Genomic DNA, 54,151 nt, shown 5'->3' with positions numbered 1-54,151 from the left:
CAGCCCGGTCAGGATCATCAGCCCGCCCATGGTCGGCGTGCCGCGCTTGGCGAGATGCGATTCCGGCCCGTCGGTCCGGATCGGCTGGCCCTTGCCTTGCTTGATCCGCAGCCAGGAAATCGCCGCCGGTCCGAAGAAGAAGACGAAGAGCAGCGCGGTCGCGGTCGCCCCGCCGGCGCGGAAGGTGATGTAGCGGAAGACGTTGAGGATCGGGAAGTGCACCGAAAAGTCGGCGAGCCAGACCAGCATCGAATTCTATTCCTTACTCAGTCGTCGGCCTGGACGACCGGGAAGCGAGCCGTCATCGCCTTGACGATCGGCCCCATGCGCGTGCCGAGAGAACCCTTCACCGTGACGACATCGCCGGCGCGGAGGGCGTCGAGCACATGGGGCTCGAGACCGGTCGCCTGTGCGGCATAAGCTCCGCGGCGGTGCGATGGCAAGGCGTCGTACAAGGTTCTCATCAGCGGACCGCACGCGAAGACGAGGTCGATACCGTTGCCGGTGACCGCGTCGGCGAGCCCCTTGTGCAGCTCCGGCCCGGTTTCGCCGAGTTCCAGCATGTCGCCGAGCACCGCGATCCGCCGGCCCCTGCCGGACACCGGCATGCGGCCGAGATTCTCGATCGCAGCCCGCATCGAGGCCGGGTTGCCGTTATAGCTCTCGTCGATCAGCGTGAACGGGCCGGCCGGCGCGTGCAGCACCTGCCGTGCCCCACGCCCGGCCGGTGGCGTGAGGTCGGAGAGCGCCAGCGCAGCCAAGGCGAGATCGGCGCCCAGCGCCTCGACGGCCGCCAGCACGGCGAGCGAATTCAGGACGATGTGCTTGCCCGGGCTGCCGAGCTTGTAGGTCACCGCCTGGCCCAGCACGTTGGCGTTGGCGGTCGAAACATCCGGCTTCAGCGCGCAGCCGAGCAGCCGCACATCCGCCTCCTCGCTCTCGCCGAAGGAGATGACGCGCCCTGCCCCGCCGGCGAGTGCGAGTTCACGCAACAGGCCAGTCTGCGGGATGTCGGCGTTGATGATGGCCGTGCCGCCGGCTTTCAACCCGCCGAAGATCGCCGCCTTCTCGCGGGCGATCCCTTCGAGCGACTCGAAGGCGGCAAGATGCACCGGCTGGATCGTGGTGATCACGGCGACGTCGGGCTGAACCATCTTCGCTAGCGGCAGAATCTCGCCAGGCGCATTCATGCCGATCTCGTAGACGCCGTAGCGCACATCGCGCGGCGTCCGCACCAGCGTCAGCGGCACGCCCCAATGGTTGTTGTAGGAGGCGACCGGCGCATGCGTCTTGCCCTGGCGCGAGAGCACCAGCCGCAGCGCCTCCTTGGTGCCGGTCTTGCCGACCGAGCCGGTCACCGCAACGACCTTGGCCGAGAGCTCGGCCCGGCGCGCCATGCCGGCCTGCTCCATCGCGCGCAGCACGCCGGGGACGACGGCGAGCGGCGCATCCGCCGGGAAGACGCCGGCATGTGCTTCGTCGACGACGGCGAGCGCCGCGCCCTTGTCGAGTGCAGCTGCGACGAAGTCATGCCCGTCGCGCTCGCCTTTGATGGCGAAGAAGGTGTCGCCCGGCTCGAGAGTGCGCGTGTCGATCGAGGCGCCGGTCACGGCGGCCGGAACAGGGCCTTGCGAACGGGCGCCCATCGCCTCGATCAGGCGCGCGCCTGTCCATAGCGGTTCGGTCGTCATCCCCGTCTTCCCCCAGCCAATGCCGCGATCGCCTCCCGGACCACATCATGATCCGAGAACGGCAGTATCCGATCGCCGACGATCTGGCCGCTTTCATGGCCTTTTCCGGCAACGACCAGGACATCCCCGGGCTGCAGCATGGCGACACCGGCTGCGATCGCCTCGCCGCGGTCGCCGATCTCCCTGAGACGGCCCGGTGCCGCCGCCAGCACCTCGGCGCGGATCGCCGCGGGATCCTCGCTGCGCGGGTTATCGTCGGTGACGATCGCGATGTCGGCGCCATCGGCGGCGATCTTGCCCATCAGCGGCCGCTTGCCGCGATCGCGATCGCCACCGCAGCCGAAGACGCAGATCAGCCGGCCGCTGGCATAGGGCCGCAAGGTCTTGAGCACCGCCGCGAGCGCATCGGGCTTATGGGCATAGTCGACCACCACGAGCCCGCCATTGTGCTCGCCGACCCGTTCCAGCCGGCCGGGCACGCCTTTCAGGCCGGCGATAGCCTGAACGGAAGCCGCCGCATCCTCGCCTGTCGCAATCGCGAGCCCGGCCGCGACCAACGCGTTGCCGGCCATGAAATCACCGACCAGCGGCAGCACGACCTCTGCCTTCGCGCCGTCGACCTCGACCGTCAGGCGCTGCGAGGAGCCTTCACGCACCACGGCGAGCAATCTGAGACGGTCGCCATCGCGACCGATGCCGATCACCGGGTGGCCGCCCGCCCGCGCCGCCGCCTCGGCCTTGTCCGCATAGGGCTCGTCCCGATTGATCACCACCGGCGCACCGATCGGCAGCAGCTCCCAGAGCCGCAGCTTGGCTGAAAGATAGTCCTCGACGCTCGGATGGTAGTCGAGATGGTCACGGCCGAGATTGAGGAAAGCGCCCGCAGAGAGCCTGACGCCGTCGAGCCGGCGCTGATCGAGCCCGTGCGAAGACGCTTCCATCGCAAGATGCGTGACGCCTTCGCTCGCCAGCTTGTCGAGCGAAGCGTGCAATGAGAGCGGGTCGGGCGTCGTCAACGAGCCGTAATCGGCCCCGTCCTCGGTGACGATGCCGATCGTTCCGACGCTCGCCGCCTTGCGCCCGAGCGCCATGAAGATCTGGCGAGTGAATTCGGCAACCGAGGATTTCCCGCTCGTGCCGGTGACGGCGACGACCGTGCCCGGCTGGCGCGGGTGCACCTTAGCCGCAGCCAGCGAGAGGGCGAGCCGAGGGTCCCCGACTTGAGCGTAAGCGATCCCGCCTGCCAGATCGGCAGGGCGCGGCCCGTTGGCGACGATTGCGACCGCGCCGCGCTGGACCGCGTCAGTGATGAAGCGGGCGCCGTCTGCCTTGGCGCCGGCGAGCGCGACGAAGGCATCGCCGGCCGAGACCTTGCGGCTGTCGAAGGCGACGCCACCGACGCGGCGCTCGCCCGACTCCGGAAACGCCCCGGGAAAGAGCTGGCCGAGGCTGAAACCGGAGTGGGTCATCTCACTATCAAGGTCCTTCGGCCCAGAGTCCGTTCGAAAATTCGTCAGGGCGTGGCGAGAATGGGGTTTTTCGAGCATCGGAGCGGAGCGTACTCAAGTACGTGAGCACCGAAGCGCAGACAAACGCCATTCACAGCCCGCCCTCACGAATTTCCGGACGGGCTCTTACCTCGAACCCCAGGCGCCGAGCCTTGCCATCAGCGGGAACGGCGCGACCGGCGGCTCGAAGCGCGGCGCCAGGCCGAGGATCGGCGCCGCCCGCTCGATCAGCTTGCCGGTGGTCTTGCCGGCGTTCCAGGCGGCGGTCGAGTAGCCGCCGCTCTCGGCATAGCCCTTCGGCTCGTCATAGATGGCGAGGAAGACATAGCGCGGCTTGTCCGAGGGCGCGATCGCCGTGAAGGTGGTGAAGTTCTTGTTCTTGGCGTAGCGGCCGTTGATGACCTTCTCGGCCGTGCCGGTCTTGCCGCCGACGAAATAGCCGGGGATGTTGGCGAACCGGGCCGAACCCTTGTCGCCGTTGAGCCGCATGATGAAGCGCATCGCCTCGGAGGTCTCGGGCTTGATCACCCGGATCGCGTCCTTCTTGGCCTCCTCCTCGGAGCGCTTGAGGAAGGTCGGCTTGATCAGATAGCCGCCATTGACCAGAGCGCCGACCGCTGCCAGCGCCTGGAGCGGTGCGACCGCGAGGCCGTGACCGAATGCGATCGTCGCCGTGTTGATCTCGCCCCAGCGCCCGGGAACGATCGGCGCAGCGCTTTCCGGCAGCTCGGTCTGCATCCGGTCGAGCTGCATCATCTTCTTCAGGAAGGCTTTGTGGCCCTCGACGCCGACCGAGAGCGCCATCTTGATCGAGCCCATGTTCGACGAGTGCAGGAACACTTCCGGCACGGTCAGCGTGCGGCCGGTGCCATGGTATTCCTTGATGACCTGCCGGCCGAAACGCATCATGCCGCCGGCAGTCGAGTAGCTCGAATTGATGTTGGCCTTGCCGGAATCGAGCGCCATCGCGACAGTCAGGGCCTTGAAGGTCGAGCCCATCTCGTAGACGCCGACATTCATCCGGTTGATCCGGTCCTTCTCCAGCGCGTCGACCGGATTGTTGGGATCGAAATCGGGCAGCGAGACCAGCGCGATCACCTCGCCAGTGTTGACGTCCATGATGGCGCCCGCCGCAGCGATCGCCCGGTACTTCTCGATGCCCTTGACCAGCTCGTCGCGCACCAGATGCTGGACGCGCATGTCGACAGAGAGCTGCACCGGCTTGAGGTCAGAGGCCTGCACAGCGAAACCCGCGCCGTTCAGGTCCTGCAGCCCTTGCGAGTCGATATACTTCTCGATGCCGGCGATGCCGATATTGTCGACATTGGCGAAGCCGAGCACATGCGCGGCAACTGTGCCGTTCGGATAGACGCGCTTGTTCTCGGGCACGAAGCCGACGCCGGGAATGCCGAGCCTGTGGACCTCGGCCTGCTGGCGCGGCGTGATCTCGCGCTTGACCCAGACGAAGCCCTTCTTGGTGCCGAGCTTATCGCGCAGCTCCTTGGCGTTGAGGTCGGGCAGCACCGCGGTCAGAAGCTCTGTCGCCTCGTCCTTGTCGACGATGTTGCGCGGCTCGGCGAAGACCGAGACGGTGCGCACATCGGTGGCGAGCTGGATGCCGTTCCGGTCGATGATGTCGGGCCGCGCCGCCGAGATCGCGGTCGAGGTCGCGCGGCGCAGGCCAACCTGGTCGCTCGGGAAAGCGCCGAGCATGACGAGCCGGGCGACGATCGCCAGGAACAGCCCGCTGAAGCCGAGAATGACCAGCCCGACGCGCGGCTCGCTTTTCTCGCCGCTCATCCGGAAGACGTCGCGCAGCCATTCGGTGCGGAAGCGCCATTTCGTCTGCGCGACCGCGGGCTTCTCGATCGTGGCGGCGGCGATCTCGGGCGCCGCGGCTTGCTGGTGGGGCTCCTGGCTCATGGGCGGGCTCCCGGCGTCGTCACGGCGTTGCTCTTGCGGTCCTTCGGCGTCTCGGTCGGCAGGCCGAGGCCGAGGTCCTCGAGCTTGCGGCCGATCGAATCGACCTTGGGCCCGCGATTGGGGATGTCCGACAGGCGCACGATCTGTGTGATCGCCAGCGGCTGCAGGTCGAGATGCTTGTCGGCCAGCGCCTGCAGGCGCTCGGGCCGGTTGAGGAACTGCCATTCCGCCTTGAGCACGGCGATGGCCTCGCGCTCGCGCTGGGCCTTGGCCTTCAGCTTCTGCAACTGCTCGGCCTGCAGTGTCGTCTCGTACTTGATCGAGTAGGCATAGAGCGCCGAGGAGACCAGCGCGCCGATGGCGACGATATGCAAGAGCTTGATCACGCTCAGCTCCTCCGGCGGGTTTGCGGCGCGGGCACGACGGCGAGCCCGACGAGGTCGGGATCGGGAGCGCGCGCCGGAAGGTCGGTACGCTCCGCGGCGCGCAGCTTGGCCGAGCGCGCCCGCGGATTGGCCCTGCTCTCGGCCACGGACGGTGCGACCGGGCCTTTGGTGACGAGGCTGAACGTCGCCTGCGGCTGCGCCACGGCCGGGGCATGGCGCGAGCCGGTCGGCGCCTTGCCCGAACGCTCGGCGAAGAACTGCTTGACGATGCGGTCCTCGAGCGAATGGAAGGTGACGACGGACAGCCGCCCGCCCGGCTTCAGCACGGCTTCGGCGCCATGCAGCGCCCTGACCAGCTCGCCGAGCTCGTCATTGACCGCGATGCGCAGGCCCTGGAAGGTCCGCGTCGCCGGATGCGCCCCGCCGGGCTCGCCCCTGACGATGCCGGCGACCAAATCGGCGAGTTGCTTCGTCGTCGTGATCGGCGCCTTGCGCCTGGCCTCGACGATGGCGCGCGCCACGGCGCGCGAGCGCCGCTCTTCGCCATAGTGATAGATGATGTTGGCGAGCACGCCCTCATCGGCCTCGTTGACGAGTTCGGCGGCGCTCTGGCCGTTCGCCGCCATGCGCATGTCGAGTGGCCCGTCGAAACGGAAGGAAAAGCCACGCTCGGCCTGATCCAGCTGCATCGAGGAGACGCCGATGTCGAGGACGACGCCGTCGAGCGGCGCCATCTTGAAGCGCTCGGCCTCTTCCGCCAGCGCGCCGAAGCGAGCTTCGGCCAGTGTCAGCCGCCCGCCCATCGCCAGGACGAGGTCCGCGCCGCCGGCTATCGCGGTCGGATCGCGGTCGAGCGCGAGCAGCGTCGCTTTCGGCTCGCGCTCCAGCAGCGCGCGCGAATAGCCACCGGCGCCGAAGGTTCCGTCGAGATAGCGGCCGCCGGGCTTGAGCGCGAGCGCATCGAGCGCCTCGTCCATCAGCACGGGAATGTGGGATTCGCCGGTCATGGCACAGTCCTCGCGCCGAGCATGCGCCGGACGTCGCGCAGCTTTCCCCTGGCATCCTCGAGATGCGCCTTGAAGCGCTCCGGCTCCCAGATCTGGAACTTGTGCCCCTGCCCGACGAAGGTGACGGTATCGCCGATGCCGGCATGCGCCTTCAGCGCCTCGCTCAGCATGATCCGCCCTTCCGGGTCGACCTTCAACACTTCCGAAGTGCCGTTGAGCGCCGTCGAGAGCGACTCCCATTCTTCCGAGAAAGGCGAGAAGCGCGACAGGATCTCGTCGATCGTCGCTCGCAGTGCATGGCCACCGCAATCGAGACTGGCCTGGTCGAGCGCCGGATAGACGTAGAGCCCCTCGTAGCCGTCCTTCCCCAGCACGGCCCGGAACGGAGCCGGGATCGAGACGCGCCCCTTGGCGTCCAGCCTGTTGGTGAAATGGGAGACGAAGCGGTCCGTCAACGCCGCCTCCTGGCCGGACTTCCAGTCGGACTCCGACGGCGCGAGGCGCGCCGGCAGGCGCCGGTGATCGATACTCCCGCCGATCCCGACATGGCACGGCCGTCAGCCAAAATCCGCGCGGCACACGGGCTCTGACCTGTTGCTTGCCTGTCGGTCTCGACGGGATGATTTGGGATAGCATGGGACAATATGGGCGTCAACGGATCCGGCGCTGCAGACGGAGGCCTGCCCGAGCCTTAAGGCATCACAGCCCGTTAAGGTTAACTATCCGTAAAGACGAGGATTTCCGACACGTATGAGGGCCCGGCGATGCCCAATAAGGCTGACCGGCCCAGCGGATCTGCGAAGAAATATTTTCGATGTCCGGCGCCCCTGCCTGGCCGGGCTTCAGTCCTCGGCCGCCGCCCTGCGCAGCAGCGCCTCGCGCAGGGCCCGGACATCGCACAGCAAACGCCCCGGCGGGACACCGCTGTCCTCGACCGCGCAGGGCACGGGATTGGCTGACAGGCTCGCCTTCTCGCGCAGCGCGTTGCCGGCACCGGTCAGCTCGACCAGCACCTGACGCTCGTCGTTGCGGCCGCGCCTGCGCAGGATGAGGCCGTTGCCTTCGAGGCGCTTCAGCAGCGGAGTCAAGGTGCCGGAATCGAGCATCAATCGATCGCCGATCGCCTTCACACTTTGGCCGTCCTGCTCCCACAGCACCAGCATGACCAGATATTGCGGATAGGTCAGCCCGAGCTCGGCCAGGAACGGCCGGTAGGCCCGGTTGAAGGCATGGGCGGCCGAATAGACCGCAAAGCAGATTTGCTCGTCGAGCCCGCGCACCGGTGTCGCCTTTATATCCTTCGTCATCGCCTTGCCGTTTGTTGCCCGCATCATGGCTCCTTGGGCAGGGGGAGCGATCCGATCGGATTGGAACAACCCGCCCTTGAAACAGTCTCCCCTGCGATGAACCCAAGATACTCTCTCATCGCGCCGAGCGCTGCCCGTTCACGGAAATTTGAATTGCAGACAATTCAATTGTGCACAATCTAAATCTCACCAACCACGGCGGACGCCCGCCCAGCAAGGAGAGCAGTCATGAAGATCCTCTACACCGCCCATGGTTCCGCCACCGGCGGCCGTGAAGGCCAGGCCGCGACCGACACCGGCAACGTCAAGCTCGTGCTGAACACGCCAAAGGAGCTCGGCGGCGGTGGCGGCGAGGGCACCAATCCCGAGCAGCTCTTTGCCATGGGCTATTCCGCCTGCTTCCTCGGTGCGCTGAAGTTCGCCGCCGGCAAGGAGAGCGTGAAGATCCCGGACGACGCCCGCGTCAGCGCCGATGTCGGCATCGGCCCGCGCGACGACGGCAAGGGCTTCGGCATCGCCGTCAAGCTGACAATCTCGGCGCCGGGCATCGACAAGGCCAAGCTCGAGGACCTCGTCCAGAAGGCCCATATCGTCTGCCCGTATTCGGACGCGACCCGGGGCAATATCGACGTCGAATTGACGGTTGCGGCCTGAGCTGGCGCAACCCATCTGATCCTCACGGCCGGACATCCCTCCGGCCGTGAGACGATTTGGCCCGCCCCGAGGCGAGCCTCGTTTCCGGAAGCCTCAACCGCAAAGCCTCTGGAACATCCCATGATCGATCGCCGCCATTTCCTGACTGCGGCCGCCGCAGCCGCACTCGCGCCTGCCCTGCCCGCGCACGCCCGCGCTCCCCTGACCGGCGCACAAGTGCCGGGCATCTATCGCCGCAAGCTCGGCGACATCGAGATCACCGCCATCCTCGACGGCTATATCCCGCTTGGCGCCAAATCCTTCGCCAGCGCGGATCCGGCCGCCATCGGCCAGCTCATCGCCGGCGCCGGCCTCGACGAAAGCCTGCCGACCTCGGTCAATGCCTTCGTCGTCAACAGCAAGGACAGGACCTATCTCGTCGACACCGGCTCGGGTGCCTGGAACGCGATGGGCAACACCATGGGCCGGGCCGAGAGCAACCTGCGCGCCGCCGGGATCGACCCCGCGCAGATCGACGCGATCATCCTGACGCACGCCCATCCCGACCATCACGAAGGCCTGCTCACGGCCGAGAGGAGCGCGCGCTTCCCCAACGCCGAGCTGATCATCCACGAGGCCGAGCACGCCTTCTGGCATGATGACGGCATCCTCAGCCAGGTGCCGGCCGAGGTGAAGCCGTTCTTCGCCTCCGCCCGCGGCGCGCTCGCGCCCTATGCCAGCCGCACCCGCAAGGTGAAGGCGGGCGAGGTCGCCCCCGGACTGACGCTCGAGCACGCTCCGGGCCATACGCCGGGACACAGCATCCTGCGGCTATCCTCCGGCAACCAGCAGCTCCTGCTCGTCGGCGACTGCATCCACAATGTCGTGCTGCAGACCGCCCAGCCCGAGATCACCTTCACCTTCGACGCCGACGCCAAGCAGGCCGTCGCCTCGCGCCGGCGCATGCTCGACATGGCGGCTGCCGACAGGCTGGTGATCAGCGGCGCCCACATCCCCTTCCCCGGCTTCGGCAAGGTGAGCAAGGAGGGCAACGGCTATCGCTTCGCCACGGCGGAGTGGAGCTACACGCTCTGATCGCAGCCTTGCGCAAACACGAAAGGGCCGGGATCGCTCCCGGCCCTTTTCGCTGCGATGAGGGTGCCAGCCGGCCTGTAAGCCGGGTTTTGGATGGCCGGGAGATCGCTCCCCCGACGTGACGGCCATTCCTCTGGGACGCACATTGCTGCGCGCCTCGAGCAACCAACCCGGACGACCGGGCCTGGAAACCGGCCCCTCACCCTTGCGGGCGAGCATCGTCCCTATTCGGTTTTGCTCCCGGTGGGGCTTGCCATGCCGTCCCCGTTGCCGGGTCCGCGGTGCGCTCTTACCGCACCTTTTCACCCTTACCCGCCTATGCAGCTTGCGCTGCTCCGGCGCGGCGAGCCCGGAGGCTTGTCGCGCCGTAGCCCCGAAGGGCGAAGGCGGGCGGTTCGATCTCTGTGGCGCTTTCCCTGGGGTCGCCCCCGCCGGACGTTATCCGGCACCGTGTTTCCGTGGAGCCCGGACTTTCCTCCCCCGAAAGAACCTGAGCTCTTGCGGGAGCGGCCGTCCGGCCGACTGGCCGGCACCCTGTGCGCTGTAAAGGCCGGAGCCGTCAAGCGCATACGGAATTCCATCGAGGGATTACGTATTCCGCTCGTTGAAAATCACGCAAGTGCCTGATTTTCAACGATGGATGAATCCGGCATCGCGAAGCGATCTGCCAGACTGAAGCTCAGTTGCTGGCCTGGGTCGCACCGGTGATGGTGCGCACCTTGCCGCAATAGGTGCGGTTGGCGCCGCTCATGCGGGTCGCCATATGGCCGCTCTGGTACTTCATCACGGTGCGGCAGGTGTCGCCGCCGGCGAGCTTGTAGGCCTGGCCGAGATATTTCATGGCATAGCGGGCGTTGGTGTCGGCATCGAGCAGGCCGGCCGCGCCGCCGCTGTAGCCGACGCCGCGCGCTGTCTGATGGCGAATCTGCATCAGGCCGAAGTTCCCGGCATTGGCAGCACGCGGATTGTAGCGGCTCTCGATGCGCACCACGGCATCGGCCAGCGAGAACGGCACGCCATTGGCGGCGGCATGACGGGCGACCAGCGCGCGTAAGCCCTCGGAACCGGCGGGCGCCGCGAGTGGCGTGCGGGCTTCACGAACGGCCTTGCCAGCCTTGGCCTGCGCCTTGCGCCCGCCCTTCGTCTGGGCGGTTTCGGCTGTCTCCTTCTGCGGATCCTGGCCCTGCTCGGCAGCGGCGGCCTGGCGTCGGATTTCGGCCTCCCGCACGATGAAGGCGCGGGCGTCGGTCTCGGCGTTCACCTGGGCAGAAGCGGGTTGAAGAAAGGCCAGGCAAATCGCAAAGGCGGCGCAGCCGCTACCGGAGATTTTGTTCATGCAGAGGGAGCCTCATCTATCTTGTGCAGCGCAAAACGGTGCGGTGAGATGATAGATGAATGTGACGACAATCTGTCCGATACGACAGATGAACGAGCCATTACCGGGTCTCGGCAAATACTTTAGCCTCGTTTCGAGAGCAGTAATTATCATGTATTGAGCGGCGGAACGATTCACCCTGCCCGGCGTTGACGCAGTTATGGCGGCACGCCAAATCATCGCCGCACTGCGACCGTAATTCCCGGTCGCAATGCAAAAAGTCGACTGAGGCTGGGATCGTGTCGCCACGAGCCCGTTCCGATCGGCTTGCACTGCAAGCCGATCGGTAAAACGGTCTCGAGACTAGGAGTGAGAGACGGATTCACCGATCAGGTTGATCCAACCTGATCGGATCCGGCTCTGGAGCGACCCGAGAAGGGGGACCAGGATGAAAAAATTAATGGCAATCGCGGCAGTCGGGCTCGCCCTTGGCGCCTGCACACCGCATGAGGAACGTGTCGGCGGCGGCGCCCTGGTCGGTGCGGCCACCGGTGCCGTGATCGGTGGGCTCGCCACCGGCCGGGCCGGCGGCGCGCTGGCCGGAGCCGCGATCGGCGGAGCCGGCGGCGCGATCATCGGCTCTGCGACCTCGCCCTATCGCCGCGGCGGCTACTACTATGACGACGGCTACGGCGGCTGCCCCTACGGCTATTACCGCGACTATTACGGCCGGCTCTATTGCCGCTGAGCCACGCGCATTCTACGCAGGTGCCATGGCCCGGAACGGCCATGGTGGGTGAGCGATGAAGTCGTCTTTCTGGGGAGCATTGGGCGGCGGCGGCCTCGGCTTTGCCTTGGGCGGACCGCTTGGTGCGCTCGTCGGCGCCGTGGCCGGGCATGTGCTGGTCGATCGCGAGGGCGCGCTGTTCGGCCCCGCGCCCAAGCAGCTGATCTTCACCACAGGCTTGGTGGCGCTCGCCGCCAAGATGGCGCGTGCCGACGGCGTGGTGACGCGCGACGAGATCGCGGCCTTCCAGCGCATCGTCACCGTGCCTCCCGATGAGCAGGCCCATATCGAGCGCCTGTTCGATCTTGCCAAGCAAACCAGCGCCGGCTTCGAGGCCTATGCGCAGCAGATTGCCGAGAGCTTCCGCGACGAGCCGGCCCTGCTCGAGGACGTTCTCGACGGCCTCTTCCTGATCGCCGCCGCCGATAGCGCGATCCACGAGCACGAGCACGCCTATCTGCGCGATGTCGCCACGATCTTTGCCATCGACGAAGCCGGTTTCGCCCGTATCGAGGCCCGCCATCTGCGCCGTCGCGACGATCCCTATCTCGTGCTCGGCGCCAACCGCGAGATGAGCGATGGCGAGCTCAAGCAGCTTCATCGCCGCCTCGTCATCGAGAACCATCCCGATCGCGAAATCGCCCGCGGCCTGCCGCAGGAGGCGATCTGCATCGCGACGCGCCGCCTCGCCGCCATCAATGCTGCCTGGGACGCGATCGAAAGGGAACGCGGCCTCAGCCCCAAGCAGGTTGAACAGGCGTGAGCCTTAGCCTCGCACCCGACAGCCGCTTCGCCGCCAAGGTCTTCCCCTCGCCCAACCATGGCGAGCGCAAGTTCCATGACGGCGCCACCGGTCGCCGCCCGGACACGCTGATCCTGCACTACACCGGCATGCCCGACGCCGGCGAGGCGCTGCAGTGGCTGTGCAACCCGGTCTCGCAGGTCTCCTCGCACTACTTCGTCTTCGAGAACGGCCACACGCTCCAGCTCGTGCCCGAAGCGCGCCGCGCCTGGCATGCCGGCGCCTCGCACTGGGCTGGCGAGACCGACCTCAACTCGGCATCGATCGGCATCGAGATCGCCAATCCCGGCCACCCTGGCGGCCTGCCCGACTTTCCCGAAGTACAGATCGCCGCGACGCTGAACCTCTGCCGCGACATCTGCGAGCGCTGGCGGATCCCGCCCGAGCGGGTGCTCGCCCATTCCGACATCGCGCCCGGCCGCAAGATCGATCCCGGCGAGACATTCCCCTGGCGCCGCTTTGCCGAAGCAGGCGTCGGCCTTTGGACAGAACCAGCACCGATCAAGGGCGGCCGCTTCTTCGCCCGCGGCGATGCCGGCCCGCCGGTCGAGGCGCTGCAGGCAATGTTCGCGATGCTCGGCTACGGCGTCCTTGTCGACGGAACCTATGACGAGCGCTTCGAGGCGGTGGTCGCCGCTTTCCAGCGCCATTGGCGGCCGGAGAAGATCGACGGCGTCGCCGACAGCTCGACCATCACCACGTTGCGCGACCTCCTGGCGCTGGCGCAGGAAGCGCGGACGGCGTGAGCAGCAGCTTCCGGCAAGCTTTCTGCAACATTGCAGCGAGTTAACTCGTCTCGCCTGCCTGAATCTGGCATGCTGTGCGGAATGGAAGGCTGGCTCTCCAGCCGGCCTCGGAGGGTGAACGGACGTGCGTCTCTGGGCAATCGGTGCGGTGGTCGGCGCAGGCGCGCTGGCGGCCGGCTATTTCGCGCTGCGGCCGACCGGCGGCGCCGCCAATGACACACCGTATCGCACCGCCGCGATCGACCGCGGTCGGATCACCGCCTCCGTGCGCGCCAGCGGCACACTGACGCCGATGACCACCGTCGTGGTCGGCTCGCAGCTCTCCGGCCAGATCGTCGAGATCCTCGCCGACTATAATTCGCAGGTGAAGGCCGGCCAGGTCGTCGCCCGCCTCAACAGCGACCAGATCAAGACCCGCCGCGACGCCGCCGCCGCCGATCTGCAGCAGGCGAAGGCCGACCTCGTCGTCAAGCGCGCCCAGCTCGCGCGGGCCAAGGTGGCGCGGACCAAGGCGAACTCGACCGTCAACGACCTCGAGGCCCAGCGCGACCGCACCCGTGCCCAGCTCGCCGACGCCAAGCGCACCCATGATCGCCAGAACGAATTGTTCACGCGCGGCGCCGGCGCGCAGCAGGGCCTCGACAGCGCCCGTACCCAGGTCGAGATCCAGACCGCGACGCTCGCCTCGAACGAGGCGCAGATCGCCTCGCTCCAGGCCGAGATCAGCGGGCTCGACGCCGATATCGCGCTGGCGGAAGGCCAGGTCCAGTCCGGCGAGGCGCTGATCGCCCAGCGCGACGCCAAGCTGAAGGACATCCTGATCGATCTCGAGCGCACCGAGATCCGCTCGCCCGTCGATGGCGTCGTCGTCCAGCGCCAGGTCGATCTCGGCCAGACGGTCGCGGCCTCGCTCTCGGCGCCGGTTCTGTTCCAGATCGCGCAGGACCTGCGCACCATCGACATCTACGCCAATATCGACGAGGCCGATGTCGGCCGGCTCAAGGTCGGCCAGGAGGTCTCGTTCAGCGTCAACGCCTACCCGAACCGCACCTTCCAGGGGAAGGTGCAGATGGTCCGCCTCGGCGCCCAGACCATCCAGAACGTCGTCACCTATACCGGCGTCGTCCGCGTCGAGAACCGTGACCTCGCTTTGCTGCCGGGCATGACCGCCAATCTCCAGATCGTCACCGATGACCGCCAGGACGTGCTGCGCGTGGCCAATGCGGCGCTGCGCTTCCGCCCGCTCGGTGGCCCCACCGCCCTGCCCGCGGCAGCCCCAGCCGAGACGCCGGCGGGACGCGGCGGAGGCAATGGCGGCCGTGCTGCGGGTGCACTGCGCGAGCGCATCGAGGAGGAGGTCCAGCCGACGCCGGAGCAGAAGCAGGCGATCGCCGCGATCATGTCCGAGCAGCGTGCCGGCAACCGCCCGGCCATGGCCGGCCTGTCCGAGGAGGAGCGCCGCGCCGCCTTCCGCGCTGCCCGCACCGAGCTACGCGCCAAGGTCGCCGCCGTGCTCGATCCCGAGCGCCGCGCCAAGTTCGAGGCGCTGATGCAGGAAGGCCGGCCGGCCGCACAAACCGACGTCTCGCCCGGTCGCGTCTATGTGCTCGATGGCGAAGGCCAGCCCAAGCCGGTCGCGATCCGGCTCGGGCCGAGCGACGGCGCCTTCACCCAAATCCTGCCGGCCACCGGCATCGCCGAGGGCATCGAGGTCGTGATCGGCGGCGGCCCACGCAATGCCGAGCCGACGCCGGCCAGCCGCAGCCCGGCCCCGCGCGGCCCGCGCCTGTTCTGAGGGGTGCGGTGGTGAAGCGCTCATTCGCAGACCGTGGGATCCCCTCTCCCGGATGGGAGAGGGGTAGGGGTGAGGGACCGCCGCTGATTATTAGGGCGAAGCGGCTGCCGCGGCGCCTTCTGCGGCTAGGGCGGGCCCTCATCCCACACGGGAGAAGGGTTCCCCGCGTCCTTCGACCCGGCTCTGCGCCACTCTGGGACGCCGCCGGAGCCTCGCCATGCCCCTGATCGAGGTGCGCGATCTCTCCCGGGTCTACGATCTCGACTCCGGTCGCGTCACCGCGCTCGGCGGGGTTTCGCTCGATATCGAGGCTGGCGAACTCGTCGCCGTGATGGGACCGTCGGGCTCCGGCAAGTCGACCTTCATGAACCTGGTCGGCTGCCTCGACCGGCCGACCGGCGGCCATTACCGGCTCGACGACGTCGCGGTCGAGACGCTCTCCAGCGACGGGCTCGCCGCGCTCCGCAATCGCAAGCTCGGTTTCGTCTTCCAGCAGTTCAACCTGCTGCCGCGGGTCGACGCCTGCGCCAATGTCGAGCTGCCGATGGTCTATGCCGGGCTCGACGGCAAGACGCGGCGCGAGCGGGCGCTCGCTGCATTGGCTCGCGTAGGCCTCGCCGACCGCGCGCATCACCGCCCGATGCAGCTTTCCGGCGGCCAGCAGCAGCGAGTCGCCATCGCCCGGGCCCTGGTCAACCAGCCGCGCCTGCTCCTCGCCGACGAGCCAACCGGCGCACTCGACAGCCGCACCGCACTCGAGATCCTCGCCCTGTTCCAGGACCTCAATCGCGAGGGCGTCACCGTCGTGCTGGTGACGCATGATGCCGAGGTCGCCCGCCATGCCCGCCGGGTCGTGCGCTTCCGCGACGGCCATGTCATCGCCGATGTCAGCCAGGAGCCGGCCGATGCGCGCGCCGCGCTCGCCGCGCACGATACTCCGCTGCCGGAGGCCGCCGAATGAGCCTGCTGGAAGCCATCCGCTCCGCGCTCTCCGCCATCGGCGCCAACGCGCTGCGCTCGGCGCTGACCATGCTCGGCATCATCATCGGCGTCGCCGCCGTGATCGCCATGGTCGCGATCGGCTCGGGCGCCCGCGAGCGCGTCGACAGCCAGATCAAGTCGCTCGGCGCCAACCTCGCCATCATCCAGGCCGGCAATGTCACCCAAGGCGGCGTCCGCTTAGGCGCCGGTGCCTCCTCGACCCTGACCGACGAGGATGCGCGCGCCGTCGCGGCCGAGGTCGAGGACGTCGTCGCCTCCGCCTCGGTGATCACCACGCGCGCGCAGGCCGTCTACGCCGGCACCAACTGGTCGACGACGATCACCGCAACCGATCTCGATTTCTTCACCGCCCGCGAATGGGGGCTGGCCGAGGGCCGCCTGTTCGAGCCGGAGGAACTGCGCCGCGGCGAGATCGTCGCGATCATAGGCCAGACCGTGGCGAAGAACCTGTTCGGCGAGAGCGACCCGCTCGGCCAGATGTTCCGCATCCGCAACGTGCCCTTCAAGGTCATCGGCGTGATGGCGGGCAAGGGCCAGTCGGCGCTCGGCCAGGACCAGGACGACGTCATCTTCGTGCCGCTCGACACCGGCCGGCGCCGCATCATCGGCCGCAATTACGCCCGCGATCGCTCGGTCCAGACCATCATGGTCAAGTTCGCCAGCGAGGCAGCGATCAGCCCCGGCATCGAGCAGACGCGCGCCTTGCTGCGCCAGCGCCATCGCCTCGCAGAGGATCAGGAGGACGACTTCATCGTCCGCAACCTGACCGAGATCGCCAACACCGCGACCGCGGCGGCGAGTACTCTCTCCTGGCTGCTGGCAGCGGTCGCCGGCGTCTCGCTGCTGGTCGGCGGCATCGGCATCATGAACATCATGCTGGTCTCGGTGACCGAGCGCACTCGCGAGATCGGCCTGCGCCTCGCCGTCGGCGCCCGCCAGCGCGACGTGCTCTCGCAATTCCTGATCGAGGCGACGACGCTCGCCACCATCGGCGGCGCCGTCGGCATCGCGCTCGGCATCGGCGCCGCCACCGGGATCGCCCGCTTCGCCGGCTGGCCTTTCGTGATCTCGCCCGAAACGATCCTGGTCGCGGTCGGCGTCTCCGGCTTGATCGGCGTCTTCTTCGGCTTCTACCCGGCAAGGCAGGCCGCAAGGCTCGACCCGATCGAGGCGCTCAGGCGGGAGTAGGAGGCCCCTGATGCTGCTGACGGCTGGCACTGGAAGCGCACGCAACGCCGCACCGTCATTCCGGGGCAGCCCGCAGGGCTGAGCCCGGAACCCATGACCACGAGGATCGGGGCGCTTCGGCAACCGCGGCGACCATTCGGCCCTGTCGTGGGCATGGGTTCCGGGCTCGGCGCAGACGCGCCGCCCCGGAATGACGGTGAGGGACCGGCAACAGCTCCTGACGCCGCAATCTTCGTTAACCGTTGCGCTCTAGCGTCAGCGTGCTCGCCCGATCACCCGATGCAAGGCGCAGAGCCAGACGATGCCGCTCTCCGACGCCGAAGCCAGACGTCTCTACGACCAGGCTGCGCTGATGGCCGGCATCGGCGCCTGGGAATGCCGGCTCGCCGACACCCGATTGAGCTGGACCGACGGCATCTACGACCTCTTCGGCCTGCCGCGCGGCTCGGCGATCCACCGCCCTTCGATCGTCGACCTCTACTACGATGACTCGCGTGCCGAGATGGAGCGCCTCCGCGGCCGGCTGATCGCCTCCGGGCAAGGCTTCAGCATGGACGCACGGATCCGCACCGCCGCCGGCGCCGAGCGCTGGATGCGCCTCTCCGCCGCCGTCACGCACGAGCACGGCCGGCCGGTCCGCATCCACGGCGCCAAGCAGGACATCACCGGCGAGAAGGACATGTGGCTGGGCTTGCGCCGGCTCGCCTATAGCGATCCGCTGACCGGCCTCGCCAACCGCCGTGCCTTCGAGATGCAGCTCTCCGACCTGCGCCGCCACACCGGCGATAATTGCGCGCTCGGCGTCCTCGCCATCGTCGACCTCGACAACCTGAAGCCGATCAACGACCGCTTCGGCCATGCCGCGGGCGACGAGTGCCTGCGCCAGATCGCGATGCGGCTTGAGACCTCGCTGAGCGACGCCGCGATCATCGCCCGTATCGGCGGCGACGAATTCGGCCTCCTGCTCTGCTCGGCCGCCGGCCGACCCTATCTGCTTCACCGGCTGGAGCAGGCCCAGCAGGCGCTGGCGCGCCCGGTCGCCTGGCGTGACACCACCATCGCGGTCAGCGCCTCGATCGGCGCCACCATCCTGCGCCCCGGCCTCCTGCACGACCCGGAGCGGCGCTTCGCCGAAGCCGATTCGGCGCTCTATGTCGCCAAGGCCGCCGGCCGCAACTGCCTGCGCCTGTTCGGCGACCCGGTCGAGGTGGCGGGCGACGTGGCGATGGTCGGCGCTGGCGGGTTGCGCGCGGTCTGAGCTAGTAGCTTTGCTGGGTCGGAGCGTCGGTTTTCGACCCATTGCCGAACTTGCGAGCGGCTAGCAGATTGCGCGCACGAAAGCCTGACGCTTGGTTGGGTAGTTAGCGGTAAGGCCGATGTTCTTCGGTGGTAGCTCGAATACTAGCAGCCAGGACCTGCGGCAGCCCTCAAGCGTTTTACCAGCATAGCTGTTGCGGCAGGCATACAGTCGTGGCTGTCCGTCAACGTCTATCATCATTTCGCAAGAGAAATTCGCCGACTTTAGAGCCATAACAAAAGGCGGCGTAACGCCGGCCGGCTTACCACCCCATCGAAGTACAGGACTATTCGGGAGAACGTCAGCCAAGGCGCTCGTTTCGACCTGTTTACCCTTAATGTGCTCGATCGAAGACAGCACGTCTGCAATAGGCCCGCTTGGTGATTGCGGCCTGATGAGCCAAGGATTGCCGACTAGCAAGGCGGCACCCAACCCTGCGGCAAAGCTCCATAGCAACACGCGGCGATAGTTCATCGCAGGCACAAACCTTCCACCAAAGCCGCCTATGTTGTCGATTTCGAGTAAATGCCAGCGGAAAACGATTTTTCGGTTACTATTTTGTTCCGTAGGTTTTTCTTCAATCGGCTGCAGGTGATTGCGTAGAAGTCGACGCTCATGGTCCGCAATCGACCCTGAGCAGATATCACGGCTTGCCAACGCCACTCCGTCCTGTGACGCGCATCTGGCGCCGAACTCGCTGTCGCAAGCGCCGCAACCTTTCGGCAACCTTCTTTGGACCATCGTCCGCAAGCGGGCCGATTCGGCTGACGGCCCTGGTACCGCATCCAAAGTAGCCGCTCGACCCCAGCGTTCGCTGAACGCGAGCGAACAACTCCGTTCAGGTGCGGTTGCAACTGCGGCAGCCATGATCGCCCCCGGCAAATCAGGAGACCTTTCATGCGACATCTATTGATCGCCGCTGCCCTGCTCATCGGCTCTGCCACGGCGGTCAGCACTGCGTCCGCAACCGAGCTCAGCGGATCGCTTCCCTCGGCGACCGCGCAGCAGCTCGACAGGCTGCCGGCCGAGTTCACCGCCAGCGCTGCGAAGCTGCGCCGGATGCAGATCATCCAGGACAACCTCGATCGTCAGCGCTATGGCCGCGGTGGTGGTTATGGACGCGGCTATGGCGACGGTTACGGGCGCGGCTACGGACGCGGTTATGGCGGCGGCTACGGCGGCGGTTACGGTTACCGGCGCGGATATGGCGACGGCTATGGTCGCCCGCGCTACGATCGCTGGTGAGACAAAGCGGCCTCGCTGCGAAGCGGGGCCGCTCCACGCACACGGAGTGCGTGAGCAGAGGCTTGAGGGCTGAGGCGCCCTCGATCCTCGGAGCCGCAACTCCCCTCAAAAAATCGCCGCGGCCTTGTCGGAACCTTCTCCCATCGTTCGTCCTTGAAGCGACAGGCCAATCCCTGGCTTGATGACGCAGCAAGGAGCCCTGCGATGAAGATCATCCAGAACCTCTGGTTCGATAAGGACATGGAGGCGGCGATCAGCCTCTACACCTCGCTGATCCCCAACTCGGCGCTCGAATGGACCAGCGCCCTGCCGGCAGAATCGCCGAGCGGACCGGCCGGCAGCGTCAAGATCGCCTTCTTCACCATCGACGGCCAGCGCTACCAGGCCTTCGAGGCCTGGCGCTCCGACGCCTTCAACCACACCTTCTCGATCATGATCGAATGCGAGACCCAGGCCGAGATCGACCGGCTCTGGGAGGCGCTCGGCGAAGGCGGAAAATTCGAGCAGTGCGGCTGGCTCAAGGATCGCTGGGGCCTGTCCTGGCAGATCACGCCCAAGCGCCTCGGCGAGCTGGTCCGCGATCCCGACCGCGCCAAGGCCAAGCGCGTCGCCGAAGCGATGCTGAAGATGGTCAAGCTCGACATCGCCGAATTGGAAGCCGCAGCGAAGGGCTAAAGCCATTCCAGCGAAAGTGCGAAGCGGTTTCGCGTCCGGAATTGCGTCGGAGAAAACCTCAGGCAGCCTCGGCCGCCTGCCCCATCCGTTCCTTCAGGCGCTTGCCGACCGCAACGATCGCCTCGATCGCCGGCATCAGCTCGAAACCGAGTTCGGTCAGCCCGTACTCGGCCGAGGGCGGCGAATTCGGCACGACGCACCGCTCGACGACGCCCCTGCTTTCCAGGTCACGCAGCCGCTCGCTCAGCATCTTGGCCGAGATCAGCGGCATGTCATGGCGCAGCTCGCCGAAGCGGCGCGGCCCGGCGCTCAGATACCAGATCACATTCGGCGTCCAGGCCTTGCCGAGCACCTGCATGCAGGTGCCGACCGCGCAGGTCGGCGGCGGGTTCTTCGCGCGATTCTTTCGTAACTTCAAAGCCATGAGAAGAATTCTCCGGTTACCGCGAGGATACCGGAAAATTCAGTAACCACAAGTTATCCGGTATACAAAAGTTATCTCGCTCCCTACCCCTGAGCCGCCCGCCAACACGGAGACTGATCAGCATGAAACTCTATTACTCCCCCGGCGCCTGCTCGCTCTCGCCCCATATCGCCCTGCACGAGACAGGCCTGCCCTTTACGCTCGAGAAGGTCGACACCAAGACCAGGACGACCGAGACCGGCGCCGACTTCACCGCCGTCAATCCACGCGGCTATGTCCCGGCTCTGCAGCTCGACAGCGGCGAGGTGCTCACCGAGGGCGCTGCGATCGTCCAGTACATCGCCGACCTGAAGCCGGAGGCGGAGATCGCACCGAAAGCCGGCACGCTCGCCCGCGCGCGGTTGCAGGAAGAGCTGAACTTCATCGCGTCCGAGCTGCACAAGGGCTTCACGCCACTGTTCAACCAGGCCCTGAGCGACAGCGCCAGGAGCGAAGCCAAGGAGAGGGTCGCCCGCCGCCTCGGTGATGTCGAGAACAAGCTCGCCGACGGTCGCTCCTATCTGCTGGGCGAGCGCTTCAGCGTCGCCGATGGCTATCTCTTCGCGGTCGCGAACTGGGCAAAGCACACCGGCGTGGCGCTCGATCCCTGGCCGAAGCTTCGCGCCTTCATGACGCGCATGTCGGATCGGCCGACGGTCAAGCAGGCCATGCAGGCCGAAGGCCTGGTCTGACCGGAGCGCTGCGATGGATCCCCGTTATGCCGAACTCGTCGAGGTGCTGACGCGCTATTTCGACGGCCTCTACCACAGCGATGCCGGCAAGCTCGCCGGGGTCTTCCATCCGCAGGCGATCTACGCCTGCGCCAGCGAGGGCAGCCTCACGCATCTGACCATGGATGCCTACCTGCCCATGGTCGCAAAACGCCTCTCCCCGGCCAGCCGGGGAGAGGCGCGCCGCGACCGCATCCTCTCGATCGAGTTCGCCGGGCCGGTCACCGCCCTCGCCCGCGTCGAATGCGCCATCGGCGAAAAGCACTTCATCGACCTCCTGAGCTTCGTCAGGCTGGCTGGGCACTGGCGCCTGATCGCCAAGGTCTTCCATTTCGACCTTGACCAGGCGGCCGCCTGAACGGCTGAAAGCGCTCCCCGCCGGCAGGCCTTCCCGCCGGCGGCTAGGCACCGGCAGCGGCTCGCCAACCTTGTGACCCATAGTCACCGGGCTGTCGCACGACCTGCCTAGGACTCCGCTGGCCAGGTGGGGAAACCGGCACGGAGAAACGCGCGTGTCCATTGCGGGACGTGCGCGCTGATGCTCGCCGTGACGTCTCGACCCAGCCGCAGAAGCGACCGCGCCCCTTGTCGGAGTCGAGAGCATGCAAGTCGATATCTTCACGCAGGTGATCGTGCCTGTGATCGGTGGCCTGGGCATCTTCATGCTCGGCCTCGAATTCATGAGCAACGGCATCCAGAATCTCGCCGTCAACAAGATGCGGGCGCTGCTCGCCAAGATCGCCGGCACGCCGGTCAAGGGCGTCCTGGCCGGCACCTTCATCACCGGTATCATCCAGTCCTCGACCGCGATGACCGTGATGGTCGTCGGCCTCGTCAACGCCGGTGTGATCGGCCTGCGACCCGCGATCAGCGTGATCATGGGTGCCAATATCGGCACGACCCTCGGCAACGGCCTGATCGCGCTGCCGCTCGGACCGCTCGGCCTGCTGCTCGCCGGCATCTTCGCGCTGGTGCACATCTTCGCCAAGACCGAGAAGGTGAAGAATATCGCGCTCGCCTGCATGGGCTTCGCGCTGATCTTCTACGGCCTCAACCTGATGACCGGCGGCCTGCGCCCCCTGCGCTCGATGCCGGAGGTGATGGGCGTCATCTCCTCGCTCAAGGCCGACAGCTATCTCACTTTGCTCTATTGCGTGCTGATCGCTGCCGGCATCACCGCGATGATCCACTCCTCCTCGGCGACGATCGGCATCGTCATGGGCCTCGGCGCCGCCGGCATCCTCGACTGGAAGACCGCGGTCGCCTTCTCGCTCGGCGCCGACCTCGGCACCACGATCACCTCCTGGATGGCCTCGCTCAACCTGTCGAAGAACGCCAAGCGCGCGGCCTACGCCCATATCTCCTTCAACATCATCGGCGTCGCCATCACGATACCGCTCTTCTTCGTCTCGATGGACGTGCTCACCTGGGCGATGCAGTGGTTCGGCGGCGATCCGGGCGTGCCCGTCATCAAGGACGGCAAGGAGACCTTCCCGCTCATCCCTGTCGCGATCGGCCTCTACTCGACCTTCTTCAACATCTTCAACACCGTCTTGCTCTTCCCCTTCGTCGGCGTCTTCGAGCGTGTGCTGCTGAAGGTTGGCGCGTCGCATCTGGACGATATCGAGGATTACTCGCAGCCGCGCTTCCTCGCCAAGGCGACCGACCACGCCCATGCCGTTGCGAACATCCAGCAGGAGACCGGCCGCTATCTCCAGGCGGCGCAGCTCTTTCTCGACATCGCCCGCAACAAGCCGGACGCGCCGGAGAAGAGCGACGGACACTACGCCGCGATCGACGTGCTCAACCGCGACATCCGCGCCTACACCTCCGGCATGTTCACGTCGGAGATGCCCTATGCCCGCGCCGACCTCGTCGCGAGCCTGATCGAGGAAGAAGACTTCACTGCGAGCCTCGGCGAGACGCTCTACCAGATCGCCCGCCGCATCGAGCGCCAGCCCTTCGGCGCACCTGGCCGGGAGATCGTCGATGGCGTCATCGACCAGGTCGCCGAGGCGATGCGCGCCATCGTGCCGGCCGGGCAGGACGGGCCGCTCGTCTCCGCCGAAGCCGAGCCGCGGATCTCCGCCCTGACGGCTGTCCGCGAGCGCTGCCTGCGGCTCGGCGCCGAGCTGCCCTGGGTCGAGCGCGGCGCGATCCTGGCGCTGCTCGGCTCGGCCGAGCGCGCTTACTTCCTGATCGAGCGCATCGATGAGGAGCGTCGCTCGGTCTCGCGTGTCGTGCCGGTGACGGAAACCAGCAAGCAGACCCGCGAAGCCGGCGATTTCGGCACCGCCGCCGTGCCGGCCTGAGCAGGTCCAGAATAGATCGACAACGAGCGGGCCGCCTTCGGGCGGCCCGTTTGCCGTTTCTGCTCGTCCTTTTTCGTCATTGCGAGCGCAGCGAAGCGATCCAGGAGGGACTCTCGCTCGCCGGCGGGCAGAAGGGCTTTGCCGTGATGGCGCAGCGCTGCGGCGGGTGAGCAGCTTCGTTGGAGGCGCGGGATCCCCTCTCCTGGAAGGAGAGGGGTAGGGGTGAGGTGTTCGGACTGGAAACGTTCGCCTGAACCTGACCGCGCGGTGAGCTCTCACTGCACTGGCCACAAGGCCCGCCGTCTGGGAGAGGGTTCCCCGCGCCTGCTCCTTACAATCTGGCTGCAGCCGCTCGAAAGCCATGGCTCTTCGCGCCCCATGCGACCACGAACGTAGCGGCGAGAAGCGCGGCCAGTACCCACGGAAAAGGTGCGACGCCGAGTCCGCTCAGCAGCAATCCGCCGACGATGCCGCCCCCCGCGATGGCCAGATTCCATGTCGTGACCAGCATCGACTGCGCGACATCGGCCGCATTGCCGGCCGCCTTGGCCGACGCGGTCTGGAACAGTGTCCCCACCCCGCCGAATGCCAGCCCCCAGACGGCGACCGCGCCGTAGATCACCCCCGGCACCGTTCCGGCAATACCGAGCGCCAGGGCGGAGAAGCCGAACAACGCGACGCTCGCCAGAACCAGTTCGCGCAGCCAGCGATCGATCAGGACGCCTGTGATCCAGATGCCGAGCAGCGACGCAACGCCGAAAACCAGCAACACGACATCGGTCCGGTCCTTGATGCCGGCCGGCTCGAGGAAGGGAGCGATATAGGTGTAGAGGGTGTTGTGGGCCAGCACATAGGCGAAGACCACGAACAGGACCGGCCGCAGGCCCGGCAGCATGAACACCGTCTTCAGTCCGAATTCCTGCCCCCGCTTCTGGCCGGGAAAATCGGGCACCTTGGCCAGCACCCAGACGACGAGGAGCACCGTCAGCCCGCTCATCACGCCGAAGGTCCAGCGCCAGCCCAGGAGCGTGCCGAGGAACGTTCCCGTCGGAATGCCGAGCGAGAGGGCAAGCGGCGCCCCGACCATGGCGATGGCGATAGCGCGACCCTGCAGATAGTCGGGCACCATGCGCGCGGCATAACCCGCCGCCAGTGCCCAGAGCAGGCCCGCGCTCATGCCGGCGACGAAACGGGCAACCAACGTGACGGCATAGCTGTCGGAAACGGCCGTCACCGTATTGACGATCGCGAAACCGCCGATGGCGATCAGCAGCAGCGTGCGCCGCCGCCAGTTCTGCGTGGCGATCGTCAAGGGAATGGCGGAGACGAGCGAGCCAACCGCGTAGACGGTGACGAGCTGGCCGATCAGCGCCTCGGACTTTCCCAGGCTCTCAGCCATCTGTGGGAGTAGCCCCGACGGCAGGATTTCGGTCAGGAGCGTGATGAAGGCCGCCATGGCGAGCGCCAGCAGGCCCCCCAGCGGCAGCCTCGCATCGGCTGCACCAGTCGATAGCGTGTTCGTCGCGGATGTCATTGGCAGGGCGCTTTCAAAGATGTGTCGGCGCTTGAGGTAGTCGGTTCCCAATAAACGAAAAACAGGAGACAATTCACAACACTTTGGACATTTCTGTCATGCATGGGCGATCGCGATATGGACAGCCTCGGAGCCCTCTTCGCCTTCGTGCACGCGGCCGATGCCGGTGGTTTCACCGAAGCCGGCCGCAAGCTCGGCATCTCGGCATCGGCCGTCAGCAAGGCCGTGGCGCGTCTGGAGGGTCGGCTTGGCGCACGGCTGTTCCATCGTTCGACCCGCAGCGTCACGCTGACGCCGGAGGGCGCGATCTTCCTCGAACGCTGCCGGCGCATTCTCTGCGAATACGAGGCCGCCGAGCTGGAGCTGTCGCAGAGCCAAACGGCGCCGCAAGGCAAGCTGCGTGTCAGCCTGCCCTCGATGAGCATGATGCCGTTGGCGAAACTCGCCGCATTCAAACGACGTTACCCGGAGGTGGAGCTGGAGCTGGATGCCACCGACCGGGTGGTCGATGTGATCGGCGAGGGTTTCGATGTGGTGATCCGCACCGGAGAGCATGCCGATTCCAGGCTGATGACCCGCACGCTCGGCTATTTCCGCCGGCCGATTGTCGGTTCGCCGGACTATTTCCGCCAGATGGGAACTCCGGAAACGCCGGAGGATCTCGCCCGGCATTCCCGCCTCGTTTATCGCTACGCCTCCACGGGAAAGCTCGACCAATGGCCCTTGTCCAGGAATGGCGAGCCCGTGCAGATCGACATGCCGATCAGCGTGGTGACGAACGCGCTCGAAGCGCAGATCGGCCTCGCCGAAAGCGGGCTCGGCATCGCCTGTGTTCCCGACCTATCGGTCGTGGCGCAATTGCAGCGGGGCTCGCTCGTCACCGTCCTCGACAGCTATGTGGAGGTGCGGACGAAGCTCAGCCTGATGTGGCCTGCGAGCCGCTACGCCTCGCCCAAATTGCGAGCCTTTGTTGACTTTGCGGCCGAAGAGTTCCTGGCCGCATGACCCCGCCTTGGCGCGCTCGCAGCGAGGCGCCCTACTCCGCTGCCTCCGCATAGGCGCTCGGCTCGTAGTTCAGGATCGGCGAGAGCCAGCGCTCGACCTCGCGGATATCCATGCCCTTGCGGACCGCATAATCCTCGGCCTGGTCGCGCTCGACCTTGGCGACGCCGAAATAATAGGCGTCCGGATGCGAGAGATAGAGGCCGGAGACCGAGGAACCCGGCCACATCGCATAGCTCTCGGTCAGCTTGACGCCAACACGGCGCTCGGCCTGGAGCAGCTCGAACAGGGTCGCCTTCTCGGTATGGTCCGGCTGGGCCGGATAGCCCGGCGCCGGGCGGATGCCCTGGTATTCCTCGCGGATCAGGTCTTCGTTCGAGTAGGCCTCGTCTGGGGCATAGGCCCAGAACTCGGTGCGCACGCGCTGGTGCATGCGCTCGGCGAAGGCCTCGGCGATGCGGTCCGCCAGCGCCTTGACCATGATCGAGCGGTAATCGTCGTTGTCGCGCGCGAATTTCTCCGAGATGCGCTCCTCTTCCGCGCCCGAGGTCACCACGAAGGCGCCGACATAGTCCGGCCGCTCGATGCCCTCAGGCGCGACGAAGTCGGAGATGCACATGTTCGGCTTGCCGTCGCGCTTGGAGAGCTGCTGGCGCAGGCCGTGGAAGGTGGCGAGCGTCTCCTGCCGGCTCTCGCCGGTATAGAGGCGGATGTCGTCGCCGACCGCATTCGCGGGCCAGAAGCCGATCACCGCCTTCGGGTTGAACCAGCGCTCCTCGACGACCCGCTTCAGCATCGCCTGCGCATCGTCCCAGAGCTGGCGCGCGGCCTCGCCCTGCTTCTCGTCCTCGAGGATCGCCGGGTAGCGGCCCTTCAGCTCCCAGGTCTGGAAGAACGGTGTCCAGTCGATCAGCGGCACGAGCTCGGAGAGATCATAGGTCCGGAAGACGCGGGTGCCGAGGAAGGTTGGCTTCGGCGGCTGGTAGCCGGCCCAGTCCGGCTTGAAGGCGTTGGCGCGGGCCTTCGCCAGCGGCAGGCGCTGCTTGTCGGCCTCCGAGCGGCGATGCGCGGCGGCGACCTTCTCGTACTCGGCCTGGATGGCCTCGACATAGGCGGGTTTCTGGTCCTGCGAGAGCAGGCTGGAGACGACGCCGACAGCGCGCGAGGCATCGGTGACATAGACCGTCTGGCCCTGATTGTAGGCCGGATGGATCTTCACCGCCGTGTGGACGCGGCTCGTCGTCGCCCCGCCGATCAAGAGCGGGATGTCGAAGCCCTCGCGCTCCATCTCGGAGGCGACGGTGACCATCTCGTCGAGCGAGGGCGTGATCAGCCCGGAGAGGCCGATGATGTCGACCTTCTCCTTGCGGGCGGTGTCGAGGATCTTCTGCGTCGGCACCATCACGCCGAGGTCGATCACCTCGTAATTGTTGCACTGGAGCACGACGCCGACGATGTTCTTGCCGATGTCGTGGACATCGCCCTTCACCGTCGCCATCAGCACCTTGCCGGCGGCCGAGCGCTCGCCGCCGCCGTTGAGGCGCTTCTCCTCCTCCATGTACGGCATGAGATAGGCGACGGCCTGCTTCATCACGCGGGCCGACTTCACCACCTGCGGCAGGAACATCTTGCCGGCTCCGAACAGATCGCCGACGACGTTCATCCCGGCCATCAGGGGCCCCTCGATGACGTGGAGCGGCTTCTCGGCCTGCGCCCTCGCCTCTTCCGTATCGCGGTCGATGAACTCGGTGATGCCGTTGACCAGCGCGTGCTCCAGGCGCTTGTGCACATCGGCCTCGCGCCAGGCGAGGTCCTTGCCCGAGACCGCCTGCGAACCGTCGCCCTTGAAGCGCGGCGCGGCATCGAGCAGCCGTTCGGTCGAATCCTTGCGACGGTTGAGGACGACGTCCTCGCAGAGTTCGCGCAGTTCGGGATCGAGGTCATCATAGGAGCCGAGCTGGCCGGCATTCACGATGCCCATGTCCATCCCGACCTTGATGCAATGGTACAGGAAGACCGAATGCATGGCTTCGCGGACCTTCTCATTGCCGCGGAAGGAGAAGGACAGGTTCGAGACACCGCCGGAGATATGGGCGTGCGGCAGGGTCTCGCGGATCGTGCGGGTCGCGTTGATGAAGTCGTTGCCGTAGTTGTCGTGCTCCTCGATGCCGGTCGCCACCGCGAAGATGTTCGGATCGAAGATGATGTCCTCGGGCGGGAAGCCCGCCTGCTCGGTCAAGAGCTTGTAGGCGCGCGTGCAGATCTCGATCTTGCGCTGATAGGTGTCGGCCTGGCCGGTCTCGTCGAAGGCCATGACCACGACGGCGGCGCCGTATTGCCGGCAGATGCGGGCGTGCTCGAGGAAGGCCGCCTCGCCCTCCTTCATCGAGATCGAGTTGACGATCGGCTTGCCCTGGATCGTCTTGAGGCCCGCCTCGATGACATGGAACTTCGAGGAATCGACCATGATCGGCACGCGGCTGATGTCCGGCTCCGAGGCGATCAGGTTGCAGAACTCGGTCATCGCCTTCTCGGAATCGAGCAGGCCCTCGTCCATGTTGATGTCGATGACCTGTGCGCCGTTGGCGACCTGGTCGCGTGCCACGTCGAGCGCCGCGGCGAAGTCACCGGCGGTGACCAACTTGCGGAACTTCGCCGAGCCGGTGACGTTGGTGCGCTCGCCGATATTGACGAACGGAATGGTCTCGTCGAGCGTGAACGGCTCAAGCCCGGCGAGCCTGAGATAAGGCTTCGGCTCCGGCACGCCGCGCGGCGCCTTGCCGGCGACAGCCTCCGAGATCGCGCGGATATGGTCCGGCGTGGTGCCGCAGCAGCCGCCAACCATGTTGACGAAGCCGGCATCGGCGAACTCCGCCAGCATCTTGGCCGTCGCCTCAGGCCGCTCGTCATAGAGGCCGAACTCGTTGGGCAGGCCGGCATTCGGATAGGCGCAGACCAGGGTGCCGGCGACGCGCGACATGTCCTTGATATGGGCGCGCATCTCGCGGGCGCCGAGCGCGCAGTTGAGGCCGATCGTCAGCGGGTTTGCATGACGCACTGCGTTCCAGAACGCCTCGACCGTCTGGCCCGAGAGCGTGCGACCGGAGAGGTCGGTGATCGTGCCGGAGATCATCACCGGCAGCTTCAGGCTCTTCTCGCGAAAAACCTCCTGAATCGCGACGATCGCGGCCTTGGCGTTGAGCGTGTCGAAGATCGTCTCGATCAGCAGCAGCTCCGAGCCACCGTCGATCAGCCCGCGCACCTGCTCGGCATAGGCGTCGCGCACCTGGTCGAAGGTGACGGCGCGATAGCCGGGATTGTTGACGTCGGGCGAGATCGACAGCGTGCGGTTGGTCGGGCCGATCGCGCCGGCGACGAAGCGGCGCCGTCCATCCTCCTTGCGGGCGATCTCGGCGGCCTCGCGCGCGAGCCGGGCGCATTCGACGTTGAGCTCATAGACGATCGCCTCCATGCCGTAATCGGCCTGGGCGATCGAGGTGCCGGAGAAGGTGTTGGTCTCGACGATGTCGGCGCCGGCCCGGTAATAGGCGAGATGGATGTCGCGCAGCGCATCCGGCAGCGTCAGGGCGATCAGGTCGTTATTGCCCTTGAGGTCGTGGTTCCAGCCCTTGAAGCGCTCGCCGCGGAAATCGGCCTCGGTCAGCTTCAGGTTCTGGATCTGCGTCCCCATCGCGCCATCGAGGATGAGGATGCGCTCGGAAGCGGCCTGGCGCAGGGCGCGCTCGATCTCGGCGCCGTCGACGGGAGTGGGCTTGTAGTCGGACATCGTTACGCTTTCCAACCGGAAACGGGTCTGCTCAAAAATCAGCCCTCATCCTGAGGAGCGATCGCAGATCGCGTCTCGAAGGATGCTCCAGATGGTTCCGGAGCTTCCTGGACCATCCTTCGAGACGCCGCTACGCGGCTCCTCAGGATGAGGGCTCTTCAACTACTCCGCCGCCACCTGCTGCGCCTGCACCTTCTCCGGCTTCAGGCCGACGAGATGGCAGATCGCATAGACCAGGTCGGCCTTGTTCATCGTGTAGAAATGCAGATCCGAGACGCCGCGGTCGATCAGGTCGAGCACCTGCTCGGCACAGACGGCGGCGGCGACCAGCCGGCGTGTCGCCGCGTCGTCCTCGAGCCCTTCGAAGCGGTCGGCCAGCCATTGCGGTACGCTCGCCCCGGTCTTGCGGGCGAAATTCGCGGTCTGCTTGAAGTTCTGAACCGGCACGATGCCGGGCAGGATCGGGATCTCGATGCCCCTGGCGCGGACCTTGTCGAGATAGCGGAAATAGACGTCGTTATCGAAGAAGAACTGGCTGATCGCCCGCGTCGCTCCGGCATCGACCTTCTTCTTCAGCGCATCGATGTCGGCATCAAGCGAGGCCGCCTCCGGATGCTTCTCCGGATAGGCCGAAACCGTGACCTCGAAATCGCCGACCTTGCGGATGCCCGCGACGAGGTCGGAGGTCTGGTGATAGCCCTGCGGATGGGGCTCATAGGTGCTGCCAAGGCCGCCGGCCGGGTCGCCGCGCAGCGCCACGATATGACGGACGCCCGCCGCCCAATAGGCGCGGATGACCTCGTCGACCTCATCCGTGGTCGCAGAGACGCAGGTCAGATGCGCCGCCGGCTTCAGGCCGGTCTCGTCGACCATGCGCTTGACGGTGTTGTGGGTGCGTTCGCGGGTCGAGCCGCCGGCGCCATAGGTCACCGAGACGAAGGCTGGCCCGAGCGGCTCGAGCCGGCGCACGCTCTCCCACAGGCTGACCTCCATCTCCTCGTTCTTCGGCGGGAAGAACTCGAAGGAGACGCGCGGGCGGCGCGAGCCGTGGCGGCTGGGACGGAACGCGTTCATCACGCAACCTCACGATCGAACTGGCGAAGCGGGAAATCACCCTGGAGGCGCCGGTCGCGCCCGCGCCAGAGCATGACGCCAAGTTGGCCGCTCACGCCATCGGCGGCGGTGACCTCCTTGGCAAGATCGCAGTCGAGGCCCGCCTCGGCGAACCAGGCGGCGATCTCGTCCTTCTCGAAGCCGAGCCGGCGATGGGCGTGCTCGGTGCGCAGGAATTCCATCTCGTGCGGAGCGAAATCGACCAGGATCAAGCGCCCGCCGGGAGAGAGCAGCGCCGCCGCCTCGCGCAGCGCGCGCGCCGGGTCGTCGAGGAAATGCAGGACCTGGTGCACGATCACCAGGTCGAACGAGCCGCGCGCGAAGGGCAGCGCATAGATGTCGCCCTGCCGGAGCTCGACGCGCGACAGCCCGGCCTTCTCCAGATTGGCCCGCGCCACCGCCAGCATGGCGTGGCTGGCATCGACGCCGACGGCGCGCGCCGCCTTCGGCGCCAGTCGCTCGAGCATGCGCCCGGTACCGGTGCCGAGATCGAGCAGGGCCTGCATCGGCGTCTCGCCGACGGCGGCCTCGACAGCCGCTTCCACCGCCGCGTCCGGCACATGCAGCGAGCGGAGCTGGTCCCATTCACGCGCGACATTGGCGAAATAGGATTGCGCCGCCGCGGCCCGGCTCGCACGCACCGCGGTGAGGCGCTCACGATCGGCCGCCAGAACCGGGTCGGTGGGATCGAGATCGCGGGCGAGCGTCAGCGCGAGCGCACCGCCCGGCGTCGCATCGTCGAGCCGGAAGAAGGCGAAGGCGCCCTCGCGAGAGCGGCGCAGCAGCCCGGCCTCGGCCATCAGCTTGAGATGACGCGAGATGCGTGGCTGCGACTGGCCGAGAATGTCGGTGAGATCGGAGACCGAGAGCTCGCCTTCCGCCAGCAACGCCAGGATCCGCAGGCGCGTTTCCTCGCCCGCCGCGCGCAGGCAGGCCAGCAAGGTCGGCAGCGAATGATGGGAGGGGCGGGTCACCTGCGAGCACCTCGAAATTCTGTGAAAGATATAAAGATATCTTTATGTCAGACTCAGCGAGAATGCAAGCTCGCATCACCAGCCGACATCAACGGGGCATGGCCAAGAGGAGGAGCGCAGTCACTTGAAACCAACCGGACTTGCGGTAGAATGGTAGAAAATCTGGATAATTTCTAGAAAGAAGACCGCGATGAGTCTCAGCATCAAAGATCCCGAAGCCCATCGCCTCGCCCAGGCGATCTCTCATGCCACTGGCGAAAGCATGACCCGGGTTGTGACCGAAGCCTTGCGAGAGCGCTGGAACAAGATCGAACGGCAAAAGGGCCGCGCAAGCGTCGAGGAGCTTCTGCTGATTGCCGAACGCGCCGCTGCCAACGTGAAACGCCCATATGCCGACCATGCGGAGCTGCTTTATGACGAAAGCGGTATCCCGAAATGATCATCGATACATCGGCGCTCGTCGCGATCCTGTATCGCGAGCCCGAAGCCGAAGCCTTCGTCAAGCGCATCCACGCGGCCGAAACGAGCCGGATCAGCGTTGCGAATTATGTGGAGCTGTCGATGGTCATCGAACATCAGCTCGGCCCCGAGGGAATGCGCCAAGCCGAAGCGTTCTTCCGGCGTGCCGGGATCATCATCGAGCCGGTGTCCGTGGAGCACGGTGATCTGGCGCGTCAGGCTTTCCTCGATTTCGGCAAGGGTCGCCACCAGGCGGGGCTGAACTTCGGCGATTGTTTCGCCTATGCCCTCGCGAAAGCCTATGGAGAGCCCCTGCTCTTCAAGGGCAACGATTTCTCGCAAACCGACATTCAGGCGGCGTAACGATCCGCTTCGGATCAAGACCGCGCAGCCGCCCGCATCGCCTCGCGCAGCACGGTGAAAATCCTGGGATCGGCGGCCTGCGCCACGTTGAAGCGCATGAAATGCCGGGCCGTCCGCGACAGGCTGAAGGCGTTGCCCGGCGCGAGCACGACCCCCTCGCCGAGCGCATGCCGGGCGATCTCGGCGCCGTCGAGCTCGCCGGGCAAACGGCACCACAGGAACAGCCCACCGCGCGGCGTCAGCCAGGGCTCGATGCCAAGCTCGGCGAGCCGGCCCCGCGTCTCTGCCATGGCCCGCCCCAGGCGTTGTCGCAGCGCCTCGACATGCCGGCGATAGCTGCCGTCCTTCAAGAGGTCGAGCACCAGTTCGGCCGCGAGCCGCCCGCCGCCGAAGGAGAGCGCGACCTTGAGGTCGATCAGCCCCTCGACCCAGTCGCGCCGTGCCGCGATGTAGCCGCATCGGACCGAAGCCGACAGCGTCTTGGAGAAGCTGCCGATCTGGATCACCCGCTCCAGACCGTCGAGCCCGGCGAGCCGCGGCGCCGCCTCCGGCTCGAGATCACCGAAGATGTCGTCCTCGACGATGGTCAGCCCAGCCTGCTCCGCGAGCTTGAGCAGGCGATGCGCGGTCGCGGCCGAGAGCGTCGCGCCGGTCGGGTTGTGCAGGGCGCAGTTGGTGACATAGAGCCGCGGCCGGTGCTCAGTCAGCGCCTGCGCGAACAGGGCAAGGTCAGGCCCCGACGGCGTATAGGGCACGCTGACGATCTTCGCACGGTGCGCCCGCAACAGCGCATTGAAATTGAAATAGCAGGGATCGTCGACCAGCACCGTGTCGCCGGGCTCGAGCAGGAAGCGGCAGACGAGGTCGATCGCCTGCGTGCCGGACTCGGTCAGGACGATCTGATCCGGCGCGGCCTCGACGCCGCGTTCGGCCAGGCGATGGGCGAGCAGGTGGCGCAGTGCCGGCAAGCCGAGTGGCGTGCCGTATTCGGCTAATGTCCCGGCCTCGGCCCGGCTGAGCCGGCGCAACGCCTGGCGGATCGAGGCTTCCGGCATCCAGTCAGGCGGCAGCCAGCCACAGCCTGGCCTGAGGCTGCCGACACCGGCATCGAGCGATTGCCTGGAGATCCAGAGCGGATCGACGGCCCGATCGAGCTTTGGTGCGACATCGGCGAGCGAGAGCGGTGGCAGGCGCCGGACATAGAAGCCGGAGCCGCGCCTGGCCTGGATCGCTCCCTCCGCAGCCAGCCGCTCATAGGCCTCGACCACGGTCGATTTCGACACGCCCATGCTCTCGGCAAGACCGCGGATCGAGGGCAGCTTCGCCCCCGGCGCCAGCGTTCGCCCGGCGATCCGCTGCCGGATCGTCGCCATGACGCGCCCGACGAGGGTGTCGCCAGGCGCCGCGGAATCGGCGGAACCCATAATCTGTCCTGCTTCCAGCATCAGCACAGTTTGGCCGAACTGTACCGGACTGTCTCTGGAAATTTGTAAGTCTGCGCCGCATGCAGAACGGCGAAAGAGTCTGCCTGCCCTTCCACAGCCCTCATCCTGAGGAGCGATCGCAGATCGCGTCTCGAAGGATGCTCCAACTGGTTCCCGAACCTCCTGGATCATCCTTCGAGACGGCCGCCATGCGGCCTCCTCAGGATGAGGGCTGGAGGTGTCGGCCGGCCTCAGGAGGTATCATGGACCGGACTGCGAACGGCCTGCTCAACGGCTTCATCGGCGTCGTCATCTTCAGCGGCTCGCTGCCGGCGACCCGCGTCGCCGTCGCCGATTTCGATCCGGTCTTCCTCACCGTCGCACGCGCCGCCATTGCCGGCCTGCTCGGGCTCGCGCTCCTGCTGGCACTGCGGCAGAAGCGGCCTGCACCGGCCGACCTCCTGCCGCTCGCCGTGGTCGCGCTCTGCGTCGTCGTCGGCTTTCCGCTGCTGACCGCGCTGGCGCTGAAGCACGTCACCTCCGCCCATTCGATCGTCTTCATCGGCCTCCTGCCGCTGGCGACCGCGATCTTCGGCGTGCTGCGCGGTGGCGAGCGGCCGCGCCCGGCCTTCTGGCTCTTCGCCATCCTCGGCAGCTTCTGTGTCGTCGGCTTCGCCTGGACGCAAGGGATCGCCGCCTCCCCGATCGGCGACCTCCTGATGCTCGCCGCGGTCATCATCTGCGGTCTCGGCTATGCCGAGGGTGGGCGGCTGTCGCGCCATCTCGGCGGCTGGCAGGTGATCTCCTGGGCGCTGGTGCTGTCGCTGCCGATCATGGCCGGCCTGACGCTGCTGACCTTGCCGGCCTCGTTCGCAGAGGCCGGCGGCCCCGCCTGGCTCGGCCTGGCCTATGTCTCGCTGTTCAGCATGCTGATCGGCTTCGTCTTCTGGTATCGCGGCCTCGCCCAGGGCGGCATCGCCGCGGTCGGACAGCTGCAATTGCTGCAGCCCTTCTTCGGCCTGGCGCTGGCCGGACTGCTGCTTGGCGAGGCGGTCGGCTGGCAGATGGTCGCGACCTCGGCCGCCGTCGTCCTCTGCGTCGCGGGCGCAAGGCGCTACGCGCGGTAGATCGGGCGGCCGCAGAAGCCAAAATCGAGGGCAGCCGCGCGCCTTGTCACGAACGCATGGCCGCCGTGCCGGTCAGGGCCGGTTGTCAATCTGGCGACGAGCCTGTCGGCTTTGAGCGCAGTCTTCACTGCCGCAGGCGCAGCCTTCGTCACCTCTATCAAGCCCGCAGCCGCCTCAGAGCAGCTTCAGGTCGCCTGCAGCGGTCTTGCCGCGCTCGGTCTTCAGGTCGAAGGAGAGCTTCTGTCCCTCGGTCAGGGACATCAGGCCCGCTTCCTTGACGGCCGTGATGTGCACGAACACATCCTTGCCGCCATCAGCAGGTTGAATGAAGCCGTAGCCCTTCTCGGTATTGAACCATTTAACGGTTCCGGTCGCCATCGCCGCATCCCTTGGAGCATCCGTGGTCGCAACGGAGCCCCTCGGCAACGACGTCGAAAAGGCCCCGCGCAGCAAGGATTGACCGAAAACGCAAGCTTGTCGAGATGAAAGCAACGGTGGGTGCCGTAACGTCGGGTCAAGGCTTCGTCAGTTCGAACTGCGTCTTGGCCACAGCCAGCGAGGAACCACCGAGATAAACCTCGATCGTGCCGGGGTCGAGCTGGTAGCGGCCGGCATCGTCATGGCCGCCGAGAGCCCTGCCCTCCAGCCGGAACGTGACCGTTTTCGTCTCCCCGGCCTTGAGCGCGATCTTGTCGAAGCCCTTGAGCAGGCGCAGCGGGCGGGAGCGCTCGGCCACCGGCTGGCGGATATAAAGCTGTACGACTTCCTGGCCGTCGCGATCACCCTGATTGGTCACGTCGACGGCGACCTCGGTCGCGCCATTGAACGGCACCCGGGCATTCATCACCCGCGGATTGGCATAGGCGAAGCGGCTATAGGACAGCCCGAAGCCGAACGGGTAGAGCGCCTCGTTGGCCTCATCCATGTAGATCGACTCGTAGCGCTGGCGGATCTTCTGCGGCCGGCCGGTCGGCAGCTGGTCGTAATAAACCGGGATCTGCCCGACCGAGCGCGGGAAGCTCATCGGCGTGCGCCCCGCCGGGTTGACCTTGCCGGCCAGCACCTCGGCGATCGCGGCGCGCCCCTCGGTGCCGCCATGGAAGGTCTGCACGATCGCGGCGACGTGGCTGTCGGCCCAGGTCAGGACCAGCGGCCGCGCCGTCGCCAGCACCAGCACCACCGGCTTGCCGGTCGCGACCAGCGCCTCGAGCAGCGCCTGCTGCACACCCGGCAGCCCGAGATCGGTGCGCGAGGCGCCCTCGCCCATGAACTCGCAATCCTCACCGAGCATGGCGACGACGAGGTCGGCGGCCGCGGCCGCCTTCACGGCAGCGTCCTTGTCCTTGAACTCGGTGCCGCAGGCCTTGGCGAAGGCGGGCTCGTAGGCGACCGTGACATCTGAGGGCAACTGCTCGCGCAGCGCCTCGGGCAGCGGCTGGACGACGCGGCGCCCCAAACCGGCCGGATCGGTCCAGACCCGCTCGTCCTCGGGCACCGCCATGGCGCCGATCACCGCGACGGATTTGACCGCCGGTGCGATCGGCAGCGTCTGCTTGTCGTTCCTGAGCAGGATCACGCCCTCGCGCGCCGCCTGCCGCGCGACCTTGCGCGCCTCTTCGGTCTGCATCAGCGAAGGCGCCGCGGCGACATCGACATCCTGCCTCTCGAACAGGCCGAGATGGAATTTGACCCGCAGCACGCGCCGCACCGCCTCGTCGAGCGCCTTCATCGGCACGCGCCCGGCCTTCACCTCGCCCGCGAGGTGCTTGTGGTAGACGTCGCCCATCATGTCCATGTCGATGCCGGCGAGCAGCGCCTTGCGCGCCGCCTCGGCATCGTCCTTGGCGATGCCATGCAGGCGCAGTTCGGTGATCGAGCCGAAATCCGAGGTGACGAAGCCGCGAAAGCCCCATTGCCCGCGCAGCAGGTCGGTCAGCATGCCGCGATGAGCGGTCGTCGGCATGCCATTCAGCGCGTTGAACGCCGCCATCGCCGTCATCGCCCCGGTGTCGAAGGCGGCCTTGAACGGCGGCAGGAAGAGATCGTGCAGCTGGCTCGTCGGGATCCAGGTCGAGTTGTAGTCGCGCCCACCTTCGGCGGCGCCATAGCCGACGAAGTGCTTCACCGTCGCGGCCACCCCGCCGCGCTGGTAGCCCCGGGTGCGCGCCGCCGCGATCACGCTGGCGAGATAGGCGTCTTCGCCGGCACCCTCCAGCACGCGGCCCCAGCGCGGATCGCGCGAGATGTCGACCATCGGCGCGAAGGTCCAGTTGACGCCGGCGGCGCGCGCCTCGCGCCCGGTCCAGTAGGCCGCCTGCTCGATCAGTTGCGGATTCCAGCTCGACGCCTGGCCAAGCGGCAGCGGAAAATAGGTCGAGAAGCCGTGGACGGCGTCGAGCCCGATGATCAGCGGGATCTTCAGGCGCGACTGCCTGACGGCCTCCTGGACCTGCCGGACCTCCTGCGGCACGACGAAGTTCATCACGGCGCCCATGCGGCCGGCCTTGACCTGCTCGATATCGAAGCCTTCGCCACGCCCGGAGAGATGGAGCTGGCCGACCTTCTCCTCCAGCGTCATCCTGCCGATCAGCGCGGTGATCTTGCGCTCGATCTCGGTGGCCTCGCGGCCCTGCTTCCAGCCGACGCCCTGCTGCTGCGCATGGGCGAAGGTCGCAAGGCCGCAGAACAGGAATGCAGCGACGAGCCGCAGAAGCATGATTGAGGTCTCGCTGAGCAGACGGAGGGTAGAAGCGGCCCTACAGGATCGGGCCGCCGGGCTCAACCGCTGCCATCGCCGCATTGCGATGAACAAGGTCTGAAGCGACGCCGGAATGCCAGGGCGCGCAGCAGGGCAATCGCTCGAAGATGTGCACGGCTCGCTGGGGAGCCGCGACCTGTTCTCTCCCCCCTTGTGGGGGAGAGCTAGAGAGGGGGGTATGCCACCCTCGACTTACGCCGAGCTCGGCGCAGCAGGGACTGCGGGTGCGATACCCCCCTCCCAACCCTCCCCCACAAGGGGGGAGGGCTCCCGCTAGCTACAGGCGAGAGTGATACTGCCGTTCAAACGATCGCCCTCGGGCGCATGGCCTCCCCGGTTGCCTCCCGTCCCGTTCCATGCGACCGAGCGAACGGAGAAAACGCGGGATTTGGCGAGCATGGCCCAGCTTCTGACCATCGAGGATTTGCGCCTTCTGGCGAAGCGCCGCGTGCCGCGCATGTTCTATGATTACGCCGATTCCGGCGCCTGGACCGAGAGCACCTACCGCGCCAACGAGGCCGACTTCGCCGGGATCAAGCTGCGCCAGCGCGTCGCCGTCGACATGACCAATCGCACTCTGGCCTCGACCATGATCGGCGAGCAGGTCTCGATGCCGGTGGCGCTTGCGCCGACCGGCATCGCCGGCATGCAGCACGCCGATGGCGAGATCCTCGCCGCCAGGGCTGCCGCCAAGGCCGGCGTGCCCTTCACGCTTTCGACCATGAGCGTCTGCTCGATCGAGGACGTCGCCGAGAACACCGACAAGCCGTTCTGGTTCCAGCTCTATGTGATGCGCGACCGCGCCTTCATCGAGCGCCTGATCGACCGCGCCAAGGCGGCCGGCTGCTCGGCATTAATGCTGACGCTCGACCTGCAGATCCTCGGCCAGCGCCACAAGGACATCCGCAACGGCCTCTCCGCTCCGCCGAAGCCGACACTCGCCAACCTGATCAACCTCGCCTTGAAGCCGCGCTGGTGCCTGGGCATGCTCGGCACCAGGCGGCGCAGCTTCGGCAACATCGTCGGCCACGCCAGCGGCGTCGGCGACATGACCTCGCTCTCGGCCTGGACGGCCGAGCAGTTCGACCCGACGCTGAGCTGGGACGACGTCAAGTGGATCAAGGACCGCTGGGGCGGCAAGCTGATCCTGAAGGGCATCCTCGACGCCGAGGATGCCGAGCTCGCGGCAGGGAGCGGCGCCGATGCGCTGATCGTCTCCAACCATGGCGGGCGCCAGCTCGACGGCGCGGTGTCCTCGATCGCAGCCCTGCCCGGCATCGTCGAGCAGGTCGGAGGGCGCATGGAGGTCTGGATGGATGGCGGCATCCGCTCCGGCCAGGATGTGCTCAAGGCGGTGGCGCTCGGCGCCCGCGGCGTGCTGATCGGCCGCCCCTTCCTCTATGGGCTCGGCGCCATGGGCGAGGAGGGCGTCAGGCTCGCGCTCGAGATCATCCGCAAGGAGATGGACATCACCATGGCCCTCTGCGGCAAGCGCGACATCCAGGATGTCGACGGCAACATCCTGGTCAAGGGCAAGGCCTGACAACCCGTTTGGAAACTCCCCATAGCCCTCATCCTGAGGAGCCATTCCATCTGGAATGGCGTCTCGAAGGATGCTCCAGGAGGCTCCGGAACCAGCTGGAGCATCCTTCGAGACGGCCCTGCGGGCCTCCTCAGGATGAGGGCTCGGAGTTTCCGAACAGTCGCTGAGGCCCTTGCGCTCAGGGCTCCTCCTCCAAGGCGAGAACGGCGAAGCTGGCGAGCCAGTGCTCGCCCATATAGTCGCCGGCGATATGCGGGATTCCGGCGGCGAGGTGCTCTGCCGCAGCGGTCTTTGCGACCGCCCGGCGAGCATCGCCCTCCGGCAGCGCGCCGGCCAGCGCCCGCCAGCACCAGGCGCGGCTGAGGTTCAGCCCGTCGAGATGCGCGATCTTGCCGTCGCTGCGGTCGGAGACAGTCGCGGGCCGGAACAGCGTCGCCGGCTCCTGGCGCTCCAGCCTCGGCAGGAAGCGGTCGAGCCAGGGCAGGAACGCCTCGGGCGCCAGCAGGCGGCGCATGCATTCGGCCTCGATCAGAGCCGAGGACTGGAAGTCGTCGCCGCTCGGCTCGCCCCAGGCCGGGCAATCGACATCGGCGCCATACCAGCGCAGCGCCGTGTCGCGCAGCAGAGCGGCGAGGTCGTCATCCGCCGTCGCGGTCGCGTAGTCCGCCGCCATGCGCAGGCCGAAGGCGGTGTTGAAATGCGTCCCGACCCGCACCGGATAGGTCGCGAGCGGCAGGAAGTCGCGGAAGCGTTGCGCGAAGACCTCGGCCAGCGGCGCGCAGACGTCAGACCAGCGCTTGTCGTCGAGCAAGCTCAGTTCCGCCGCCAGCTTCAGCAGCCAGCCCCAGCCATAGGGGCGCTTGAAGCCGCGCGCGGTGGGAGCCGCGAGATAAGCGCATTCGACCGCGACCTTCTCGGGCGTGAATTGCGCGTCGAACAGCGCGCGGATATCGGCAGCCGCCTCGGACCCGGGGTAGCGCCGCAGCAATCGCGCCAGCATCCAGTAGCTGTGGACGCAGGAATGCCAGTCATAGCTGCCATAGAAGATCGGGTGCAGCTCACGCGGGGTCAGCGCATCCTGCGGCCCCGCCAGCGTATGATCCGGCTTGTTGGGATATTCGCGCCCGACATGCCCGAGCGCGATGCGGGCGAAACGGAGCGCGAGCTCTTCCGTCAAACGGGCTGCGGTCATGTTGGCTTCCTTGTTCTGGCGTAGCTGATTAGCAGGCCGATCAGGCGTGGGGTGAGATAGATCGGCAATTGCGTCGCCGCGAAGAACAGCACCATGCGCGGCGAGGCCGCGGCGCCGAGCGCCGACCAGACCAGCCCGACATTGCGGTTGCCGAGAATGAGGCCGACGGTCAGCCGCTCGGCAAGCGTGCCCGGCAACAGGAAGGCGCCGGCGCCCTGCAGGCCGAGATTGCCGGCGAAGGCCAGCGCGAGGCAGAGCAGCGCGCCCTGCCAGTCCGCTTCGATCTGCGCGCGTACGCCTGCCATGGTGGCGACGACGAAGACGAGCAGCGCCGCAACCACGATCCTGTCGACAGCCCCGCCATGGCTCCTCAGCAATGGCGCCGCAAAGCGCCGCAGCAGCAAGGCGACGCCCTCCGCGCCACCGACCAGCAGGGCCAGGCGCAAGGCGAGATCGAAGGCGCTGAACCCGATCCCGCCGAACCAGCCGGCCAGAAGCGGCACGGTGATCGGCGCGAGCGCCATGCAGAGCAGCGTCACCGCGAGCGGAACCGTACCGTCGAGTCCGAGCATCCGCGCCACTGCCGCCGTTCCGCTCGATGGCGGGGCGGCGGTCGCCAGCACGAGCGCGAGCGCAAGCTCGGCACCGAGGCCGAGACGATGGGCGATCAGGCCGATCAGGACCGGGCAAGCGACCATGACGATGACGGGGAGCACCAGCGAGAGCGCCGGGCGACCGAGCACGGCGATGACCGCCTGGCCATCGGTCCGCAGCAGCGTTCCGAGCACGATGGTGAAGATCATCACCGGCATCGACGGCCGGGCCAGCTCCGCCAACGCAGGAAAGGCCAGGCCGACAAGGACGCCGAGCGCCAGGATCGTCGGCCCGCGCGGGATGAGGCGCGACAGTGAAGCTCGCATGCGCCTCGTCCGGTCGTTTCAAGCGCGCTTCTTTCAGCAGCTCGCACGGCATTGTGGAAATCGATTTTTACTATCGGTATTATTGTTCAAATGAATTTGGCTGCCGTCGACCTCAACCTTCTCGTCGCCTTCGAGGCGCTCATGGAAGAGCGCAACGTCACCCGCGCCGGCCGGCGCATCGGGCTGGCGCAGCCCTCGATGAGCAGTGCGCTGACGCGCCTGCGCGCTCTGTTCGGCGATGAGCTCTTCATTCGCACCGCCGCCGGCATGCAGCCGACCGCTAGGGCGCTGGCGCTGGCCCGGCCGATCGGCGAGGCGCTGAGCCAGATCAGGGAGACGCTCGCGCCGGATACAGGCTTCGAGCCGGCGACGGCGCGCCGCCGCATGACCATCGCCGTCACCGACTACGGCGACCTCGTCGTCGTGCCGGCGCTGGTCAGCTTGTTGCGGCAGGAGGCGCCGGGCATCGACCTCGTCGTCCGGCCGATCGCCGACCCTGCCGCCAGCCTCGCCGCACTCGAGCGCGGCGATGTCGATGCCCTCATCGGCGGCCATCTTCCGGAGTCGGCGCGCACCGTACGGCACAGGCTGTTCGAGGAGGATTTCGTCTGCATTCGGGACGAGGACCGCGCCGCGGAAGGAGCACCGCTCACGGCCGATGACTATGTCCGGCTGCCGCATGCGCTGTTCTCCTCCGCCGGTGGCGACGGATCGCCCGGCGTGGTCGACGCCGTCCTCGCCATGGAGGGCCGCAAGCGCCGGATCGCGGTCACGCTCGCGCATGTCGTGGCCGTGCCCTTCGCCGTGGCCGGCACCGATCTCGTCGCGACCATGGCGAGGCGTGTCGCCACGCGCTTCGCCACGATCGCCGGCGTGACGCTCGTGCCGCTGCCCTATGAGGTGCCAGCCTTCGCGATCGACCTGCTGCATAGCCGCCGCGCCACGACCGATCCGGCCCTGACCTGGTTCCTGGCGACGATAGAGCGGGTCGGGCGCTCGCTTTGAGAAAACCAGCGCGGGCAGCCTTGACTCTCAGGGCCACCGCATCCAGATAAATGAGCAATCACTCACTCATTCTGATTGAAGCAATCCGTGGCCCGCCCTCTCAGCGAAGCGAAGCGTGAAGCGATCCTGGCCGCCGCCTGCAAGCTCGTGGCGGAGCTCGGGACCGGTGCGCCGACCGCGAAGATCGCCAGGGAGGCCGGGCTCGCCGAAGGCACGCTCTTCACCTATTTCGCCAACAAGGACGAGCTGCTCAACCAGCTCTATCTCGACCTGAAGACTGACTTCGCCAAGCTCACCGTGGCCTCCTATCCCGCCAATGGCAGCGTGCGTGACCGCTTCGAGCACTTCTGGAACGGCTTCATCGACTGGGGCGCGAAGTATCCCGCCAAGCGCAAGGCCTTGCGGCAGCTCGCCGTCTCCGACCGGATAACCCAGGAAACCCGCAGCAAAGCCGCCACGGCTTTTGCGGAGATCAGCGCGATGTTCGAGCAGGGCCACCAGGACGGCATACTCAAGAACCAGCCGCAGAGCTTCATCGGCGCGGTTCTGGATGCCATGGGCACGATGACGCTCGACCTGATCGCGCAGGAGCCCAGCCGGCACGAGCACTATAGGAAGACCGGCTTTTCGGTCTTCTGGGACGGCATCTCCGCCTGAAACCTATCAAGGAAGGACCGCTCGGGCCCATTTATTCACTTAAATGAGCAAGTACTCACTCACAATATCGAGAGGACATCTCATGACCAAGACCTGGCTGATCACCGGCGCCTCCCGCGGCCTCGGCCGCGCCATCACCGAGGCGGCCCTCGCCGCTGGCGACAACGTCGTCGCGACCGCCCGCGACCCCGGCCGCCTCGCCGATCTCGAGGCCCGATACCCCGACACGTTGCTCTCCTTCGCGCTCGACGTCACCGACATGGCGGCCGCGAACGTGGCCGTGACCGTCACGGTCGACACCTTCGGCCGGCTCGACGTGCTCGTGAACAATGCCGGCTACGGCCACGCCGTCGCCTTCGAGCAGGCCAGCGAGGAAAGCTTCCGCGCCCAGATCGAGACCAATTTCTACGGCGTCGTGAACCTCACCCGCGCCGCGCTGCCGGCGCTGCGAGCCCAGCGCGCCGGCCATATCATCAACATCTCCTCGGTCGGCGGGCGCACCGGCACGCCCGGTCTCAGCGCCTACCAGTCGGCGAAATGGGCGGTCGGCGGCTTCACCGAGGTGATCGCCAAGGAGGTCGCGCCGCTCGGCATCAGCATCGTCTCGGTCGAGCCCGGCGGCATGCGCACCGGCTGGGGCGAGATTGCCCGCGGCAACGCCCCGGCGGTGATGCCGGATTACCAGCCCAGCGTCGGCGCCGTACTCGACCTACTGAAGGCCTATGTCGGTAACGAGATCGGCGATCCCGAAAAGATCGCCGGGATCGTCCTCGACCTCAGCCGGCGCGAGAGCCTGCCGGCCCATCTCGTCCTCGGCAGCGACGCGCTCTTCGTCCTCGCCCAGGCGGAGGCGCAGCGGCAGAGAGAGGCGGCGGAATGGGCGGAGGTCAGCCGCTCCTCGGATTTCGCCGGCACCGACCTCCAAGCCCTGCAGAAGCTGCTCGGCGGGGAGGCGCGCCCGTGAGTTGACCGGGCGCAGCGCCGGTTACGCCTTGAGGATCGCCACCCCGTATTCGCCGAGCGCGCCATCGGCGGTCACGAGTGTCGCGCCGCGCCGCATCGCCTGCGCCACGATCATCCGGTCGAACGGGTCGCTGTGGACAGGCGGCAGGCTGGCGGCCGCGAGGGCGTCGTCGCGGTCGATACTGATGACCTCGACAAAGTGCTCCTCGAGCATCTCCCATCGGAATGCACCGAGATCGAGCCGCCCCGCCATGCGCTTGATCTCAAGTTCCCAGACGGACGCCACGCTGACACAGACATCGTCGGCGTTGTCGATCATCACGCGGGCGTCGGCCCGAAGGCGATCGGACGTGGCCTCGCTCCACCAGAGCAGGACGTGGCTGTCGAGAAGCAGCCTCATTGATCCCGCTTGAGCAGGCCAAGCAGATGATCGTCCCGACTATCGCTTCCTTCGAAAAGGTCGGCGAGTTCATCGTCCGGTTTCCACCAGTCAGGGTCGATCTCGACAATCTGCCCCTTCAGGAAACCGCCTTGCCGCTTTGGTTTCGTCCGTGTTTCAGCCTCGACCTGAACCAGCCTGACCGCCGGCACGCCGTTGCGCGCGATCACGACCTCCTCGCCCCGCAACGCCTGCTCGATCAGGCGCGACAGGTTGGTCTTGGCCTCATGAACGTTGACGACGGTCATCGGCGCCTCCACGGCGGGTCGCAAGATTAGCTAGGCTAGCTAACACAAAACCCGCCGAAAAGCGAGGCAGCTTAGAGACGGATCCGATCAGATTGGATCAATCTGATCGGATCCGGCTCTCACTTTGAGATAGAGACCGTTTTGTCCGATCAGCTTGCGGGGCAAGCTGATCGGAACGGGCTCTAGCGCGTGAACTTCTTGTACTGGATGCGCTTCGGGATGGTGGAATCGATGCCCAGTCGGCGCTGCTTGTCTTCCTCGTAATCCTGGAAGTTGCCCTCGAACCACTCGACATGGCTGTCGCCCTCGAAGGCGAGGATGTGGGTCGCGATGCGGTCGAGGAACCAGCGATCGTGGCTGATGATCACGGCGCAGCCAGCATAGTCCTCCAGCGCCTCTTCGAGCGCCCGCAGCGTATCGACGTCGAGGTCGTTGGTCGGCTCGTCGAGCAGCAGGACGTTGGCGCCTGATTTCAGCATCTTGGCGAGGTGGACGCGGTTACGCTCGCCACCCGAGAGCGAGCCGACCTTCTTCTGCTGGTCGCCGCCCTTGAAGTTGAAGGCCGAGCAATAAGCCCTTGAATTGATTTCTTTCTTGCCGAGATAGATGATGTCGTTGCCGCCCGAGATCTCCTCCCAGACATTCTTCTTGTCGTCGAGCGAGTCGCGACTCTGGTCGACATAGCCGAGCTGGACGCTCTCGCCGATCTTGATCGTGCCGGCATCGGGCTTCTCGACCCCGGTGATCATCTTGAACAGCGTCGTCTTGCCGGCGCCGTTGGGGCCGATCACGCCGACGATGCCGCCCGGCGGCAGCTTGAAGGAGAGCCCGTCGATCAGCAGCTTGTCCTGGAAGCCCTTCGACAGCTCCTCGAAGTCGACGACGTTGTTGCCGAGCCGCTCGGCGATCGGAATGACGATCTGGGCGGTGTCCGGCCCCTTGTTCGAGGCCTTCTGCACCAGCTCGTCATAGCGCTGAATGCGGGCTTTGCTCTTGGCCTGGCGCGCTTTCGGCGAAGCGGAAATCCATTCCTGCTCGCGCTCCAGCGTCTTCTGCCGGGAGATGTCCTCGCGGCCTTCCTGGGAGAGGCGCTTCTGCTTCTGCACCGACCAGGCCGAGTAGTTGCCCTCGTACGGAATGCCCTGGCCGCGATCGAGCTCGAGGATCCAGCTGGTGACGTTGTCGAGGAAGTAGCGATCGTGGGTGACGATCAGGATCGCGCCCGGATAGCTCCGCAAATGCCCTTCGAGCCAGGCGGTGGTCTCGGCGTCGAGATGGTTGGTCGGCTCGTCGAGCAGCAGCAGCTCCGGCTGCTCCAGCAGCAGCTTGCAGAGCGCGACGCGGCGGCGCTCGCCGCCCGAGAGCTTGCCGACTTCCCAGTCATCCGGCGGGCAGCGCAGCGCGTCCATCGCCTGGTCGACCTTGGAATCGAGATCCCACAGGCCCTTGGCCTCGATCTCGTCCTGGAGATTGGTCATCTCGTCGGCGGTCTCGTCCGAATAGTTCATGGCGAGCTCGTTGTAGCGGTCGAGGATCGCCTTTTGCGGCGCGACGCCGAGCATGATGTTGTCGCGGACGTTGAGGCTCTCGTCGAGCTTCGGCTCCTGCGGCAGGTAGCCGACGCGCGCGCCCTCGGCGACCCAAGCCTCGCCGGTCCACTCCTTGTCGAAGCCGGCCATGATCTTGAGCAGGGTCGACTTGCCCGCGCCGTTGACGCCAAGCACGCCGATCTTGGCATCCGGATAGAAGGAGAGATGGATGTCCTTCAGGACCTGCTTGCCGCCCGGATAGGTCTTCGACAGGCCGCGCATATGATAGATGAACTGACGGGACATAAGCGTGCAGGCTCCGCTTCGGACTGGTAGTCGGATGTGTCGGGAAATCTGGCGCGTATGTAGCGAGGCTGGCGGAAGCCCGCAACCGCACGCTGGTCCGGAGCAGCGGCATTCGCCGGCCCGATGCCTCAGCGCCAGTTCCGGCCGGTCGCGTCGCTGCAGCCATAGGGCGGTATCGCACGCGCAAAGCGCTCTTTTAGCCGCCCGCAGCCCCAGGCCCGCAGGCTCTCCGGCAGCCGGCTGTTGATCTCGATCCCGACCTCGTCATAGGGGCTCGCGGCATTGGTGACGTAATCGTACCAGCGATAGCCGAATGTCCCCCCAAGTCCCACCATGATCGCGAAGGTGAAGAGCGCCATCGTGCGCGCCAGCCCCATCCTGACCGGCTTGGGGAAGAGCTGTCCCTCACGGACCGCGCGTCGTTGCCGCGCGGCATAGACCTGCGCCGCGATCAGCAGCGCGACGCCCAGCCCGATGGCGATCCCGCCATATTGGCCGAGTAGCGACAGGATCTCCGACTTCACATGCTGCTGTCCGCCCGTGTCGGGAATGACGAAGCGAGCCCCGCCATCGACGCGCTCCCAGCCTGAGATCCTGACGACGTAGAAGAACGCGACGACGCCTCCGACGAGGAACAGGAGGGCCACGAATCTGAGGCGATTGGGGATCGACATCGCGTCCTCGCGGGAGACGGACAGGCTCGATAGCGCGACGGCGGCAAGCTGTCCAGGGTCCCCGTTCCCGTCACGAAATCGCCATCACGCTGCTCTGCCTCTTCCGCCGGCCCGGCTTTTGCCTCAGCTTTTGAGCTCGGTGAATGCGGGAGCATCTGATGAGGCTGTCGACGATCGCTCTGCGCTTGGCGCTTGTCCTGGTCGGCCTGGTAGCCGCCGCGCCGCCCGCCCGCGCCCAATCGAACGAACCCGGCTGTCGGCCGGAAATGGCGAGCTATCGCCTGCCGATCCAGCGCGTGAACCTCGCCAAGGACGAGGTCCGGCTGACCTTCATCGGCCACGCCACCTTCCTGATCGAGACCCCGGGCGGGGTGAAGATCGCGACTGACTACAACGACTATGTCCGCCCGCCGGTGACGCCCGACATCGCAACGATGAACAAGGCGCATTCGACGCATTATTCGCGCGCACCCGACCCCGCCATCAAGCAGGTGCTGCCCGGCTGGGATCCGTCCGGCAAGGGGCCAGCCGCCCATGACGTCACGTTCGGCGACATCCGCGTCCGCAATGTCCCGACCAATATCCGCACCTATTCCGGCGGCACTGATTTCGACGGCAACTCGATGTTCGTCTTCGAGATCGGCGAGCTCTGCATCGCCCATCTCGGCCATCTCCATCACCCGCTCGAGCCCGGCCATCTGCGCGCGCTCGGGCGGGTCGACATCGTGCTCTTCCCGGTCGACGGCAGCTACACGCTCGACCAGGAAGGCATGCTGGAGGTGCTGAAATCGCTGCAGGCCAAGGTGATGATCCCCATGCACTTCTTCGGCGGCGGCACGCTCAATCGCTTTCTCGCGCGCTCGCAGGATCTCTGGCCGGTCGAACGGCGCGAGCGGCCGGAGATCGTACTGTCGAAGGCAACGCTGCCGGCCAAGCCGACGATCATCGTCCTGCCGGGGCACTGAGCACGGTCCCGCTCTCAATGCCTTCCCGAGCCCTCATCCTGAGGAGCCGCGTTAGCTGCGTCTCGAAGGATGCTCCAGGAGGCTCTGGAGACAGCTGAAACATCCTTCGAGACGGCCCTGCGGGCCTCCTCAGGATGAGGGCTGTGATTTTGCAACCGGGCGCCTCAGGTATTCACCCCGCCATCGATCGCGATCCCAGCACCGGTGATGAAGCGCCCCTCCTCGCTCGCCAGATAGGCGACGAGCCCGGCGATATCCTCCGGCTTGCCATAACGCGGGATCGCCATCTTGGCGCGCTGGCCCTCGGCATGCTCGCCATCCGCCGGGTTCATGTCGGTATCGGTCGAGCCGGGATGGACGACGTTGACGGTGATGCCGCGCGGGCCGAGATCGCGGGCGAGGCCCTTGGTGAAGCCGATCAGCGCCGCCTTGCTCATCGCATAGAGCGCGATGCCCGGCTCCATCACACGCTCGGCGAGGCATGAGCCGGTGGTGATGATCCGTCCGCCATCGGGCAGGTGCCTGGCCGCCGCCTGCGAGGCGACGATCACCGCCCGGACATTGACCGCGATGATCGCGTCGATCTCCTTGAGATCCCAGCTGCCGACCTCGCCATAATGCCAGATGCCGGCGTTGTTGACGAGGATGTCGAGCCCGCCGAGCTCGGCTGCCGCCTTGTCGACCGCGCCCGTCACCGCTGCCGGATCGACACTATCGGCCTGCAGCACCACCGCCTTGCGGCCGAGCGCGCGAATCCGCGCGGCCACCGCTTCGGCCTTGTCGCGGGAGCGCTCATAGGTCAGCGCCACATCCGCCCCGTCCTGCGCCAGCCTCAACGCCGTCGCAGCGCCAATGCCACGGCTTCCGCCGGTCACCAGGGCCTTCTTGCCCGCCAATTTCGTCATAGCTCACCTATATCTGTAGCGATTGATACAAATACAGATGAGGCGCTTGCCCCAGCGCGTCAAGCGATTTATTTATCGCTCGATACAGAAAGGTGACCCCATGGCCGAACGAGGCCGCCCACGTGCCTTCGATAGGACGCAGGCCCTCCAGCAGGCGATGCTGCTATTCTGGGAGAAGGGCTTCCAGGGCACCGCGATGAGCGAGCTCACCGCGGCGATGGGCATCAATGCGCCGAGCCTCTACGCCTGTTTCGGCAGCAAGGAGACGCTCTATCGCGAGGCGATGGCGCTCTACGAAGCGGGCGACGGAGCCGAGCTCGCCGCCGCCATCGCCGCCGCGCCGACCGTCCGCGACGCGATCGAGATCTATCTGATGCGCTCGGCCGCCCTGTTCAGCCGCCCCGGCAAGCCGGCGGGCTGCATGGTCGTGCTCTCTGTCGTGCACGCTGCCGGCACGAGCGAGGAGGCGGGCCGCGCCTTGCGCGACGCGCGCGCCGAGATGCAAGGAGTGCTCGAAACACGCCTGCGCGCCGCGGTCAGCAGTGGTGAGCTGCCGGGAGGCGATCCGGCCGCAATCGCCGCCTTCTACTGCACGGTGCAGCAAGGCATGTCGATCCGCGCGCGCGACGGAGCGACCCGCAGCGAGCTCGAAGCCGTGGCGCAAGGAGCGATGCTGGCCTGGGACGGGTTGACCAGAGCCCGGGCCTGAAGCTCGCACAGCCCACGCTATCCGTTTAACGCCTTGCTCAGCCTGATCCGAGGCTTTGCTGGGCAGTCCGGGCCCGCTCGGGCACAGTCATGCGGCGCAATGGAGCCTGGCATGATCCGTCGTCTCGCCGTCGCCGCCCTCGCTGTCGCTTTGCTGCCGGCGAATGCCGAAGCCGCTAAACTCCGCTTCGGTGGCGGCCGTTCGTCCACCACTCATGCTGGTCAGGGCCAGCGCGACGGCTCCCATGCCGTGGTGACGCCGACGCTGCGCAGCCGCCAGACACAGAACGCCACAGCAAGCCAGCCTCTCCGCATCGCGACGCCGGCTGCCGCCGCTGCGGTCGAGACGGCTGATCTCCGCGGCACGCAGTCCGCGGAAGCGCGTGTCTGGTGCCGCTCGCAAGTGGTCGTCGGTGGCTTCTGCATCCTGAACTGAGCGCCGCTCAGGCGGCTTCCGGCACGCCACCGACCTGCATCGCCCGCCAGCGCCCGGGCGATTGGCCATAGGCGCGCCGGAAATGTCGGGTCATATGGCTCTGGTCGGCGAAACCGCTCGCCGCGGCGGCCTCGGCCAAAGCCTCGCCCCGGCGGATCAGCAATCTTGCCCGCTCCAGTCGGCGCATCACCAGGTAATGATGCGGGCTGGTGCCATAGCGGCGGCGGAACTGCCGTGCCAGCGCATAGCGGTCGAGCCCGGTGACCGCCTCCAGCATCGTGGAGTCGATCGTCTCGTCCCGGCTCTCGCTCAGGACATCGCGCGCCCGCTCGCAGGCCCGCATAGCAATCGTTTCCGCGCCTGCCAGCGCGCAGGATGGATCGAGCCGGAGCAGCGCCTCCGCCAGTGCGCCGACCGCCGCATCGCGCTCCAGCGGCTCCAGCCCATGCTCGACATCGCCGAGCAGGCCGACCAGCGCCCGCATCAGGCTGCCATCGCGGCAGACCGCATTGCCGATGAAGGGGATCGCGCTGGCGCGCCCGGCGAGCGCCGCCATGATCAAACCCGGCTCGACATAGGCCATGCGGTAACGGAAGCCGCTCTCGACCCCGGCCCGGCCATTATGCAACTCGTCCGGATGCAGCACGATCAGGTCGCCCGGTGTCGAATCCCGCTGCACGCCGCGATAGTCGAAGCTCTGCACCCCGCTGATCGTGTAGCCGATCGCATAGGTGTCGTGCCGATGCGTGTCATAGGCATGGCCGCTGAAGAAGGCCTCGATCCGTTCGATGCCCTCCCCGTCCGGCGCCGTGCGGATCCAGTCGCCGGGCGAAGCGGTCGCGCACGAACGTTCAAGACCGGCCGGCTGATCGGGCCCTATCGCTGTCGGCATGCGCTTCGACACCAAGATCGCCATCATCGTCCATGAGGAGCTCGCTGCCTGGCAGAAGCTCAACGTCACCGCCTTCCTGTCCGGGGGGCTGGTCGCCGCCGCGCCGGAGATCGGCGGGCAAGCTTACCGCGACGGCTCGGGCAAGGTCTACGGGCCGCTGGTACGCCAGCCGATCCTGATCTTCGCCGCGACCTCGACCGACCTCACCCGCGTGCTGCGGCGGGCCGGCGAGGCCGGGCTGACGCCCTCGCTCTACACAAGCGAACTGTTCGCGACCGGCCATGACGAGGCCAATCGCGCCGCCGTCGCGGCGGTCGCGACCGAGGCGCTCGACCTGGTCGGGATCGCACTGCACGGCGAGCGCAAGACGATCGACAAGGTGATCAAGGGGCTCAAGCTGCATCCTTGAGGCGGTGGTCGTCTCTTCTCCCCTTGCGGGCCCTCGACGAAACTGGAAGAGGCGCGCGAACCCCTCCCCCTTGTGGGGAGGGGCAGGGGTGGGGGTCGTAAAGCCGGAGCGATCGGCTGGACCCGATACCCCTGTCGCTGCTGCCGGCTCCCCCCTCTGCCGACAATCACCAAGCGGCACCACCCCCATCCCCAACCCTTCCCCACAAGGGGGAAGGGAGAAACAGGAGCCTTCACCCCGTCCGCGCCCCCCGCCCTTCCAGCGGATATGCCGGGTCGCTGTAGCCCGGCGTCGACGGGTGGCCCGCCGGCACGAGTGAATCGACCAGCGCCTCGTCCTCGGCGGTGAAGTCGGCTGACAGCGCCGAGAGATAGCCCTGCCATTGCTCCATCGTGCGCGGCCCCGTCACCGCCGCGGTCAGGAGCTTGTTGTTGAGCACCCAGCGGATCGCGAACTGCACTGGTGTCAACCCGCGCGCCGCAGCGTGATCGGCGATGGTGCGGGCGATGACGAGCGATTCCTCGCGCCATTCGGTCTGCATGATGCGCTTGTCGGCGCGGCCGGCGCGCGTGCCTTCCGGCGGCGCCTGGCCGGGCTGGTATTTCGCCGTCAGCACGCCGCGCGCCAATGGCGAATAGCTGGCGACGCCGAGCCCGTAATGGCCGCAGGCCGGCAAATGCTCGACCTCCGGCATCCGGTTCATCGCGTTGTAATAGGGCTGGCTGACCACCGGCCGGTCGATGCCAAGCTCGTCGCAGAGCCGGCAGATCTCGGCGACGCGCCAGCCACGATAATTGGAGACACCGAAATAGCGGATCTTGCCGGCCCGCACGAGGTCGCCGATCGCCCGAATTGTCTCGGCGAGCGGCGTCTCGTGATCCTCCTTGTGCAGGTAGTAGATGTCGATGAAATCGCTGCCGAGCCGCTTCAGGCTGGCGTCGCACGCCTCGATCAGCCATTTGCGCGAGAGGCCGCGCTGGTTCGGCCCCTCACCCATCGCGTTCGCCGCCTTGGTCGCCAGCACCCAGCCATGGCGGTTGCCGGCGATGGCGCGGCCGGTGATCTCCTCCGAGCGCCCCTCCGCATAGACGTCCGCCGTGTCGATGAAGTTGATGCCGGCGCCCGCAGCGCTGTCGATGATCGCGCGCGCATCGGCTTCCTCGGTCTGCGCGCCGAACATCATCGTGCCCAGGCAGAGCGGCGAGACCTTGAGGCCGGAACGGCCAAGCGCGCGATAATCCATGACGATGTCTCCAAATAAGCGATAAGCCTGCCGCAGAGCGGGCGCCCGCACCAGCATTGCCAAAGGCATGACGGGGTCGTTGCAGAAGCGCTTTGAAGCGAGCTGGCACTTCCCCCTCCCCCCGCTTGCGGTGGGGAGGGCCGGGGTGGGGGGCAGTGCCGCTTGGCGGGAGATTGGAAGAAGTATCTCGCCCGGCTTTCCCGCCCCCCATCCCTAACCCTTCCCCACCGCAAGCGGGGGGAAGGGAATGCGCAACGCGGCCCAGCGCAAGAGAATCCTTAACATTTCGTGGCAGCTTGCGCGGATGGCAGCCATCCCGCCCGATCCGGCGCAACTCGCCGCGCTCGTCAAGAGCCAGAGCCTCGCGACCCTGCTCGCGGCGATGACCGGCAATGGCGGCCTCGCAGCCGGCAAGACCGTGGAAGCCAAGCTCGTCGCGCTCGATGGCGACGGCAACGCCACCGCCTTGGTCAACGGCATCAAGGTCGCGCTCGTGCTCGCCGGCCCCGAGGCCAGGCAAGCGGCGCTGCAACCGGGCGCCAGCCTGGTGCTCAAGCTCACCGCGCCCGCCGAGCCAGGCGCGCCGCTGCAGGCGACGCTGGTCGGGATTCGGCCTGCGCCGGCTGAGGGCGCCAGCGCCCCCCACGCTTCGACACCGGCCGGGCAAC

General features: G+C 66.9%; 54 protein-coding genes and 1 other RNA gene (2 of these 55 running past the window's edge). 27 read left to right on the top strand and 28 right to left on the bottom strand.

Annotated features, from left to right (window positions below):
• From mraY to ACSQ24_RS06705, 8 genes are all read right to left on the bottom strand, one after another.
• Positions 1 to 249, bottom strand: the start of a protein-coding gene (gene mraY / locus ACSQ24_RS06740; RefSeq protein WP_436093941.1) for a phospho-N-acetylmuramoyl-pentapeptide-transferase. It extends 834 nt beyond the left edge of the window; only the first 249 of its 1,083 coding nucleotides appear in the window; it begins with the start codon at positions 247 to 249; its stop codon lies beyond the left edge, outside the window.
• A 17-nt stretch (positions 250 to 266) separates the two neighbouring features.
• Positions 267 to 1,691 (bottom strand): UDP-N-acetylmuramoylalanyl-D-glutamyl-2,6-diaminopimelate--D-alanyl-D-alanine ligase, encoded by a 1,425-nt coding sequence (locus ACSQ24_RS06735; protein ID WP_436093940.1) that lies wholly within the window; start codon positions 1,689 to 1,691, stop codon positions 267 to 269.
• Positions 1,688 to 3,160, bottom strand: a complete 1,473-nt coding sequence (locus ACSQ24_RS06730; RefSeq protein ID WP_436093939.1) for a UDP-N-acetylmuramoyl-L-alanyl-D-glutamate--2,6-diaminopimelate ligase — start codon at positions 3,158 to 3,160, stop codon at positions 1,688 to 1,690. The genes ACSQ24_RS06735 and ACSQ24_RS06730 overlap by 4 nt, the downstream gene beginning before the upstream one ends.
• Positions 3,161 to 3,325: 165 nt before the next feature.
• Complete coding sequence (locus tag ACSQ24_RS06725) at positions 3,326 to 5,122, bottom strand: peptidoglycan D,D-transpeptidase FtsI family protein (protein ID WP_436093938.1); 1,797 nt, start codon at positions 5,120 to 5,122, stop codon at positions 3,326 to 3,328.
• Positions 5,119 to 5,508 carry a cell division protein FtsL gene (gene ftsL, locus ACSQ24_RS06720; RefSeq protein ID WP_110488944.1) on the bottom strand — a complete coding sequence of 130 codons (390 nt, stop codon included), beginning with the start codon at positions 5,506 to 5,508 and terminating at the stop codon, positions 5,119 to 5,121. Before ftsL ends, ACSQ24_RS06725 begins: the two co-directional genes overlap by 4 nt.
• Before the next feature lie 2 nt (positions 5,509 to 5,510).
• Complete coding sequence (gene rsmH, locus ACSQ24_RS06715) at positions 5,511 to 6,515, bottom strand: 16S rRNA (cytosine(1402)-N(4))-methyltransferase RsmH (protein ID WP_436093937.1); 1,005 nt, start codon at positions 6,513 to 6,515, stop codon at positions 5,511 to 5,513.
• Positions 6,512 to 6,970, bottom strand: a complete 459-nt coding sequence (locus ACSQ24_RS06710) for a division/cell wall cluster transcriptional repressor MraZ (RefSeq protein WP_436093936.1) — start codon at positions 6,968 to 6,970, stop codon at positions 6,512 to 6,514. Before ACSQ24_RS06710 ends, rsmH begins: the two co-directional genes overlap by 4 nt.
• A gap of 387 nt (positions 6,971 to 7,357) precedes the next feature.
• Positions 7,358 to 7,822 carry a MarR family winged helix-turn-helix transcriptional regulator gene (locus ACSQ24_RS06705; protein ID WP_436097834.1) on the bottom strand — a complete coding sequence of 155 codons (465 nt, stop codon included), beginning with the start codon at positions 7,820 to 7,822 and terminating at the stop codon, positions 7,358 to 7,360.
• Positions 7,823 to 8,050: 228 nt separating this feature from the next.
• Between ACSQ24_RS06705 and ACSQ24_RS06700 the strand changes: the two genes are divergently transcribed.
• On the top strand, positions 8,051 to 8,476 hold the full coding sequence (locus ACSQ24_RS06700; RefSeq protein WP_427363684.1) for an organic hydroperoxide resistance protein: 426 nt from the start codon (positions 8,051 to 8,053) through the stop codon (positions 8,474 to 8,476).
• A 120-nt stretch (positions 8,477 to 8,596) separates the two neighbouring features.
• Complete coding sequence (locus ACSQ24_RS06695; protein ID WP_436093935.1) at positions 8,597 to 9,550, top strand: MBL fold metallo-hydrolase; 954 nt, start codon at positions 8,597 to 8,599, stop codon at positions 9,548 to 9,550.
• A gap of 62 nt (positions 9,551 to 9,612) precedes the next feature.
• Here ACSQ24_RS06695 and rnpB read toward each other — a convergent pair.
• Together rnpB and ACSQ24_RS06685 are read right to left on the bottom strand one after the other, a co-directional pair.
• Positions 9,613 to 10,076, bottom strand: an RNA gene (gene rnpB / locus ACSQ24_RS06690) — RNase P RNA component class A.
• Positions 10,077 to 10,229: 153 nt separating this feature from the next.
• A complete protein-coding gene (locus tag ACSQ24_RS06685) occupies positions 10,230 to 10,886 on the bottom strand; it encodes a lytic transglycosylase domain-containing protein (RefSeq protein ID WP_436093934.1) in 657 nt (218 codons plus the stop codon).
• 427 nt (positions 10,887 to 11,313) lie between these two features.
• On the opposite strand from ACSQ24_RS06685, the gene ACSQ24_RS06680 reads away from it, so the two are divergent.
• The 7 genes from ACSQ24_RS06680 (at position 11,314) to ACSQ24_RS06650 (ending at position 18,443) form a co-directional block, all read left to right on the top strand.
• Positions 11,314 to 11,613, top strand: a complete 300-nt coding sequence (locus ACSQ24_RS06680) for a glycine zipper domain-containing protein (protein ID WP_436093933.1) — start codon at positions 11,314 to 11,316, stop codon at positions 11,611 to 11,613.
• A gap of 55 nt (positions 11,614 to 11,668) precedes the next feature.
• A complete protein-coding gene (locus ACSQ24_RS06675; protein ID WP_436093932.1) occupies positions 11,669 to 12,415 on the top strand; it encodes a TerB family tellurite resistance protein in 747 nt (248 codons plus the stop codon).
• Positions 12,412 to 13,200 (top strand): N-acetylmuramoyl-L-alanine amidase, encoded by a 789-nt coding sequence (locus tag ACSQ24_RS06670; RefSeq protein WP_436093931.1) that lies wholly within the window; start codon positions 12,412 to 12,414, stop codon positions 13,198 to 13,200. The genes ACSQ24_RS06675 and ACSQ24_RS06670 overlap by 4 nt, the downstream gene beginning before the upstream one ends.
• Positions 13,201 to 13,324: 124 nt before the next feature.
• Positions 13,325 to 14,995: an efflux RND transporter periplasmic adaptor subunit gene (locus ACSQ24_RS06665; protein ID WP_436093930.1), complete on the top strand. Its 1,671-nt coding sequence runs from the start codon at positions 13,325 to 13,327 to the stop codon at positions 14,993 to 14,995.
• A gap of 217 nt (positions 14,996 to 15,212) precedes the next feature.
• Positions 15,213 to 15,956: an ABC transporter ATP-binding protein gene (locus tag ACSQ24_RS06660; RefSeq protein ID WP_436093929.1), complete on the top strand. Its 744-nt coding sequence runs from the start codon at positions 15,213 to 15,215 to the stop codon at positions 15,954 to 15,956.
• Entirely contained in the window at positions 15,953 to 17,185 is a 1,233-nt protein-coding gene (locus ACSQ24_RS06655; RefSeq protein WP_436093928.1) for an ABC transporter permease, read from the top strand. Before ACSQ24_RS06660 ends, ACSQ24_RS06655 begins: the two co-directional genes overlap by 4 nt.
• A 301-nt stretch (positions 17,186 to 17,486) precedes the next feature.
• Complete coding sequence (locus ACSQ24_RS06650; protein WP_436093927.1) at positions 17,487 to 18,443, top strand: diguanylate cyclase domain-containing protein; 957 nt, start codon at positions 17,487 to 17,489, stop codon at positions 18,441 to 18,443.
• 60 nt (positions 18,444 to 18,503) lie between these two features.
• Here ACSQ24_RS06650 and ACSQ24_RS06645 read toward each other — a convergent pair whose 3' ends face one another.
• Positions 18,504 to 19,349 (bottom strand): hypothetical protein, encoded by an 846-nt coding sequence (locus tag ACSQ24_RS06645; protein WP_436093926.1) that lies wholly within the window; start codon positions 19,347 to 19,349, stop codon positions 18,504 to 18,506.
• Between the two features lie 30 nt (positions 19,350 to 19,379).
• On the opposite strand from ACSQ24_RS06645, the gene grrA reads away from it, so the two are divergent.
• Together grrA and ACSQ24_RS06635 are read left to right on the top strand one after the other, a co-directional pair.
• Positions 19,380 to 19,727 carry a GrrA/OscA1 family cyclophane-containing rSAM-modified RiPP gene (grrA, locus tag ACSQ24_RS06640; protein WP_436093925.1) on the top strand — a complete coding sequence of 116 codons (348 nt, stop codon included), beginning with the start codon at positions 19,380 to 19,382 and terminating at the stop codon, positions 19,725 to 19,727.
• A gap of 204 nt (positions 19,728 to 19,931) precedes the next feature.
• A complete protein-coding gene (locus ACSQ24_RS06635) occupies positions 19,932 to 20,402 on the top strand; it encodes a VOC family protein (protein WP_436093924.1) in 471 nt (156 codons plus the stop codon).
• A gap of 58 nt (positions 20,403 to 20,460) precedes the next feature.
• On the opposite strand, the gene ACSQ24_RS06630 is transcribed toward ACSQ24_RS06635, so the two are convergent.
• Positions 20,461 to 20,826 (bottom strand): winged helix-turn-helix transcriptional regulator, encoded by a 366-nt coding sequence (locus tag ACSQ24_RS06630; protein WP_436093923.1) that lies wholly within the window; start codon positions 20,824 to 20,826, stop codon positions 20,461 to 20,463.
• A gap of 122 nt (positions 20,827 to 20,948) precedes the next feature.
• On the opposite strand from ACSQ24_RS06630, the gene gstA reads away from it, so the two are divergent.
• From gstA to ACSQ24_RS06615, 3 genes are all read left to right on the top strand, one after another.
• Positions 20,949 to 21,557 carry a glutathione transferase GstA gene (gstA, locus tag ACSQ24_RS06625; RefSeq protein WP_436093922.1) on the top strand — a complete coding sequence of 203 codons (609 nt, stop codon included), beginning with the start codon at positions 20,949 to 20,951 and terminating at the stop codon, positions 21,555 to 21,557.
• Between the two features lie 13 nt (positions 21,558 to 21,570).
• Positions 21,571 to 21,954, top strand: a complete 384-nt coding sequence (locus ACSQ24_RS06620; protein WP_436093921.1) for a nuclear transport factor 2 family protein — start codon at positions 21,571 to 21,573, stop codon at positions 21,952 to 21,954.
• Between the two features lie 244 nt (positions 21,955 to 22,198).
• Positions 22,199 to 23,908, top strand: coding sequence for a Na/Pi cotransporter family protein (locus ACSQ24_RS06615; protein ID WP_436093920.1), 1,710 nt, complete (start codon positions 22,199 to 22,201; stop codon positions 23,906 to 23,908).
• A gap of 331 nt (positions 23,909 to 24,239) precedes the next feature.
• On the opposite strand, the gene ACSQ24_RS06610 is transcribed toward ACSQ24_RS06615, so the two are convergent.
• Entirely contained in the window at positions 24,240 to 25,364 is a 1,125-nt protein-coding gene (locus ACSQ24_RS06610) for an MFS transporter (RefSeq protein WP_436093919.1), read from the bottom strand.
• A gap of 195 nt (positions 25,365 to 25,559) precedes the next feature.
• Here ACSQ24_RS06610 and ACSQ24_RS06605 point away from each other — a divergent pair, with 195 nt between their 5' ends.
• On the top strand, positions 25,560 to 26,447 hold the full coding sequence (locus tag ACSQ24_RS06605) for a LysR family transcriptional regulator (RefSeq protein WP_436093918.1): 888 nt from the start codon (positions 25,560 to 25,562) through the stop codon (positions 26,445 to 26,447).
• A 31-nt stretch (positions 26,448 to 26,478) separates the two neighbouring features.
• On the opposite strand, the gene metH is transcribed toward ACSQ24_RS06605, so the two are convergent.
• From metH to ACSQ24_RS06590, 3 genes are all read right to left on the bottom strand, one after another.
• On the bottom strand, positions 26,479 to 30,231 hold the full coding sequence (gene metH, locus ACSQ24_RS06600) for a methionine synthase (protein WP_436093917.1): 3,753 nt from the start codon (positions 30,229 to 30,231) through the stop codon (positions 26,479 to 26,481).
• 162 nt (positions 30,232 to 30,393) lie between these two features.
• Positions 30,394 to 31,305 carry a methylenetetrahydrofolate reductase [NAD(P)H] gene (gene metF / locus ACSQ24_RS06595; RefSeq protein ID WP_436093916.1) on the bottom strand — a complete coding sequence of 304 codons (912 nt, stop codon included), beginning with the start codon at positions 31,303 to 31,305 and terminating at the stop codon, positions 30,394 to 30,396.
• Positions 31,305 to 32,318 (bottom strand): ArsR/SmtB family transcription factor, encoded by a 1,014-nt coding sequence (locus tag ACSQ24_RS06590; protein WP_436093915.1) that lies wholly within the window; start codon positions 32,316 to 32,318, stop codon positions 31,305 to 31,307. Before ACSQ24_RS06590 ends, metF begins: the two co-directional genes overlap by 1 nt.
• Before the next feature lie 190 nt (positions 32,319 to 32,508).
• Between ACSQ24_RS06590 and ACSQ24_RS06585 the strand changes: the two genes are divergently transcribed.
• Positions 32,509 to 32,757, top strand: coding sequence for a type II toxin-antitoxin system VapB family antitoxin (locus ACSQ24_RS06585; protein WP_436093914.1), 249 nt, complete (start codon positions 32,509 to 32,511; stop codon positions 32,755 to 32,757).
• The gene (locus ACSQ24_RS06580) at positions 32,754 to 33,140 is read left to right on the top strand and encodes a type II toxin-antitoxin system VapC family toxin (protein WP_436093913.1); all 387 of its coding nucleotides are present in this window, start codon (positions 32,754 to 32,756) and stop codon (positions 33,138 to 33,140) included. Before ACSQ24_RS06585 ends, ACSQ24_RS06580 begins: the two co-directional genes overlap by 4 nt.
• 14 nt (positions 33,141 to 33,154) lie before the next feature.
• On the opposite strand, the gene ACSQ24_RS06575 is transcribed toward ACSQ24_RS06580, so the two are convergent.
• The gene (locus ACSQ24_RS06575) at positions 33,155 to 34,564 is read right to left on the bottom strand and encodes a PLP-dependent aminotransferase family protein (protein WP_436093912.1); all 1,410 of its coding nucleotides are present in this window, start codon (positions 34,562 to 34,564) and stop codon (positions 33,155 to 33,157) included.
• Between the two features lie 263 nt (positions 34,565 to 34,827).
• Between ACSQ24_RS06575 and ACSQ24_RS06570 the strand changes: the two genes are divergently transcribed.
• The gene (locus ACSQ24_RS06570; protein WP_436093911.1) at positions 34,828 to 35,691 is read left to right on the top strand and encodes a DMT family transporter; all 864 of its coding nucleotides are present in this window, start codon (positions 34,828 to 34,830) and stop codon (positions 35,689 to 35,691) included.
• A 174-nt stretch (positions 35,692 to 35,865) separates the two neighbouring features.
• Here ACSQ24_RS06570 and ACSQ24_RS06565 read toward each other — a convergent pair whose 3' ends face one another.
• Both ACSQ24_RS06565 and ACSQ24_RS06560 read right to left on the bottom strand, forming a co-directional pair.
• Positions 35,866 to 36,069 carry a cold-shock protein gene (locus ACSQ24_RS06565; RefSeq protein ID WP_057190882.1) on the bottom strand — a complete coding sequence of 68 codons (204 nt, stop codon included), beginning with the start codon at positions 36,067 to 36,069 and terminating at the stop codon, positions 35,866 to 35,868.
• A gap of 136 nt (positions 36,070 to 36,205) precedes the next feature.
• Entirely contained in the window at positions 36,206 to 38,407 is a 2,202-nt protein-coding gene (locus ACSQ24_RS06560) for a glycoside hydrolase family 3 N-terminal domain-containing protein (protein WP_436093910.1), read from the bottom strand.
• Positions 38,408 to 38,846: 439 nt separating this feature from the next.
• Between ACSQ24_RS06560 and ACSQ24_RS06555 the strand changes: the two genes are divergently transcribed.
• Entirely contained in the window at positions 38,847 to 39,992 is a 1,146-nt protein-coding gene (locus ACSQ24_RS06555) for an alpha-hydroxy acid oxidase (protein ID WP_436093909.1), read from the top strand.
• Positions 39,993 to 40,170: 178 nt separating this feature from the next.
• Here ACSQ24_RS06555 and ACSQ24_RS06550 read toward each other — a convergent pair whose 3' ends face one another.
• Positions 40,171 to 41,184: a DUF2891 domain-containing protein gene (locus tag ACSQ24_RS06550; RefSeq protein WP_436093908.1), complete on the bottom strand. Its 1,014-nt coding sequence runs from the start codon at positions 41,182 to 41,184 to the stop codon at positions 40,171 to 40,173.
• Positions 41,181 to 42,104 (bottom strand): hypothetical protein, encoded by a 924-nt coding sequence (locus ACSQ24_RS06545; protein ID WP_436093907.1) that lies wholly within the window; start codon positions 42,102 to 42,104, stop codon positions 41,181 to 41,183. The genes ACSQ24_RS06550 and ACSQ24_RS06545 overlap by 4 nt, the downstream gene beginning before the upstream one ends.
• Positions 42,105 to 42,194: 90 nt before the next feature.
• Between ACSQ24_RS06545 and ACSQ24_RS06540 the strand changes: the two genes are divergently transcribed.
• From ACSQ24_RS06540 to ACSQ24_RS06530, 3 genes are all read left to right on the top strand, one after another.
• A complete protein-coding gene (locus ACSQ24_RS06540) occupies positions 42,195 to 43,109 on the top strand; it encodes a LysR family transcriptional regulator (RefSeq protein ID WP_436093906.1) in 915 nt (304 codons plus the stop codon).
• An 87-nt stretch (positions 43,110 to 43,196) separates the two neighbouring features.
• Positions 43,197 to 43,766: a TetR/AcrR family transcriptional regulator gene (locus ACSQ24_RS06535; RefSeq protein WP_436093905.1), complete on the top strand. Its 570-nt coding sequence runs from the start codon at positions 43,197 to 43,199 to the stop codon at positions 43,764 to 43,766.
• 82 nt (positions 43,767 to 43,848) lie between these two features.
• Entirely contained in the window at positions 43,849 to 44,730 is an 882-nt protein-coding gene (locus ACSQ24_RS06530; RefSeq protein WP_436093904.1) for an SDR family NAD(P)-dependent oxidoreductase, read from the top strand.
• A 21-nt stretch (positions 44,731 to 44,751) separates the two neighbouring features.
• On the opposite strand, the gene ACSQ24_RS06525 is transcribed toward ACSQ24_RS06530, so the two are convergent.
• From ACSQ24_RS06525 to ACSQ24_RS06510, 4 genes are all read right to left on the bottom strand, one after another.
• Positions 44,752 to 45,129 (bottom strand): type II toxin-antitoxin system VapC family toxin, encoded by a 378-nt coding sequence (locus ACSQ24_RS06525; RefSeq protein WP_436093903.1) that lies wholly within the window; start codon positions 45,127 to 45,129, stop codon positions 44,752 to 44,754.
• Entirely contained in the window at positions 45,126 to 45,416 is a 291-nt protein-coding gene (locus ACSQ24_RS06520; RefSeq protein WP_436093902.1) for a type II toxin-antitoxin system Phd/YefM family antitoxin, read from the bottom strand. The genes ACSQ24_RS06525 and ACSQ24_RS06520 overlap by 4 nt, the downstream gene beginning before the upstream one ends.
• A gap of 182 nt (positions 45,417 to 45,598) precedes the next feature.
• Positions 45,599 to 47,251 carry an energy-dependent translational throttle protein EttA gene (ettA, locus tag ACSQ24_RS06515; protein ID WP_436093901.1) on the bottom strand — a complete coding sequence of 551 codons (1,653 nt, stop codon included), beginning with the start codon at positions 47,249 to 47,251 and terminating at the stop codon, positions 45,599 to 45,601.
• A gap of 128 nt (positions 47,252 to 47,379) precedes the next feature.
• Positions 47,380 to 47,925: a hypothetical protein gene (locus ACSQ24_RS06510; protein ID WP_436093900.1), complete on the bottom strand. Its 546-nt coding sequence runs from the start codon at positions 47,923 to 47,925 to the stop codon at positions 47,380 to 47,382.
• Between the two features lie 158 nt (positions 47,926 to 48,083).
• Between ACSQ24_RS06510 and ACSQ24_RS06505 the strand changes: the two genes are divergently transcribed.
• The gene (locus ACSQ24_RS06505) at positions 48,084 to 48,890 is read left to right on the top strand and encodes an MBL fold metallo-hydrolase (RefSeq protein WP_436093899.1); all 807 of its coding nucleotides are present in this window, start codon (positions 48,084 to 48,086) and stop codon (positions 48,888 to 48,890) included.
• A gap of 164 nt (positions 48,891 to 49,054) precedes the next feature.
• On the opposite strand, the gene ACSQ24_RS06500 is transcribed toward ACSQ24_RS06505, so the two are convergent.
• Positions 49,055 to 49,795: an SDR family NAD(P)-dependent oxidoreductase gene (locus ACSQ24_RS06500; RefSeq protein WP_436093898.1), complete on the bottom strand. Its 741-nt coding sequence runs from the start codon at positions 49,793 to 49,795 to the stop codon at positions 49,055 to 49,057.
• Positions 49,796 to 49,895: 100 nt separating this feature from the next.
• Here ACSQ24_RS06500 and ACSQ24_RS06495 point away from each other — a divergent pair, with 100 nt between their 5' ends.
• Positions 49,896 to 50,504 carry a TetR/AcrR family transcriptional regulator gene (locus ACSQ24_RS06495; RefSeq protein WP_436093897.1) on the top strand — a complete coding sequence of 203 codons (609 nt, stop codon included), beginning with the start codon at positions 49,896 to 49,898 and terminating at the stop codon, positions 50,502 to 50,504.
• A gap of 111 nt (positions 50,505 to 50,615) precedes the next feature.
• On the top strand, positions 50,616 to 50,939 hold the full coding sequence (locus ACSQ24_RS06490; RefSeq protein ID WP_436093896.1) for a hypothetical protein: 324 nt from the start codon (positions 50,616 to 50,618) through the stop codon (positions 50,937 to 50,939).
• 7 nt (positions 50,940 to 50,946) lie between these two features.
• On the opposite strand, the gene ACSQ24_RS06485 is transcribed toward ACSQ24_RS06490, so the two are convergent.
• Entirely contained in the window at positions 50,947 to 51,831 is an 885-nt protein-coding gene (locus ACSQ24_RS06485; RefSeq protein WP_436093895.1) for an AraC family transcriptional regulator, read from the bottom strand.
• Here ACSQ24_RS06485 and ACSQ24_RS06480 point away from each other — a divergent pair.
• Positions 51,830 to 52,240 carry a DUF2000 family protein gene (locus ACSQ24_RS06480; RefSeq protein WP_436093894.1) on the top strand — a complete coding sequence of 137 codons (411 nt, stop codon included), beginning with the start codon at positions 51,830 to 51,832 and terminating at the stop codon, positions 52,238 to 52,240. The two genes, ACSQ24_RS06485 and ACSQ24_RS06480, sit on opposite strands and share 2 nt — an antisense overlap.
• 232 nt (positions 52,241 to 52,472) lie before the next feature.
• Here ACSQ24_RS06480 and ACSQ24_RS06475 read toward each other — a convergent pair whose 3' ends face one another.
• On the bottom strand, positions 52,473 to 53,483 hold the full coding sequence (locus tag ACSQ24_RS06475; RefSeq protein WP_436093893.1) for an aldo/keto reductase: 1,011 nt from the start codon (positions 53,481 to 53,483) through the stop codon (positions 52,473 to 52,475).
• 304 nt (positions 53,484 to 53,787) lie between these two features.
• Here ACSQ24_RS06475 and ACSQ24_RS06470 point away from each other — a divergent pair, with 304 nt between their 5' ends.
• A protein-coding gene (locus tag ACSQ24_RS06470; protein WP_436093892.1) for a flagellar hook-length control protein FliK crosses the window boundary here: on the top strand, positions 53,788 to 54,151 show its 5' portion. Its footprint extends 1,178 nt past the window's final position; only the first 364 of its 1,542 coding nucleotides appear in the window; its start codon is at positions 53,788 to 53,790; its stop codon lies beyond the right edge, outside the window.

The sequence above is a fragment of the Allobosea sp. LjRoot237 genome (genome assembly GCF_964253285.1).
In the GTDB taxonomy this organism is placed as follows: Bacteria; Pseudomonadota; Alphaproteobacteria; order Rhizobiales; family Beijerinckiaceae; genus Allobosea.
The sequence above is the reverse complement of the archived record's forward strand: the minus strand, read 5'-3'. Positions and strand labels throughout refer to the sequence as shown.

What these genes read in the sequence shown, in the direction of transcription:
- ACSQ24_RS06735 (WP_436093940.1), bottom strand. Translation starts at nt 1,691, where the DNA reads ATGACGACCGAACCGCTATGGACAGGCGCGCGCCTGATCGAGGCGATG.
- ACSQ24_RS06730 (WP_436093939.1), bottom strand. Translation starts at nt 3,160, where the DNA reads ATGACCCACTCCGGTTTCAGCCTCGGCCAGCTCTTTCCCGGGGCGTTT.
- ACSQ24_RS06725 (WP_436093938.1), bottom strand. Translation starts at nt 5,122, where the DNA reads ATGAGCCAGGAGCCCCACCAGCAAGCCGCGGCGCCCGAGATCGCCGCC.
- rsmH (WP_436093937.1), bottom strand. Translation starts at nt 6,515, where the DNA reads ATGACCGGCGAATCCCACATTCCCGTGCTGATGGACGAGGCGCTCGAT.
- ACSQ24_RS06705 (WP_436097834.1), bottom strand. Translation starts at nt 7,822, where the DNA reads ATGACGAAGGATATAAAGGCGACACCGGTGCGCGGGCTCGACGAGCAA.
- ACSQ24_RS06700 (WP_427363684.1), top strand. Translation starts at nt 8,051, where the DNA reads ATGAAGATCCTCTACACCGCCCATGGTTCCGCCACCGGCGGCCGTGAA.
- ACSQ24_RS06695 (WP_436093935.1), top strand. Translation starts at nt 8,597, where the DNA reads ATGATCGATCGCCGCCATTTCCTGACTGCGGCCGCCGCAGCCGCACTC.
- ACSQ24_RS06685 (WP_436093934.1), bottom strand. Translation starts at nt 10,886, where the DNA reads ATGAACAAAATCTCCGGTAGCGGCTGCGCCGCCTTTGCGATTTGCCTG.
- ACSQ24_RS06680 (WP_436093933.1), top strand. Translation starts at nt 11,314, where the DNA reads ATGAAAAAATTAATGGCAATCGCGGCAGTCGGGCTCGCCCTTGGCGCC.
- ACSQ24_RS06675 (WP_436093932.1), top strand. Translation starts at nt 11,669, where the DNA reads ATGAAGTCGTCTTTCTGGGGAGCATTGGGCGGCGGCGGCCTCGGCTTT.
- ACSQ24_RS06660 (WP_436093929.1), top strand. Translation starts at nt 15,213, where the DNA reads ATGCCCCTGATCGAGGTGCGCGATCTCTCCCGGGTCTACGATCTCGAC.
- ACSQ24_RS06655 (WP_436093928.1), top strand. Translation starts at nt 15,953, where the DNA reads ATGAGCCTGCTGGAAGCCATCCGCTCCGCGCTCTCCGCCATCGGCGCC.
- ACSQ24_RS06650 (WP_436093927.1), top strand. Translation starts at nt 17,487, where the DNA reads ATGCCGCTCTCCGACGCCGAAGCCAGACGTCTCTACGACCAGGCTGCG.
- ACSQ24_RS06645 (WP_436093926.1), bottom strand. Translation starts at nt 19,349, where the DNA reads ATGGCTGCCGCAGTTGCAACCGCACCTGAACGGAGTTGTTCGCTCGCG.
- grrA (WP_436093925.1), top strand. Translation starts at nt 19,380, where the DNA reads ATGCGACATCTATTGATCGCCGCTGCCCTGCTCATCGGCTCTGCCACG.
- ACSQ24_RS06635 (WP_436093924.1), top strand. Translation starts at nt 19,932, where the DNA reads ATGAAGATCATCCAGAACCTCTGGTTCGATAAGGACATGGAGGCGGCG.
- ACSQ24_RS06630 (WP_436093923.1), bottom strand. Translation starts at nt 20,826, where the DNA reads ATGGCTTTGAAGTTACGAAAGAATCGCGCGAAGAACCCGCCGCCGACC.
- gstA (WP_436093922.1), top strand. Translation starts at nt 20,949, where the DNA reads ATGAAACTCTATTACTCCCCCGGCGCCTGCTCGCTCTCGCCCCATATC.
- ACSQ24_RS06620 (WP_436093921.1), top strand. Translation starts at nt 21,571, where the DNA reads ATGGATCCCCGTTATGCCGAACTCGTCGAGGTGCTGACGCGCTATTTC.
- ACSQ24_RS06615 (WP_436093920.1), top strand. Translation starts at nt 22,199, where the DNA reads ATGCAAGTCGATATCTTCACGCAGGTGATCGTGCCTGTGATCGGTGGC.
- ACSQ24_RS06610 (WP_436093919.1), bottom strand. Translation starts at nt 25,364, where the DNA reads ATGGCGGCCTTCATCACGCTCCTGACCGAAATCCTGCCGTCGGGGCTA.
- ACSQ24_RS06605 (WP_436093918.1), top strand. Translation starts at nt 25,560, where the DNA reads ATGGACAGCCTCGGAGCCCTCTTCGCCTTCGTGCACGCGGCCGATGCC.
- metH (WP_436093917.1), bottom strand. Translation starts at nt 30,231, where the DNA reads ATGTCCGACTACAAGCCCACTCCCGTCGACGGCGCCGAGATCGAGCGC.
- metF (WP_436093916.1), bottom strand. Translation starts at nt 31,305, where the DNA reads ATGAACGCGTTCCGTCCCAGCCGCCACGGCTCGCGCCGCCCGCGCGTC.
- ACSQ24_RS06585 (WP_436093914.1), top strand. Translation starts at nt 32,509, where the DNA reads ATGAGTCTCAGCATCAAAGATCCCGAAGCCCATCGCCTCGCCCAGGCG.
- ACSQ24_RS06580 (WP_436093913.1), top strand. Translation starts at nt 32,754, where the DNA reads ATGATCATCGATACATCGGCGCTCGTCGCGATCCTGTATCGCGAGCCC.
- ACSQ24_RS06575 (WP_436093912.1), bottom strand. Translation starts at nt 34,564, where the DNA reads ATGGGTTCCGCCGATTCCGCGGCGCCTGGCGACACCCTCGTCGGGCGC.
- ACSQ24_RS06570 (WP_436093911.1), top strand. Translation starts at nt 34,828, where the DNA reads ATGGACCGGACTGCGAACGGCCTGCTCAACGGCTTCATCGGCGTCGTC.
- ACSQ24_RS06565 (WP_057190882.1), bottom strand. Translation starts at nt 36,069, where the DNA reads ATGGCGACCGGAACCGTTAAATGGTTCAATACCGAGAAGGGCTACGGC.
- ACSQ24_RS06560 (WP_436093910.1), bottom strand. Translation starts at nt 38,407, where the DNA reads ATGCTTCTGCGGCTCGTCGCTGCATTCCTGTTCTGCGGCCTTGCGACC.
- ACSQ24_RS06555 (WP_436093909.1), top strand. Translation starts at nt 38,847, where the DNA reads ATGGCCCAGCTTCTGACCATCGAGGATTTGCGCCTTCTGGCGAAGCGC.
- ACSQ24_RS06550 (WP_436093908.1), bottom strand. Translation starts at nt 41,184, where the DNA reads ATGACCGCAGCCCGTTTGACGGAAGAGCTCGCGCTCCGTTTCGCCCGC.
- ACSQ24_RS06545 (WP_436093907.1), bottom strand. Translation starts at nt 42,104, where the DNA reads ATGCGAGCTTCACTGTCGCGCCTCATCCCGCGCGGGCCGACGATCCTG.
- ACSQ24_RS06540 (WP_436093906.1), top strand. Translation starts at nt 42,195, where the DNA reads ATGAATTTGGCTGCCGTCGACCTCAACCTTCTCGTCGCCTTCGAGGCG.
- ACSQ24_RS06530 (WP_436093904.1), top strand. Translation starts at nt 43,849, where the DNA reads ATGACCAAGACCTGGCTGATCACCGGCGCCTCCCGCGGCCTCGGCCGC.
- ACSQ24_RS06525 (WP_436093903.1), bottom strand. Translation starts at nt 45,129, where the DNA reads ATGAGGCTGCTTCTCGACAGCCACGTCCTGCTCTGGTGGAGCGAGGCC.
- ACSQ24_RS06520 (WP_436093902.1), bottom strand. Translation starts at nt 45,416, where the DNA reads ATGACCGTCGTCAACGTTCATGAGGCCAAGACCAACCTGTCGCGCCTG.
- ettA (WP_436093901.1), bottom strand. Translation starts at nt 47,251, where the DNA reads ATGTCCCGTCAGTTCATCTATCATATGCGCGGCCTGTCGAAGACCTAT.
- ACSQ24_RS06510 (WP_436093900.1), bottom strand. Translation starts at nt 47,925, where the DNA reads ATGTCGATCCCCAATCGCCTCAGATTCGTGGCCCTCCTGTTCCTCGTC.
- ACSQ24_RS06505 (WP_436093899.1), top strand. Translation starts at nt 48,084, where the DNA reads ATGAGGCTGTCGACGATCGCTCTGCGCTTGGCGCTTGTCCTGGTCGGC.
- ACSQ24_RS06500 (WP_436093898.1), bottom strand. Translation starts at nt 49,795, where the DNA reads ATGACGAAATTGGCGGGCAAGAAGGCCCTGGTGACCGGCGGAAGCCGT.
- ACSQ24_RS06495 (WP_436093897.1), top strand. Translation starts at nt 49,896, where the DNA reads ATGGCCGAACGAGGCCGCCCACGTGCCTTCGATAGGACGCAGGCCCTC.
- ACSQ24_RS06490 (WP_436093896.1), top strand. Translation starts at nt 50,616, where the DNA reads ATGATCCGTCGTCTCGCCGTCGCCGCCCTCGCTGTCGCTTTGCTGCCG.
- ACSQ24_RS06480 (WP_436093894.1), top strand. Translation starts at nt 51,830, where the DNA reads ATGCGCTTCGACACCAAGATCGCCATCATCGTCCATGAGGAGCTCGCT.
- ACSQ24_RS06485 (WP_436093895.1), bottom strand. Translation starts at nt 51,831, where the DNA reads ATGCCGACAGCGATAGGGCCCGATCAGCCGGCCGGTCTTGAACGTTCG.
- ACSQ24_RS06475 (WP_436093893.1), bottom strand. Translation starts at nt 53,483, where the DNA reads ATGGATTATCGCGCGCTTGGCCGTTCCGGCCTCAAGGTCTCGCCGCTC.